Source organism: Bradyrhizobium sp. CCGB20 (genome assembly GCF_024199855.1).
In the GTDB taxonomy this organism is placed as follows: Bacteria; Pseudomonadota; Alphaproteobacteria; order Rhizobiales; family Xanthobacteraceae; genus Bradyrhizobium.
On record NZ_JANADN010000001.1, the window covers coordinates 5,838,532 to 5,895,447 of the forward strand.

51 protein-coding genes, 1 tRNA gene and 1 pseudogene (1 of these 53 only partly in view) are annotated in these 56,916 nt (G+C 63.6%); 22 read left to right on the forward strand and 31 right to left on the reverse strand.

Annotated elements, in window-relative coordinates; all coding sequences use genetic code 11:
* The 4 genes from NLM15_RS27390 to NLM15_RS27405 form a co-directional block, all read right to left on the reverse strand.
* A protein-coding gene (locus NLM15_RS27390; protein WP_254120560.1) for an ABC transporter substrate-binding protein crosses the window boundary here: on the reverse strand, window positions 1-895 show its 5' portion. It extends 263 nt beyond the left edge of the window; only the first 895 of its 1,158 coding nucleotides appear in the window; its start codon is at window positions 893-895; the stop codon falls past the left edge of the window.
* A gap of 104 nt (window positions 896-999) precedes the next feature.
* Window positions 1,000-1,983 (reverse strand): MmgE/PrpD family protein, encoded by a 984-nt coding sequence (locus NLM15_RS27395; RefSeq protein WP_254120562.1) that lies wholly within the window; start codon window positions 1,981-1,983, stop codon window positions 1,000-1,002.
* Between the two features lie 11 nt (window positions 1,984-1,994).
* Complete coding sequence (gene tcuA, locus NLM15_RS27400; RefSeq protein ID WP_254120564.1) at window positions 1,995-3,515, reverse strand: FAD-dependent tricarballylate dehydrogenase TcuA; 1,521 nt, start codon at window positions 3,513-3,515, stop codon at window positions 1,995-1,997.
* 207 nt (window positions 3,516-3,722) lie between these two features.
* On the reverse strand, window positions 3,723-4,427 hold the full coding sequence (locus NLM15_RS27405) for a GntR family transcriptional regulator (RefSeq protein WP_254120566.1): 705 nt from the start codon (window positions 4,425-4,427) through the stop codon (window positions 3,723-3,725).
* 249 nt (window positions 4,428-4,676) lie between these two features.
* Here NLM15_RS27405 and NLM15_RS27410 point away from each other — a divergent pair, with 249 nt between their 5' ends.
* The 11 genes and pseudogenes from NLM15_RS27410 to NLM15_RS27460 all read left to right on the forward strand — a co-directional run bounded on the left by NLM15_RS27410 (window position 4,677) and on the right by NLM15_RS27460 (window position 16,745).
* Window positions 4,677-5,855: a 2-methylaconitate cis-trans isomerase PrpF family protein gene (locus NLM15_RS27410; protein ID WP_254120568.1), complete on the forward strand. Its 1,179-nt coding sequence runs from the start codon at window positions 4,677-4,679 to the stop codon at window positions 5,853-5,855.
* A gap of 20 nt (window positions 5,856-5,875) precedes the next feature.
* Window positions 5,876-6,805: a methylisocitrate lyase gene (gene prpB / locus NLM15_RS27415; protein WP_254120569.1), complete on the forward strand. Its 930-nt coding sequence runs from the start codon at window positions 5,876-5,878 to the stop codon at window positions 6,803-6,805.
* 63 nt (window positions 6,806-6,868) lie between these two features.
* Window positions 6,869-7,110: pseudogene (locus tag NLM15_RS27420) on the forward strand (AAA-associated domain-containing protein); the annotation flags it as partial.
* 196 nt (window positions 7,111-7,306) lie between these two features.
* Window positions 7,307-8,701 (forward strand): sugar ABC transporter substrate-binding protein, encoded by a 1,395-nt coding sequence (locus tag NLM15_RS27425; RefSeq protein WP_254120571.1) that lies wholly within the window; start codon window positions 7,307-7,309, stop codon window positions 8,699-8,701.
* A gap of 3 nt (window positions 8,702-8,704) precedes the next feature.
* Window positions 8,705-9,640 (forward strand): carbohydrate ABC transporter permease, encoded by a 936-nt coding sequence (locus NLM15_RS27430; protein ID WP_254120572.1) that lies wholly within the window; start codon window positions 8,705-8,707, stop codon window positions 9,638-9,640.
* Window positions 9,637-10,476 carry a carbohydrate ABC transporter permease gene (locus tag NLM15_RS27435; RefSeq protein WP_254120574.1) on the forward strand — a complete coding sequence of 280 codons (840 nt, stop codon included), beginning with the start codon at window positions 9,637-9,639 and terminating at the stop codon, window positions 10,474-10,476. Before NLM15_RS27430 ends, NLM15_RS27435 begins: the two co-directional genes overlap by 4 nt.
* Window positions 10,473-11,528 (forward strand): ABC transporter ATP-binding protein, encoded by a 1,056-nt coding sequence (locus NLM15_RS27440; RefSeq protein ID WP_254120576.1) that lies wholly within the window; start codon window positions 10,473-10,475, stop codon window positions 11,526-11,528. Before NLM15_RS27435 ends, NLM15_RS27440 begins: the two co-directional genes overlap by 4 nt.
* Before the next feature lie 4 nt (window positions 11,529-11,532).
* A complete protein-coding gene (locus tag NLM15_RS27445) occupies window positions 11,533-12,306 on the forward strand; it encodes a GntR family transcriptional regulator (protein WP_254120578.1) in 774 nt (257 codons plus the stop codon).
* Between the two features lie 32 nt (window positions 12,307-12,338).
* Window positions 12,339-13,982, forward strand: coding sequence for an arylsulfatase (locus NLM15_RS27450; RefSeq protein ID WP_254120580.1), 1,644 nt, complete (start codon window positions 12,339-12,341; stop codon window positions 13,980-13,982).
* A gap of 3 nt (window positions 13,983-13,985) precedes the next feature.
* Window positions 13,986-14,960, forward strand: coding sequence for a formylglycine-generating enzyme family protein (locus tag NLM15_RS27455; protein ID WP_254120581.1), 975 nt, complete (start codon window positions 13,986-13,988; stop codon window positions 14,958-14,960).
* Window positions 14,961-15,080: 120 nt separating this feature from the next.
* Window positions 15,081-16,745: a chloride channel protein gene (locus NLM15_RS27460; RefSeq protein WP_254120583.1), complete on the forward strand. Its 1,665-nt coding sequence runs from the start codon at window positions 15,081-15,083 to the stop codon at window positions 16,743-16,745.
* 5 nt (window positions 16,746-16,750) lie between these two features.
* Here NLM15_RS27460 and NLM15_RS27465 read toward each other — a convergent pair whose 3' ends face one another.
* Genes NLM15_RS27465 through NLM15_RS27475 form a run of 3 tightly spaced genes read right to left on the reverse strand, consistent with a single transcriptional unit; the run spans window position 16,751 to window position 20,224 of the window.
* Entirely contained in the window at window positions 16,751-17,473 is a 723-nt protein-coding gene (locus NLM15_RS27465) for a GntR family transcriptional regulator (protein WP_254120585.1), read from the reverse strand.
* Window positions 17,474-17,501: 28 nt separating this feature from the next.
* Window positions 17,502-19,097 carry a GMC family oxidoreductase gene (locus NLM15_RS27470; protein WP_254120587.1) on the reverse strand — a complete coding sequence of 532 codons (1,596 nt, stop codon included), beginning with the start codon at window positions 19,095-19,097 and terminating at the stop codon, window positions 17,502-17,504.
* The gene (locus NLM15_RS27475; RefSeq protein WP_254120589.1) at window positions 19,097-20,224 is read right to left on the reverse strand and encodes a mandelate racemase/muconate lactonizing enzyme family protein; all 1,128 of its coding nucleotides are present in this window, start codon (window positions 20,222-20,224) and stop codon (window positions 19,097-19,099) included. The genes NLM15_RS27470 and NLM15_RS27475 overlap by 1 nt, the downstream gene beginning before the upstream one ends.
* Window positions 20,225-20,346: 122 nt before the next feature.
* On the opposite strand from NLM15_RS27475, the gene NLM15_RS27480 reads away from it, so the two are divergent.
* The 3 genes from NLM15_RS27480 to NLM15_RS27490 are packed head-to-tail and all read left to right on the forward strand — an operon-like array spanning window position 20,347 to window position 22,926.
* Window positions 20,347-21,102 carry an ABC transporter permease gene (locus tag NLM15_RS27480; protein WP_375166862.1) on the forward strand — a complete coding sequence of 252 codons (756 nt, stop codon included), beginning with the start codon at window positions 20,347-20,349 and terminating at the stop codon, window positions 21,100-21,102.
* Window positions 21,099-21,908, forward strand: a complete 810-nt coding sequence (locus tag NLM15_RS27485; RefSeq protein WP_254120593.1) for an ABC transporter ATP-binding protein — start codon at window positions 21,099-21,101, stop codon at window positions 21,906-21,908. Before NLM15_RS27480 ends, NLM15_RS27485 begins: the two co-directional genes overlap by 4 nt.
* Before the next feature lie 22 nt (window positions 21,909-21,930).
* Complete coding sequence (locus NLM15_RS27490) at window positions 21,931-22,926, forward strand: ABC transporter substrate-binding protein (protein ID WP_254120595.1); 996 nt, start codon at window positions 21,931-21,933, stop codon at window positions 22,924-22,926.
* A 77-nt stretch (window positions 22,927-23,003) separates the two neighbouring features.
* Here the strand turns inward: NLM15_RS27490 and NLM15_RS27495 are convergent, their stop codons facing one another.
* The 6 genes from NLM15_RS27495 to NLM15_RS27520 are packed head-to-tail and all read right to left on the reverse strand — an operon-like array spanning window position 23,004 to window position 30,062.
* Complete coding sequence (locus tag NLM15_RS27495; RefSeq protein WP_254120597.1) at window positions 23,004-23,639, reverse strand: pyridoxamine 5'-phosphate oxidase family protein; 636 nt, start codon at window positions 23,637-23,639, stop codon at window positions 23,004-23,006.
* 37 nt (window positions 23,640-23,676) lie between these two features.
* Window positions 23,677-24,972: an ArgE/DapE family deacylase gene (locus NLM15_RS27500; RefSeq protein ID WP_254120599.1), complete on the reverse strand. Its 1,296-nt coding sequence runs from the start codon at window positions 24,970-24,972 to the stop codon at window positions 23,677-23,679.
* Window positions 24,969-26,657 (reverse strand): ABC transporter ATP-binding protein, encoded by a 1,689-nt coding sequence (locus NLM15_RS27505; protein ID WP_254120601.1) that lies wholly within the window; start codon window positions 26,655-26,657, stop codon window positions 24,969-24,971. Before NLM15_RS27505 ends, NLM15_RS27500 begins: the two co-directional genes overlap by 4 nt.
* Complete coding sequence (locus NLM15_RS27510) at window positions 26,654-27,487, reverse strand: ABC transporter permease (protein WP_254124435.1); 834 nt, start codon at window positions 27,485-27,487, stop codon at window positions 26,654-26,656. The genes NLM15_RS27505 and NLM15_RS27510 overlap by 4 nt, the downstream gene beginning before the upstream one ends.
* On the reverse strand, window positions 27,487-28,488 hold the full coding sequence (locus NLM15_RS27515; protein ID WP_254120603.1) for an ABC transporter permease: 1,002 nt from the start codon (window positions 28,486-28,488) through the stop codon (window positions 27,487-27,489). Before NLM15_RS27515 ends, NLM15_RS27510 begins: the two co-directional genes overlap by 1 nt.
* Window positions 28,485-30,062: an ABC transporter substrate-binding protein gene (locus tag NLM15_RS27520; protein ID WP_254120605.1), complete on the reverse strand. Its 1,578-nt coding sequence runs from the start codon at window positions 30,060-30,062 to the stop codon at window positions 28,485-28,487. Before NLM15_RS27520 ends, NLM15_RS27515 begins: the two co-directional genes overlap by 4 nt.
* A gap of 273 nt (window positions 30,063-30,335) precedes the next feature.
* Between NLM15_RS27520 and NLM15_RS27525 the strand changes: the two genes are divergently transcribed.
* The gene (locus NLM15_RS27525) at window positions 30,336-31,124 is read left to right on the forward strand and encodes a helix-turn-helix domain-containing protein (RefSeq protein WP_254120606.1); all 789 of its coding nucleotides are present in this window, start codon (window positions 30,336-30,338) and stop codon (window positions 31,122-31,124) included.
* Window positions 31,125-31,242: 118 nt separating this feature from the next.
* On the opposite strand, the gene NLM15_RS27530 is transcribed toward NLM15_RS27525, so the two are convergent.
* From NLM15_RS27530 to NLM15_RS27545, 4 genes are all read right to left on the reverse strand, one after another.
* Window positions 31,243-32,460 (reverse strand): ABC transporter substrate-binding protein, encoded by a 1,218-nt coding sequence (locus NLM15_RS27530; protein ID WP_254120608.1) that lies wholly within the window; start codon window positions 32,458-32,460, stop codon window positions 31,243-31,245.
* Window positions 32,461-32,539: 79 nt separating this feature from the next.
* Window positions 32,540-33,298 (reverse strand): enoyl-CoA hydratase/isomerase family protein, encoded by a 759-nt coding sequence (locus NLM15_RS27535; protein WP_254120610.1) that lies wholly within the window; start codon window positions 33,296-33,298, stop codon window positions 32,540-32,542.
* On the reverse strand, window positions 33,298-34,530 hold the full coding sequence (locus tag NLM15_RS27540) for a CaiB/BaiF CoA-transferase family protein (protein WP_254120611.1): 1,233 nt from the start codon (window positions 34,528-34,530) through the stop codon (window positions 33,298-33,300). The genes NLM15_RS27535 and NLM15_RS27540 overlap by 1 nt, the downstream gene beginning before the upstream one ends.
* Window positions 34,531-34,665: 135 nt before the next feature.
* Window positions 34,666-35,976, reverse strand: a complete 1,311-nt coding sequence (locus NLM15_RS27545; RefSeq protein ID WP_254120613.1) for a hydroxymethylglutaryl-CoA reductase, degradative — start codon at window positions 35,974-35,976, stop codon at window positions 34,666-34,668.
* Window positions 35,977-36,255: 279 nt separating this feature from the next.
* On the opposite strand from NLM15_RS27545, the gene NLM15_RS27550 reads away from it, so the two are divergent.
* The gene (locus NLM15_RS27550) at window positions 36,256-37,653 is read left to right on the forward strand and encodes a PLP-dependent aminotransferase family protein (RefSeq protein WP_254120615.1); all 1,398 of its coding nucleotides are present in this window, start codon (window positions 36,256-36,258) and stop codon (window positions 37,651-37,653) included.
* 38 nt (window positions 37,654-37,691) lie between these two features.
* Here NLM15_RS27550 and NLM15_RS27555 read toward each other — a convergent pair whose 3' ends face one another.
* From NLM15_RS27555 to NLM15_RS27585, 7 genes are all read right to left on the reverse strand, one after another.
* Window positions 37,692-38,459 (reverse strand): ABC transporter ATP-binding protein, encoded by a 768-nt coding sequence (locus tag NLM15_RS27555; RefSeq protein ID WP_254124436.1) that lies wholly within the window; start codon window positions 38,457-38,459, stop codon window positions 37,692-37,694.
* Between the two features lie 3 nt (window positions 38,460-38,462).
* Window positions 38,463-39,557, reverse strand: coding sequence for a FecCD family ABC transporter permease (locus NLM15_RS27560; protein ID WP_375166863.1), 1,095 nt, complete (start codon window positions 39,555-39,557; stop codon window positions 38,463-38,465).
* A complete protein-coding gene (locus tag NLM15_RS27565) occupies window positions 39,554-40,672 on the reverse strand; it encodes an ABC transporter substrate-binding protein (protein WP_254120616.1) in 1,119 nt (372 codons plus the stop codon). Before NLM15_RS27565 ends, NLM15_RS27560 begins: the two co-directional genes overlap by 4 nt.
* 4 nt (window positions 40,673-40,676) lie before the next feature.
* Complete coding sequence (locus tag NLM15_RS27570) at window positions 40,677-41,519, reverse strand: alpha/beta hydrolase (protein WP_254120617.1); 843 nt, start codon at window positions 41,517-41,519, stop codon at window positions 40,677-40,679.
* 17 nt (window positions 41,520-41,536) lie between these two features.
* Complete coding sequence (locus NLM15_RS27575) at window positions 41,537-43,912, reverse strand: TonB-dependent siderophore receptor (RefSeq protein WP_254120619.1); 2,376 nt, start codon at window positions 43,910-43,912, stop codon at window positions 41,537-41,539.
* Between the two features lie 174 nt (window positions 43,913-44,086).
* Window positions 44,087-44,740 carry a helix-turn-helix transcriptional regulator gene (locus NLM15_RS27580; protein ID WP_254120621.1) on the reverse strand — a complete coding sequence of 218 codons (654 nt, stop codon included), beginning with the start codon at window positions 44,738-44,740 and terminating at the stop codon, window positions 44,087-44,089.
* On the reverse strand, window positions 44,737-44,964 hold the full coding sequence (locus tag NLM15_RS27585; RefSeq protein ID WP_254120623.1) for a hypothetical protein: 228 nt from the start codon (window positions 44,962-44,964) through the stop codon (window positions 44,737-44,739). The genes NLM15_RS27580 and NLM15_RS27585 overlap by 4 nt, the downstream gene beginning before the upstream one ends.
* A gap of 228 nt (window positions 44,965-45,192) precedes the next feature.
* Between NLM15_RS27585 and NLM15_RS27590 the strand changes: the two genes are divergently transcribed.
* Window positions 45,193-45,462 (forward strand): hypothetical protein, encoded by a 270-nt coding sequence (locus tag NLM15_RS27590; protein WP_254120625.1) that lies wholly within the window; start codon window positions 45,193-45,195, stop codon window positions 45,460-45,462.
* A gap of 113 nt (window positions 45,463-45,575) precedes the next feature.
* Here the strand turns inward: NLM15_RS27590 and NLM15_RS27595 are convergent.
* Together NLM15_RS27595 and NLM15_RS27600 are read right to left on the reverse strand one after the other, a co-directional pair.
* Window positions 45,576-45,649: transfer RNA gene (locus NLM15_RS27595), tRNA-Gly, on the reverse strand.
* Window positions 45,650-45,967: 318 nt separating this feature from the next.
* A complete protein-coding gene (locus tag NLM15_RS27600) occupies window positions 45,968-48,382 on the reverse strand; it encodes an ATP-binding protein (protein WP_254120627.1) in 2,415 nt (804 codons plus the stop codon).
* Between the two features lie 316 nt (window positions 48,383-48,698).
* On the opposite strand from NLM15_RS27600, the gene NLM15_RS27605 reads away from it, so the two are divergent.
* Window positions 48,699-49,412, forward strand: coding sequence for an ABC transporter substrate-binding protein (locus NLM15_RS27605; protein WP_254120629.1), 714 nt, complete (start codon window positions 48,699-48,701; stop codon window positions 49,410-49,412).
* A gap of 11 nt (window positions 49,413-49,423) precedes the next feature.
* Here NLM15_RS27605 and NLM15_RS27610 read toward each other — a convergent pair whose 3' ends face one another.
* Together NLM15_RS27610 and NLM15_RS27615 are read right to left on the reverse strand one after the other, a co-directional pair.
* Window positions 49,424-49,627 carry a hypothetical protein gene (locus NLM15_RS27610; protein ID WP_254120630.1) on the reverse strand — a complete coding sequence of 68 codons (204 nt, stop codon included), beginning with the start codon at window positions 49,625-49,627 and terminating at the stop codon, window positions 49,424-49,426.
* 28 nt (window positions 49,628-49,655) lie between these two features.
* Window positions 49,656-49,835: a hypothetical protein gene (locus NLM15_RS27615; protein ID WP_254120632.1), complete on the reverse strand. Its 180-nt coding sequence runs from the start codon at window positions 49,833-49,835 to the stop codon at window positions 49,656-49,658.
* Between the two features lie 204 nt (window positions 49,836-50,039).
* Between NLM15_RS27615 and NLM15_RS27620 the strand changes: the two genes are divergently transcribed.
* Window positions 50,040-50,414, forward strand: coding sequence for a YciI family protein (locus NLM15_RS27620; RefSeq protein ID WP_254120634.1), 375 nt, complete (start codon window positions 50,040-50,042; stop codon window positions 50,412-50,414).
* On the opposite strand, the gene NLM15_RS27625 is transcribed toward NLM15_RS27620, so the two are convergent.
* Window positions 50,381-50,974, reverse strand: a complete 594-nt coding sequence (locus NLM15_RS27625; RefSeq protein ID WP_254120635.1) for a TMEM175 family protein — start codon at window positions 50,972-50,974, stop codon at window positions 50,381-50,383. The two genes, NLM15_RS27620 and NLM15_RS27625, sit on opposite strands and share 34 nt — an antisense overlap.
* A gap of 126 nt (window positions 50,975-51,100) precedes the next feature.
* On the opposite strand from NLM15_RS27625, the gene NLM15_RS27630 reads away from it, so the two are divergent.
* Window positions 51,101-53,158, forward strand: coding sequence for an ATP-dependent helicase (locus NLM15_RS27630; protein WP_254120637.1), 2,058 nt, complete (start codon window positions 51,101-51,103; stop codon window positions 53,156-53,158).
* Between the two features lie 221 nt (window positions 53,159-53,379).
* Window positions 53,380-54,102, forward strand: coding sequence for a hypothetical protein (locus NLM15_RS27635; protein ID WP_254120639.1), 723 nt, complete (start codon window positions 53,380-53,382; stop codon window positions 54,100-54,102).
* Here NLM15_RS27635 and NLM15_RS27640 read toward each other — a convergent pair.
* Both NLM15_RS27640 and NLM15_RS27645 read right to left on the reverse strand, forming a co-directional pair.
* Entirely contained in the window at window positions 54,064-54,480 is a 417-nt protein-coding gene (locus NLM15_RS27640) for a very short patch repair endonuclease (RefSeq protein WP_256565498.1), read from the reverse strand. The genes NLM15_RS27635 and NLM15_RS27640 overlap by 39 nt on opposite strands.
* Window positions 54,477-55,649 (reverse strand): DNA cytosine methyltransferase, encoded by a 1,173-nt coding sequence (locus NLM15_RS27645; RefSeq protein ID WP_254120642.1) that lies wholly within the window; start codon window positions 55,647-55,649, stop codon window positions 54,477-54,479. The genes NLM15_RS27640 and NLM15_RS27645 overlap by 4 nt, the downstream gene beginning before the upstream one ends.
* A 265-nt stretch (window positions 55,650-55,914) precedes the next feature.
* On the opposite strand from NLM15_RS27645, the gene NLM15_RS27650 reads away from it, so the two are divergent.
* The gene (locus NLM15_RS27650) at window positions 55,915-56,892 is read left to right on the forward strand and encodes an NADPH:quinone oxidoreductase family protein (protein ID WP_254120644.1); all 978 of its coding nucleotides are present in this window, start codon (window positions 55,915-55,917) and stop codon (window positions 56,890-56,892) included.
* The last annotated feature ends 24 nt before the right edge of the window (window positions 56,893-56,916 follow it).

Sequence of the window (56,916 nt, forward strand, 5' to 3'; positions counted from 1 at the left end):
TCATGTTCGGGCCGTATTTGGCCTTGAAGCGGGCAACATAGGCCGCCGTATCCGGCAGGCCGGTATCGATGGGCAGGTGGACATAGGTGCCTTCAGCCGCATCCTTGCCCGCCACCTTGAGCATCTCGGCGGCGACATCGCCGCCCGTGACGAACACCGGACCGCGATAGCCCAGTTCGCGGGCCTGCTTGAGAATGAGCCCGGCGGTGGTCGGAGAGTTGCCGCCAAGCTCGAGACCGTCGGCCTTCATCAGGATGCGGGTGAGAATGGGCACGAAGTCGACGCGCTCACGTTCGAAATATTCGACCTGCAGCTTCGCGCCGGCCTTGGCGTATGAGTTGAAGTTCGCGACGCCGATCTGCTGCCCGGTCTCGTCATTGGGAAGCAGCGACACGACCTGCTTGGCAGAGGTGTTCTTCATCAGCCAGGCCACCTGCGGGTCGGAGAATTCGCCGGTGGTGATCACCGGCCGATACGCATACGGCGCATCCGCGCCGAGCGCCCGCGGCGTGAACGCCAGCGTCATGGTGATGACTTTTCCAGAGGTGGTCTGATCCTTCGTTGCCACCGCCGCTGCCGATCCCATCGGACCCACCACGAAGCGGATTCCGTCCTGGATCATGAGGCGATCCATGGCCGTGACCGCGTCCTGGGCGCGATAGCGGTCGTCATATTGCTTGAACAGGACTTTGTAGCGTTTGCCGGCGACCTCGAGGCCGCCGTCTTTATTGACGTCTTCGGCGGCAAAATCGGTGGCGGCGAGCATGCCCTCGGCAAACGCAGCGCCGGCACCGGAAAAACTGGCGTGCACGCCGATCGTGACACTGTCTTCGGCCTGCGCCGCGGAACACACGACCGATGCAGCGAGTACGGCAACCAACTCAAAACGCTTCATTCCAATCTCTCCCCAGATGTGACTCTTGTCTGCCTTGTTCTTTTGTTTTCAGGTAAGGCTTGTCGTTGCGATCGCGGCTTGGCCGCCTCGCATTCACTCGCGGGTTACGGAACCCAGTTCGTCTCCTCCGGCTCGTGCGTTCCCCGCGGGGCGAAGACGACCTTCTTTGGAGCCGCTTGGGCACCGCGTCCCTGCAACAGGCGCGATACCGTCGCGAGGTCTGTCACCTTGTCGATGGTCTCGAGCCGCTCGAACAGCGGACCGATCTGATCGCGCGGCAGGACAGTGCTCGCCTGCCGCTCGAATTGATCCCAGAGATCAGCTGACGGCGGCGATTGAACTGCAAGAAGATCGAAAGCCACATCGCTCGGCGCGCTGTCGTTCGCGGCCAGAGTTGCGATCGCGCCCCCTTCGCTCCTGATCATCTCGGCGCAGGACGCTTCGTCCATGGCTTCGGCAAGCAAGGCAGCCAGCAATCCGCTTCGAAAGCTCAGACCGACCATGAGCGACGTCGGTCCGACCCGTCCGACCGGAAGACTGTCAACGTTTGCCATTCCTGCCAGGAGCAGCGCGGCTGCAATTTTCGGGCGGCTCAATTCGAGCACGCGTGCAGCCGCCGCGACGCCACCGAACAAGGCTGGTCCGAACTGGCCGCCTGCCGGCGACAGCATCGGCGCGAGACAAGGAGCGATCTCCGCGCCTGACATCAACGCGTCGAGGAAGTCTTGCCCGGTTTTTCCGCGCTCCTCGCAGAGCCCAAACAGCGCCACGATACAGGCCGAATTCACGGCTTCACGCGATGCTTCGGATCCGGCCATGGCAGCCGTGGCGTTGATCAACGCAGCATCGACCGCGCTCGTGCGCCGTTCGGTGCCGAAGATCAGCGACGGGCCGCCGGTCGTTGCGACACCGGACGTCCCCAGCAGCGCTTTCGTGATGGTGGCCGGCGCACCGGACAGTGTCCGACCGAACGCGGTGATGACCGCCGCCCTGGCTTTTCCTGCCGCTTTGGTATCTCGCGACCGTAGATCGCGGGCGGAGATCTTGTCCGCCAGGCTTTCGGCCCAGGCATCAGGACCCGACCTCATGGCGCCGGCGCTCATCGCGATGCCACCGCCGCGGCCGGCGCGACGCTTTGCTGGCTCGCGGCATTGCGGCCCGCGATCCGACCGAAGGTCGCGCCCGAGACGAGACCGGTACCCGCGGGATAATTGTCGTAGAACAGGCCGCCGACGAGCTCGCCGCAGCAATACAGCCCCTTGATAGGACGCCAATCCGTGCCGATCACCTCGGCGTTCTCGTTGATCTTCAGGCCGCCGAACGTGAAGGTGATGCCGCCTGTCGCGCTGTAGGCATAGTAAGGAGGCTTGTCGAGCCGCAGCGCCCAATTGGTCTTTTCGAGATCGAGCCCGTTGGTGGACAGACCGTCCTTCTTGGTGGGATCGAAGCCTTCGTCCGCCGAGCGCGCGTGGTCGTTGTAATTGAGGACCGTCTTGAGCGCCTGCGCCTTGTCGTCGATATCGAGTTGCGCGATCAGATCCTCGAGCGAATTGGCCTTGATCGGATCGCTGGTCGAATAGCGCGGCTCGAGCAGATGGATCACCTTGCTGTCGAACAGCTGGTAGGCCTTGGCGCCCGGCTCGGCCAGAATCGCGCGACCGAATTTGGCGTAGGTGAAGAGCGCGCCGTCCTCGCCTTCGTCGACGAAGCGCTTGCCCTTGCGATTGATCATCACCGAATAGACGTAGGACAGGCGGTTGCTCCGGTCGGTCATTTCGCGCGGCGCGAAGTCACCCCAATCCGCGCTGATCGGTGTGGCATGGCAGCCGCTCCATTGACCCCATGGCATGGCGCCGATCGCCAGCGCCATCCGCAGGCCGTCGCCCTGGTTGTGAGGCGTCCCGCGGACCTTCGCAGCGCCGACCAGCGGACCGATGTGTTGCGTGCGCATCTGGACATTCGCTTCAAAACCGCCGCAGCCGAGCACGACGGCCTTCGCGCCGAGCGAGCGAACGCCCTCCTCGTCCTTGGTCTTGACGCCGACGACGCGCCCCTGGTCATCGACAAGCAGCTCCGAAACGGCATTGCCGTAGCGCACCTCGATGCCCATGCGCTCGCAGGTCGAAAACCAGCTGCGCGAAAGACCAACGCCTTCGTGCGCCGCGCGCACGACGAGGCCGCGCGCCCAGACCATGACGTTGTCTTTCTTGACCGCGGAAAGGCTGATCGCCGGCTCCATCTTGATGCCGCCGGTGTCCTTCATCCAGCGAACGGTCGCCTGCGAGTTCGACACGAGAAGACGAGACAAGGTCGGATCGGTGCGTCCGTTGGTGACGCGCATGAGATCGCCGTGAAAGTCTTCCTGCGTGTAGGGAGAAATGCCGTCGTAGAAATTGTCGAACTCGTCTTCGATGCCCGGCAGCAAAGCGCCGATCTCGCGCGGTTCGTCATAGGCGAAGCGCAGAACGCCGCCGCTCCAGTGCGTATTCCCGCCTCGCATTTCGCGGGGAGCTTTCTCGAGAACGACGACACGATCGGCGCCGTTTTCTTTCGCCGAGACTGCCGCAGCCAGAGCGGCGTTTCCCGCGCCGACGACGATCACATCGAACTCTTCGTGCATTTCCGTTCCTTCCCGCCAAGCCTTCGTCGCTGCGTTTCTGTATTCTTGTGAATACCAATGTATACATTGGAATGCAAGACAGAATGAGGCAGTTCCGGATTTTACGGAAAATTGAGCCAGAACAGTATTTTACGAGGGATATGTCGGCTGACTGAGGATCAGAAACAGCCCTGCGAGCAACGAAGACGGTTCAGCTCGCACGTTGATTCAGGCGCCGTCCTGTTCGCGGCGCGCTTCCAGATCACGCTCTTTCGCCAGGATCGCCCGGCGGGTCTCGAGCGCGCTCAGGACATGCGCCCGCGCAAGCCGCTCGGCCTTCTCGCCTTCTCTCTGCGAAATGGCCTGCACGATCGCAGCATGCTCGGCTTGCGCGACGGCAAAGCGACCCTTCTCGGCCAAGGTTGTCGGCCCCAGCAGCGCGATCGCATCTTGAAGAGCCGACAAACTCTTTTCGAGATAGCGGTTGTGGGCCGCGACCTGGATGGCGTCATGCAGCTCCCTGTTGTGGCGATAGAGCTTGAACGGCTCGCGCTCGAGCTTTTCACCTTCGGCGACAAGTCTTGCCAGTGCGGCAAGATCTTTCGGGCTTGCATGCTTCGAGGCCAACGCGGCCGCGGTCCCTTCGAGCGCCGCACGCATCTCGTAAAGTTCTTCGACCGCATCCAGATCGAGAACGGAGACGACAAGCCCGGTTCGCGGCCGAAGATCGAGCAGGCCCTCGAGCTCGAGCCGCGTCAACGCCTGACGCGTCGGCGTCCGGCTGATGCCGAGATGTTCCGCCAATTCGACTTCGCGCATGCGCCGCCCCGGAGCAAAGCGCCCTTCGACGATCTCACGCCGCAGCGCCGCGTAAGCGTAGTCGGCAGCAGATGCGAACTTCGTGCGGTCCGGCAACACCATCTCGTCGTTCATGAAGTCTTCCCGATCTCATTCGGCAGGAGCTGCTCGTACGAGCGTGACGCGCCAAGCCGTCCATCAATGATCTGCGTCCGATTCTTCTGACCGTACAAGGCAAGCGAACGACGCAACATATTCGGCGTCGCGCCGCCTGTCCGGAACGAGGCAATCAGCGTCCACCGAATAGAATAAGGGTAGCAGCCCGCCCGATGAATGTATACAGTGGTATCCAACGTATACATCAGTATGCAAAAGACAAACTTAATGCCCCAGAACAAGCTCAGAGCCACTTTCATGCGCGGCGGCACGTCGAAAGCCGTTGTGTTCAACAGACGCGACCTGCCGGCAGATCCTGCACAATGGGATTCGATCTTCGTGTCCGTGATGGGTTCGCCCGATCCCAATGGCCGCCAGCTGGACGGCATGGGCGGCGGGCTGTCATCCCTTTCGAAGGTTTGCGTCGTCGGCGCGCCGACGCGGCCGGACGCCGACATCGACTATACGTTCGCGCAGATCTCGGTGAAGAGCGCCGCGGTCGATTACAGCGCAAATTGCGGCAACATGTCTTCGGCGATGGGCCCGTTCGCCGTCAGCGAAGGCCTGGTGAAGGCGCCCGCGAACGGTGAAGCCGTCGTGCGCATTCACAACACCAATACCGGCAAGATCATCGTCGCGCGCTTCCCTGTGAACGACGGTGAGATCGAGACCGACGGCGACATGGCGATCGATGGCGTCAGCGGACACGGTCCCCCTGTCCGGCTGGAATTCATCGATCCCGGCGGCACCAGGACCGGACGTCTGCTCCCGACCGGGCATCCGTGCGATCATTTCGATATTCCCGGCCTCGGCTCGATCGAAGCATCTCTCGTCGATGCCGCCAACCCTTGCGTCTTTGTTGCGGCCGCCTCGGTCGGCAAGGACGGCGGCGAGATGCCCGAAGCACTCGAGAGCGATCCAATTTTCCTCGAACGGATGGAGGCGATTCGCTGCGCAGCCTCCGTGGCAATGGGCCTCGCGCCAGGCGTGGCAGAAGCAGCCAGGATCCCCAGCGTGCCCAAGGTCGCGATGATTGTCTCACCGCGCCCGATGACGACCTTGTCGGGGCAGCGGCTGGAGCCCTCGGACATGTCGCTGGGCATCCGGATGATCTCGATCGGCCAGCCGCACCGCGCAGTCCCGATCACCGGCGCCACCTGCCTCGCGATCGCGGTACGCATCAACGGCACGCTTGCGAACCGGATGGCGCGCGCCGGCGATGGCCCGATCACCATTGCACACCCCTCCGGCACGACCGTGGTCGATGCAGCCGTCGAGCACGCTGACGATCCCGCAAAAGCGCGGGCGATTCACGGCGCGGTCTACCGCACCACGAGACGGCTGTTCGAGGGAAACGTCTTTTACAGGAATGACCGAACGACTGCACTTGCGAAGCGCAGCGCGTAACAATACCGGAGCCCTCACCAATGACCTATCTGACTTCAGCCGACACCAACTCGCGCACCCCGGGCCTTCGGTTTCGCGATCTTCTTGCGCGTCCCGGCATTCTGGCAATGCCCGGTGCCCACAACGGAATGGCAGCGCTGCAGGCCAAGCAGGCCGGTTTCGGCGCTCTCTATCTGTCGGGCGCAGCGATGACCGCGTCCATGGGCATTCCGGATCTTGGCATCATCACCGTGGATGAGGTCGCGTTCTTCATACGTCAGCTCAAGCGCGCAGCCGACCTTCCCATCCTGGCGGATGGCGACACCGGCTATGGCGAAGTGCTCAACGTCATGCACATGGTGCGCGTGTTCGAAGACGCGGGCGCGGCTGCGGTACAGCTGGAGGATCAGCTCTTGCCAAAGAAGTGCGGGCATCTCAACGACAAGAAGCTCGCGGATCCCCGCGATTTCGCCACGAAGATCGCCGCGGCCGCAAAGGCCCGCCACCATCTCTATATCGTGGCGCGCACGGACGCCGCAGCGGAAGAAGGGATTGAAGGGGCTGTTGCGCGCGCCCGGCTCTATATCGAGGCAGGAGCCGACGCCATTTTCCCGGAAGCGCTGACCACCTCCGAGATGTTCAGGGAATTTTCGCGCCGCATGCCTGACGTCCCCTTGCTGGCCAACATGACGGAGTTCGGTCGAACGCCCTTCTTTACGGCGCCCGAATTCGAGGCGATGGGCTACAAGATGGTGATCTGGCCGGTTTCGTCATTGCGCGTTGCCGCGCGCGCGCAGGAAAACCTTTACGCTGCCTTGAAGCGCGACCATGGCACGCACGGAATGCTCGATTCGATGCAGACCCGCGCCGAGCTCTATCGCACCATCGGATATTCGGACTACGAAGCGCTTGATCAGAGTATCGTCCGCACCATCGTTCCCGAAGGGACGCCCCAAAACTCGCCAACCTGACTTTCGGGATCGCGGGCTCGCAGCGGGTTCAAGATCTCCGCTTCGCTGCGATGTCTGGCGATCACGCAAGAGCGGAAAGAACATCTCGTCGCTTACGTGCCTCTGACGGGATTGATTCGTCGCGTGCTCGACGAGCGTCCCTCGCATACCGCCCGTTCGGCGCGGTTCCGCAACAAGCTCGAGGACTACATGTCCGAGGACTATGCGGAGGAGACGCTGAGGACGGTGGTGTCTTGGGGCGCTATGCCCAGCTGTTCGCCTATGACGAGCAGTCGGACAGGTTCAGCCTGGAAAACCCCAACTGATACGATCTCGTTGCGCGCACGATAGATGCGCCTATGCCGTCTGGATCTAGCACGGTGGGCTCCAGCTCCGCCGGCGTCACTCCTCACCGCCGTCATTCGCCGGTTCCTCGACCGAACCTCCCCCCGATTGACTTGTTATAACATTTAGGCAAATGTCCCTACTAACCGGAAAAATCCGGATTTTCGGGAGGACAGCATGACGTCATTCAAGCCGACGCGACGAACACTACTCAAAACCGGAACCGCGGCTGCGGCTCTGGCGACGTTTGGGCCTGGCATCCTACGGCACGCATCCGCACAGGACGCCGACCTCGCGCCCTACAAATCCGCGCAGATCGACTGGCAACAGGTTTCCGGCGAGACCATTACTGTCGCGGTGATCCCGGCGAGCTATTTCGAAAACCTGATCACGCTGGCGCCGCAGTTCAAGGCGCTGACCGGCATCGACGTCCGCTTCGAAAAGATTCCGCCGGCGCAGATCCGGCAGAAGAGCGTCATCGACCTGACCTCGAAGACCGGCACCTACGCGACCCACGCCGCAGACCCCATGTATTATGCGCTCTACGCCGCGAACAAATGGGTCGAGCCGCTCGACACTTATCTGAACGACAAGGCGCTGACCGATCAGGCCTGGTTCAAGCTCGACGACATCATTCCGGCCTGGCGCAGCGCCAACGGCATCGACGGCAAGCTTTACGGCATGCCCTATGACGGCGAGGTCACAATCCAGGTCTATCGCAAGGATCTCTACGATGCGAAGGGCCTGAAGCCGGCCGATACGCTTGAAGCCTATATGTCTAATGCCGCAGCGTTGAACACGCCGAACGATCGCGTCTGGGGCGCGGCGCTGCGCGGCGTCGCCGGCGCGGGCCAGAACATGTACATTTATCCGTCGATCTTCCGCGAATTCGGCGGCGACTGGATGAAGGGCGGCAAGCTCACCGTCAACGGCCCCGAGGCCGAGGCGGCGCTCGCCTGGTACGTCGATATTATGAAGAAATACGCGCCGACCGCGGCGGCGAACTGGAACTGGCCGGATATCGCGGATGCCTTCTCGCAAGGCACCGTTGCCAGCTACATCGATGCGCACTCGTCGGCCTCGGTGATCAACAATCCCGAGAAGTCGAAAGTGATCGGCAAGGTCGCCTATGCCCGTTGGCCGAAGGGGCCCTCGGGCAAGCGCACCACTTCGATCTGGAACTGGGGTTTCCCAATCAATTCCGCGCTGCCGGAGAAGAAGCGGAAGGCCACCTGGCTGTTCATCCAGTGGGCCGCGAGCGCCGAGACCCAGGCGCGCACCTCGCATCGTTTCGCTGGTCCCACCAAGCGTTCCGGCGTCAACCGCACCTCGGTTTGGAAGGATGCTGACTACATCAAGCTGATGAACGGCTTTGGCGAGAACTTCGTCGAGGCCACGATGGGCGCCTTGCAGGACGACACCGATGTCGATTGGCGTCCGCGCGTGCCGCAATGGCCGGCGATCGGCGACACCATGGCGACCGCGATCCAGTCGGCCCTCTCCGGCCAGGCCACGATCAAGGCCGCCCTGGACGATGCGCAGCGCCGCATCGAGCCAATGATGCGCGGCTGAGCCATGGCGACGACAGCGGTGACATCGGTCGACATTGCGAGTGAGGCGCCTCGCAGCGATTTCGGCCGCGTATTGGCGCAGCGCGAGCGCCGGTTTGCAGCAGCTTTGCTTGCACCGGCGTTTCTCGCCCTGCTCGCCACGACGACGTTTCCGCTTCTCTTCCTGGTCTATACCAGCGCGTTCCGGATGGATCTGGCGATGCCGTTCACCAACGGCTTCGTCGGGTTCGAGAACTACCAGGTGCTGCTTGCCGACGAGCGCTTCTGGACCTCGCTGCTGGTGAGCCTCGTCTATACCGGCTCGACCGTCGCGCTCCAGGTCATCATCGGGCTGGCGCTCGCCTTGCTGGTCATGGACATGAAGCGCGGCCAGGGCTGGTTCAGGGTTATCGCCATCCTGCCTGTGGTGCTGTCGCCGGCCGTGGTCGGCATGATCTGGCGCACCTTCATGCTGGCCCCCGAATTCGGCATCGTCGATTTCCTAGCGATCAATGCGGGGCTCGGCAGCAAGAACTGGCTCGGCGATCCCACGCTCGCGATGGTCTCGGTGATCGCGATCCATACCTGGCAGTGGACGCCGTTCGCGTTCATGGTGCTGCTGGCTTCGCTGGCCTCTCTGCCCGAGGACATCTACGAGGCCGCGCGGCTCGACCGTGCCTCCGCCTGGCAGCGTTTCCGTCGCATCACCCTGCCCTTGCTGCGCCCCGCAATCGTGATGGTTATCATCATGCGGACGATGGTGGCGCTGACCGCGTTCGCCGCGATCTTCACCGTCACCGCGGGCGGCCCCGGCACGGCGACCGAGATCCTCAATCTCTATGCCTACCGGAAATCCTTCACCGAGCTGTCGATCGGCTACGGCTCGGCGCTCGCGGTGGCGCTCTTGATCGTGACCATCATCATCTCCGGCATCCTGTTTGCGATGCGGAGGGCGAAATGACTGCAAAGCGCTTTCGCGTTATCGCCTTGCTCGCGATCTCCATGGTCTTCCTGCTGGCCTGGGCATTCCCGATCATCTGGAGCGTGCTGAACTCGCTCAAGACCGACTCCGACGTGCTGGCCTATCCGCCCAAGCTGGTGTTCGCACCGACACTCGAAGCCTATCGCGACGTGCTGTTCGGCTCGGGATCGATCCTGCCGAACCTCCTCTCCAGCGTCATCATCTCGGTCGGCACCACCATCGTCACCATGCTGATGGCGGTGCCAGCGGCCTATGCGCTGGCGCGCTTGCGCTTTCGCGGCAAGAAGTTCGCGGGCTTTTACGTGTTGGCGACGCAGATGCTGCCGCCGGTCGGCATCATCATCCCCTACTTCCTGGTGCTGCGGAACATTGGCTGGATCGACACCTATCAGGGCATCATCCTGATCTACCTGTCGTTCTCCCTGCCTTTCGCGATCTGGCTGCTTGTCTCCTATTTCGAGGACATTCCCTTCGAGATGGAGGAAGCCGCCTATCTCGACGGTGCTAGCCGACTGAAGACATTGTGGCGCATCATCATTCCGCAGGTCCGCGGCGGCATCGCTGTGACCGTCGTGTTCGTGTGCCTCAATGCGTGGAACGAGTTCCTGTTCGCCGTCGTGCTCAGCGGCAACACGGTGCGTCCGGTCACGGTCGCCATGTTCAATTTCGTCTCCGTCGAGCAGACGCTGTGGGCCAAGCTCGCAGCGGTCTCGGTCCTTGCCATGCTGCCTGTCGTCGTGCTCGGCGTGGTCGCACAGAAGCATATCGTGAAGGGCCTGACGGTCGGTGCAGTCAAGGGCGGGGGGCGACGATGAGCGGCCAGGGTCAGGTCAGTTTTCGCAACATCGTCAAGATGCACGGCGAGTTCGCCGCGCTCAAGGGCGTCAATTTCGACATCAAGCCGGGCGAGTTCTTCGCTCTGCTCGGCCCCTCCGGCTCGGGCAAGAGCACCACGTTGCGCATCCTCGCGGGCCTGGATGCGCCGACCGCCGGCCGCGTGCTGATCGACGACAAGGATGTCACCTCGACCGATGCGCGCGACCGCGACATCGCGATGGTGTTCCAGAGCTACGCGCTCTACCCGCACATGACGGTGGCCGAGAACATCGCCTTCCCGCTGGAGATGGCCAAGCTGCCGAAGGCCGAGATCACGCCCGCCGTGAAGGATGCGGCACGCAAGGTGAAGATCGATCACCTGCTCGACCGCAAGCCCGGCCAGCTCTCGGGCGGCCAGCAGCAGCGCTGCGCGCTGGCCCGCGCCATCGTGCGCAAGGCGCGCCTGTTCCTGCTCGACGAGCCGCTGTCGAACCTCGACGCCAAGCTGCGGCTTGAGACCCGCGCCGAGTTGAAGAAGCTGCAGCGCTCGCTGGGCGTCACCGCAGTCTACGTCACCCACGACCAGGAAGAGGCCATGACGCTCGCCGACCGCATGGCGGTGTTCATGTCCGGCGAGATCCAGCAGGTCGGGACGCCCGCGGAAGTGTTCGCGCGCCCGAACTCGATCGACATCGCCGGCTTCATCGGCAATCCCCCAATGAACCTCGTCCCCGCCCGTTACGTGAATGGCGACGTCATTGTCGCCGGCGGCCATCGTCTCAAGACGACGACCACGACCGCGGGTGAGCGCGACGTGGTGGTCGGGCTTCGCCCCGGCGCCCTGCGCATGACGGAGGGCGGTCTCGGCGCGCGCGTCGACCTGATCGAGGACCTCGGAGATACCGCCGTGCTCGATCTCGACTGCGCCGGCACCATGATCCGCATGCGCGTCGCCGACGGCAACATTCCCGGCGAAGGCGACACGATCTCGATCACGGCCCGACCGCAAGACATTCACCTGTTCGATCCAGCGACACGCATGCGGCTCTGACACCATGGCTGTTCAAACGCGCAAGAAGAAACCGGCACCGCTCGGCAGCGACGTCGTCGCGGAAGGCTCGACGCCCCTGCATATCCAAATCCGCGAATCCATTCGCAGCCAGGTGCGCGACGGCAAGCTGATCGACGGGACCGGCCGCCTGATGACCGAAGCCGAGCTCGGCCGTCATTTCGGTGTCAGCCGCATCACCATCCGCAACGCCATCGCGCCCCTCGTGAATGAAGGCATGTTCGACCGCTCGCGCGGCCGCGGCACCTTCCTGCGCTCGAACCAGCCCGAGAACTGGGTCGGCCACCTCATGGGATTCTCGGAAACGATCCGCGACGCTGGCTACCAGGCCGGTGCAAGGATCCTGCAGCAGGGCATGACCAACCGGCACGACGCCGCCGTTCGCGAGCAACTTCGCGAACGAGCCGTCTGGCAGCTCCGACGCCTCCGGCTCGCGGACGACACGCCGATCGCGATCGAGCACGCCTTCTATCCGCCGGACATCGGTCTCGAGCTCGAGAAGCGCGATCTGATCTCGATCATCATGTACCGCGTCTTCGAGGACGAGCTTGGCCTCGCCATCAAGGATGCGCAGCAGACCATCAGCGCTGATCTCGCCGACGCCAGCAGCGCCAAGCTGCTCGGCGTGAAAGTCGGCTCGCCGCTGCTCGCCATCGAGCGCGTCACCTTCGGCAAGGACGGACGGGCGCTGGAGCTGCTGCGCGCCGTCTATCTGCCGAAATATTTCCGCCTCAGCATCAGCCTGACGCGCCGCCACTAACTACGCCACACGTCAATCACGAGGACACAAACATGCCGAACGGCGCAAAGACCCCGGAAAGTCCGAACATCCTGCTCATCCTCAACGACGACATGGGCTTTTCGGACATCGGCTGTTACGGCGGCGAGATCCAGACGCCGAACCTCGACCGACTCGCGGCCAACGGGCTGCGCTATTCGCAGTTCTACAACACCGCCCGCTGCAGCCCCTCGCGCGCCTCGCTCCTGACCGGCCTGCACCCGCACCAGACCGGTATCGGCATCCTCACCTACAGCAACGGACCCGAGGGCTATGCCGGCAACCTCAACAAGAGCTGCGTGACGATCGCCGAGGCGCTGAAGAGCCGGAACTACACGTCCTATCTAAGCGGCAAATGGCACATCGCCAGCAGCCTCACCGAACCAACCGACGCCTGGCCGATGCAGCGTGGGTTCGACCATTTCTATGGCACCATCATCGGCGCCGGCAGCTTCTATCATCCAAACACGCTGACGCGCGGCAACGACAATATCGAGCACGAGGCTGAAAAAGATCCATCGTTTTTCTATACGGACGCGATCAGCGACCAGGCCGCCGCCTTCATCCGCCAGCACAAGGCGGAGAAGCCTAACGCGCCGTTCTTCCAGTATGTCGCCTACACGGCGCCGCACTGGCCGCTCCATGCCCATGACGAGGATATCGCCAAATACAAAGGCCGTTTCGATGCGGGCTGGGACAAGCTGCGGGAAGAACGCCTCAAGCGCCTCGTCGATGACGGCATCATCCATCCGAACTGGCGCCTGACCGATCGCGACCCGACCCAGCCGCCGTGGACCGACGCCGAGCAGCGCGAATGGACGCTACGTTGCATGGAGGTCTATGCGGCCCAGATCGACCGCATGGACCAGGGTATCGGCCGCATCCTGAAGGCGCTGGAAGAGACCGGCCAGATGGACAACACGCTGATCATTTTCCTGTCCGACAACGGCGCCTGCGCCGAGGACATTCCGGAAGGCGTCACCGCAAAGGAGCTGGTGGACCAGCTGATGATCGCCAAGGCCAAAACGCGCGACGGCAAGCCAGTGCGCTTCGGCAATGATCCAACCCTGATGCCCGGCGCCGAAGACACCTATCAGAGCTACGGCACGGCGTGGGCCAATCTCTCCAACACGCCATTTCGGCTCTACAAGCACTGGATCCACGAAGGCGGCATCGCAACGCCGTTCATCGTGCACTGGCCGCGCGGCATCTCCGAAAAGGGCGGCCTGCGGCACAATCCGAGCCAGCTCACCGACGTGATGGCGACCATCCTCGACGTCACCGGCGCCACCTACCCCAAGGAGTACAACGGCAACGCCATCCTGCCCTGCGAGGGTGAGAGCCTTGTGCCGTCATTCGCGGCGGCCTATGGCAACCGTGGCCCGCTATTCTGGGAGCACGAGGGCAATGCGGCCGTGCGCGTCGGCAAGTGGAAGCTGGTGCGGAAATATCCAGGACCGTGGGAGCTCTACGACATGGAAACGGACCGGACCGAGATGAACGATCTGGCCGCGCAGCATCCGGATCGCGTCCGCGAGATGACCGCGCAGTATCAGCAATGGGCCAGCCGTTGCGGCGTGATCCCGCGCGAAAAGATTCTCGAGCTGATGAAGGCGGAAGGCGGGACAGCCTTTTGGGAGGAAGAGAAGCAGAAATAGGACATGACGAGGGATCGGTCGCACTGCTGCACTCAAGGCGCCGCCGACAGGGCACCGGCGGCGATCGATGATGCGCAAGCAGCGATCCTTCCCAGTCCGACCGCAATCCCGCGCCGCTGGAGCAAACTGATCGGTGGAACCTTCCACATGGGATCGGCTGACAAGGGCTTTGTCGAAGACGGCGAAGGCCCGGCGCGATCAGTCACGTTGTCGTCCTTTGCGATTTCTTGCCACGCCGTGAGCAATCTACAATTCGGCGACTTCGTCCGTACAACGGGTTACATCACAGAAGCTGAGCGCTACGGCTGGAGCTTTGTCTTCGACGGACTTTTGCCGAAGGTGACGCGAGCGGCGCACACGACCCGCGTCCAGGAAACACCGTGGTGGATCCAGGTACTGCATGCCTATTGGGCGCAGCCGGAGGGGCCGTCGAGTAGCGTCCTCGAACGGCTCGATCACCCGGTGGTCCATGTCTCCTGGAATGATGCGCAGGCCTATTGCGCATGGTCGGGCACGCGCCTGCCGACCGAAGCGGAATGGGAGATGGCCGCGCGCGGCGGATTGGATCAGGCGACCTACCCTTGGGGCAATGAGCTGCAGCCCGGCGGCGAGCATCGATGCAACATCTGGCAGGGCGATTTTCCTGATCGTAACAGCATGGACGACGGCTATTTCGGCACGGCGCCCGTTCACGTCTTCACGCAGAACGGCTATGGCCTGCACAATGTCGCCGGAAATGTCTGGGAATGGTGCGAGGACTATTTTTCGCCGAGCTATCACCGCCTCACGCCATCACGAGACCCCTTGAACCACGAGCCAGCTCCCAACCGATCGATGCGCGGCGGGTCCTTCCTCTGCCACGAGTCCTACTGCAACCGCTACCGCGTTGCGGCGCGAAGCTCCAACACGCCCGACTCCTCGTCGAGCAATATCGGCTTCCGTGTCGTGCGCGCTGAACCGCTGCGGGATCCGGCATAGGATGGCGCCGCATGCCTCGAAGCCGACCCAAGCTCCCGGGATCCGTCTGCTGCCGCTCTTTCTGCGCAATTTCGTGCGCAATCGCGAGACCGGCCTCGTCCTGGTCGCCATCGTCGTCGGATGCCTCAGCGGCGTCCTGGTCGCTGCGATTTCCAGCTTAGCCAGGTTTCGCACGCACTGCTGTTCGACATTCCCTTCGACGCGCATCTCAGCGCCACCGGCGTGATTTCCTGGCAGCGCACGCTGCTGATCCCGATGCTTGGCGGCCTGGTGCTCGCGTTGATAGGACTGTATTTCGCGCGAAGGGTGAAGGGCCAGCAACTCGCCGACGCCATCGAGGCCAACGCTCTCTACGGCGGCCGGGTGTCGTTTCGGGGCAGCCTTCTGATCTCGATCCAGACCCTGCTGTCCAACGGGTTCGGTGGATCGGTCGGACTGGAAGCCGGCTACACCCAGATCTGCTCGATGTTCGGCTCGCACGTCGGCCAACGCCTGGCCGCGCGGCGCAACGACATGCGGCTGTTGGTGGCTTGTGGCGCTGCGGGCGCCATCAGCGCGGCGTTCTCGGCGCCGCTGGCCGGCGCCTTCTACGCCTTCGAGGTCGTGCTGGGTGCCTACACTTCCGCCGCCCTCGTACCCGTCATCGCAAGCGCCGTCACCGCGTGGCTGGTCGCGCGGCAATTGACACACCAGTCCTTTCTGATGGTACCCGGCTTCCCCTCGCCCGTGTCGGTCGAGATGATCGGGCAAACCGTACTGATTGGCATCATCTGCGCGTTCGTCAGCATCCTTGTCATGCTCGCGGTCGCGTTCTCGGAACGCTGCTTCCAGCGCGTCACGCTGTTCAAGGGATTGATGCGGCCAATCCTCGGAGGCTTTCTCCTCGGCGGCTTTGCTCTGCTGACCCCGACCGTGCTGGGCGCCGGCCACGGCGCAATGCAGATCCTGCTGGTCAGCAATCCGACCGGGCTCCTGCTCACGACGACCATCGTGCTCAAGATCCTGGCCTCCGCCATCTCGCTGGGCTCCGGCTTTCGTGGCGGCCTGTTCTTCGCTTCGCTGCTGCTCGGCGCGCTGATCGGGCAGCTCTACAGCGTCGCGCTGAGCGGCCCGCTTCCCACGCTCGCCCTCCAGCCCGGCACGGCGGCCATCGCAGCGCTCGCCGCGCTCGGGACCGGCGTGCTGGGAGCGCCATTCAGCATGGTCTGTCTCGCACTGGAGATCACCGGCGATTTCTCCGTGACCGTCGGGGCCGTCGTTGCGTCAACGGTCTGCGCGCTGATCGTCCGGGAGCTGTTCGGCTACAGCTTCGCGACATGGCGCTTCCATCTGCGCGGCGAGGCGATCCGCGGCCCGCAGGACATCGGCTGGGTCCGGCAGATGAGCGCAGCCTCGCTGATGCGCACCGACTTCGAGAACGCGCTGACGACAATGCCGATCGGCGAAGCGCAAAAGCTGTTTTCCCCGGCGCAGGTCCGCCAAGTCGTGCTGCGCGATGCCAACGGCATCTATGCCGGCATCGTCGCGGCCGCGACGCTGCATTCCGTCGCCAACCAGGACGACGAACCGTTGGGATCGCTGGCGCAGCAGCAGGACGAATGCCTGCTGCCGACCACCTCGGTCCGCGAGATCTTGAAGGCTTTCGAACGGAGCGAGGCCGACGTTCTCGCCGTCGTGGACCGAGCCGACCATCGCGCCGCGATCGGCACCTTGAGCGAGTCGCATGTGCTACGGACTTACGGAGAGGAGCTCGAGCGCCGGAACCAGGAGCTGTTTTCCCGGTAAACCCGTTACGGCCGCAGGTCCATGTCGATCCGCACGAAATCACCTCGATAGGTCACTTCGCCGAGATAGATCACGGTACGGTCCCTGGCTGTGAAGACACGGCGGACTTCGGCAACCGGCGAGTTCAGGGGCACGCGCAGCAGCCGCGCCGCTTCGATATCCGCGGTGCCGATCGTCAGGGTCTGACGGGCGCTGGCGATGGCGGGATCCCTGAGATCATTGAGAATTGGAATCACGGTCTCGTTGCGAAAGCGTTTTGGTGACCTGCGAAAAATCTTCTCGTCGAGATAAATAGAAATGACGCAGTAAGGCTGCTTTTCGCGCGAATGCAGGCGGCGCATGAATACGTACTTCTCGGCCGGCTTGCCGTCTTCGGGAAGCAGTGGCGCATCGCTGCGGCTTTCCGAGATATTGATGATCTCCGGCGAGGTGTCGCGATACATGTCCGCGAGGTCGGATAAAGTAGTCTCGACCTTGAGCCAGCGATCCTGCCGCACGGTCCCGGTGACGAAGGTGCCGCGGCCCTGCTGCGCCTCGATGACGCCGTCCCGGGCGAGCAGCTCGACGGCCTGCCTTATCGTGACTCGCGACACGCCGAATTCGGTCGCCAGCTCCTCGTTGGCCGGCAGGCGAAAGCCCTGGGTCCAGATGCCGCGCGCGATCCGCTGGCGGAAGATATCCGCAATCTGCGCGTATTTGGGGACGTGACTATCGGAACTCAATTCCATCTCGTCCTCCAGAAATCAGGCGGCCCAATTAGGCCATGACAAGGGCTGCACCGCGTTCGCCGATCATCAGGCTGGTCGCATTGGTGTTGGCCGAGGTGATCTGCGGCATCACCGAGGCATCGATCACCCGGAGCCGTTCAACGCCGCGCACGCGCAGTTGCGGATCGAGCACGGCTGCCTCGTCTCGGCCCATGCGACAGGTCCCGACGCAGTGAAACACGGTGCCGCCGGTGGTCCGCGCAAAATCCCACAGCCCGGCGTCGTTGCTTGCGGATTCGCCCGGCACCATTTCGACGTCCCAGAGCGGACGAAACGCCTTTTGCTGATATATCTCGCGCAAGATCTTTAGGCCCGCAACCATGGTTTTGCGATCGATCTCCTCGGCAAAATAGTTGGGCGCGATCCGCGGCTGCTCGAACGGATCGGCCGAGCTGATCGCAAGCTGCCCGCGCGACTGTCCGTGGCACTGCCAGACCGAGGCTGTGAAACCGGAATAGCTGTGCAGTGGCTCGCCGGGCTTGTCGACCGAGAGCGGCATCACGTTGAACTGCACGTCTGGACGGCCATCAAGCGCGAATTCGGTGCAGGCCGCGCCACCCACCTGCCCCGCTCCTACGGTCAAAGGCCCCCTGCCCGCCAGCATCCATTGCAACCCCATCTTCGCAAGCTCGACGGGATTGCGGACTTGGTCATTGAGCGAGATGCGCTCTTTCAGGCGCACGATCAGCCGGGCCTGATAATGGTCCTGCAGATTGGCGCCGACTTCGGGCGAGTCGGCGATGACGGGAATGTCGTGCTTGCGGAGCAGATCGGCCGGACCGACGCCGGAGAGCTGGAGTATCTGCGGCGACTGCAACGCGCCACCGGACAGGATGACCTCGCGATCGGCCGCAGCGTTGTGCACCTGCCCATTGCTGATCCACTCGACGCCGGTCGCGACGCGGCCGGCAAAGGTAACCTTGCTCACCTGTGCGTGCGTGGTGATGGAAAGATTGGGCCGGTCGGCGATGGGCCGAAGAAACGCGGATGCCGAGCTGGTCCGCCAATGCCGCCCGATGCCGAGCTGATAGGTGCCCACGCCGAGCGTCGTCGCGCCGTTGAAGTCGGGATTGCGCGGCAGGCCGAACTGCACGCCCGCCTCGACCCAGGCGTGTGATGCCGGATTGTCGTTGCGGAGATCAGAGACCTCGAACTCGCCGAGGCCGCCGTGAAACTGGCTCTCGCCGCCACGATAGCGCTCGTAGCGCCGGAAGTAGGGCAGCACTTCGCGATAGCTCCAGCCATCGGCGCCGAGGCGTTCCCAATCATCAAAATCCTCGTGCTGGCCGCGGATGAAGATCAGCCCGTTAATCGACGAGGATCCACCGAGCACGCGCCCGCGCGGCCAGACGATGGCGCGCCCGCCGCTTCCTTCCGACGGATCGGTCCTGAACAGGCGCGAGAAGCGTTCATTGTAGATAGTCCGGTAGTACCCGACCGGAAGTTTCAGCCAAAAGTTCCGATCCGATCCGCCCGCCTCCAGCAGCAACACGCGGCAGGTCGGATCGGCCGACAACCGGTTTGCAACCACGCAGCCGGCCGATCCCGCGCCGACGATGATGTAGTCGTAGCTTTGCCTGGACATCACAGCGTCCGGTACTGTTCGATCGACGCAAGATCGGGCGTAATGCCAAGACCAGCCTCGTCGCCAAGCTCGATCATTCCGTCCCGGACATCAAGCACCGGCCCGCAGAAGAGATCGCGCAGCGGATTCTCGTTGCTATCGACCTCCAGCAGGCCGTCGCCGCCGACGCCGGCCAGAAGATGCGCCGATGCCAAGAGGCCAATGCCGGCACCGAGATAGTGAGGGCAGAACATTTTGCCCGACTTCAGAATGTCGCGGGCAATGCCCACGCAAGCCGACAGCCCGCCCCACTTGGCGATATCGGGCTGAACGACACCGAGAACCGGCTCGCCCAGCACCTCGGCAAAGCCCGCGTGACTTGCGATGTTCTCGCCGGCCGCGAGTGGAAAGCGGATGGCTTCGTACAGCTGCTGCCATTCCTGCCGCGGGCGGTCGGCGACAAGCGGCTCCTCGAGCCAGGCAAGTCCGAAATGCGCGAGCTGCGGCGCAAGCTCGAGCGCCTGCGCGATAGTCCAACCCTGATTGACGTCGGCTGCGAGCATCCCATCGCCGACAAGCCGGCGCAGCGCTGTGAGATTGGCGCGGTCGGCCGCCGGGTCGAAGCCGATCTTCAGCTTCAAGGCGCGGTAGCCACGGCCGAGCGCGGCTTCAGCGGCTTGCTCCGACCCGATTGGATTGATGCCACTGGCGTAGACCTTGATCTGGTTCCGCGATCCGCCGAGCAGCTTCCATAACGCAACGTTCTGGCGACGCGCGTGGAGATCCCAGACCGCGAGATCGATGCCGGCGATCGACTGCGCGAACGGCCCCGCCTCGCCGGATTGCAACGCGAGCACCGCGGTTCCCTGCGTCAGGCGTGCGAACGTATCCGAAGGCCGCTCCGCCTTGAATCCGACAAGGGCCGGCGCCAACACCTCGTTGACGAGGCGAACACGATGCTCGGCGCCCGGCGCTGGAAAGTTGCACCATACCTCGCCCCAGCCCACGTAACCGTCGGTATCCTCGACCCGGACGAAAACGGCCGGCCGGTCCGCCATCCGCCCGAACGAGGTGATGACCTGCGTCTTCAGCGGGTATCGGAAGCCGAAGGCTTCAACGCTGCGGATGGTGAAGGGAGGCGATGTCATGCGCGAAAAGCCTGCGGCACCTACGACCAAAGGCGCCTCTTGTATGGTCATCCTATTTATAATATGACCTCTGAAAACATCAATCGCTATCTGGGTGGACGCGTCGAATGGACGGAGCTGGCGTGAGACGCTTTGTTCTCGGATTGACACCGTGGATCGGTGCGATCCTGCTCTGGTACGCCGTACGCTGGAGCGGTTTTGTCAACGTCACGCTGATCCCCGCACCGCATCAGGTTGCGGCAAAGTTTGTTGAGCTCCTCACCAAGGAAGGCCTGCTGATCGACGTCTTCGCCTCGACCCGTCGCGTCTTCTTCGGCGTCTCGCTGGGCATACTCGTCGCCGTCCCGGTCGGCTTCCTGCTCGGCTGGTATCGCCCGGCGCGCACCTTCGCGGATCCCATGATCAACTTCTTCCGCGCGCTGCCGCCGATCGCGCTGATCCCGCTGGTGATCGTCTATTTCGGCGTCGACGAGGTCGCAAAGCTCGTCATCCTGTTCTACGCCTCGTTCTTCTCCGGCGTGATCGTGATGTATGAGGGCGTCTCGCAGATCACGCCGCTCTACATCCGCGTGGCGCAGACGCTCGGCGCCAATCAGGCGGAGATTTTCCGCAAGGTGATCATTCCCCTCACCGTCCCGCATATACTCACCGCACTGCGCGTCGCGTTGGGCGTAGCCTGGGCAACGCTGGTCGCATCCGAGCTGATCGCGGCCCAGCGTGGACTCGGCGCCATGATTCAGAACGCTTCGACCTACTTCCTGCTCGACGTTATCTACGTCGGCATCATCTGCATCGGCCTGATCGCGCTGATCATGGACGTGATCTTGCGCAAGATCACGGCGCGGCTATTGGTCTGGCAGGATCGGGCCGTCGCATGATTAAGCGTGCACAGTTCGAAAACGTTTCGTTGTCCTTTGATACAGCGAAGGGGCGCCTCAACGTCGTCGAGAACGTCAGCTACGACATCAACGACGGCGATTTCATCGCCGTGATCGGCCCATCCGGCTGCGGCAAGACGACGATGATGAGCATGCTCGCCGGCTTCCAGAAGCCGACGACCGGTAACGTGTTGTTCGACGGGCGCCCCGTCGTCGGCCCCGGTCCCGAGCGCGGCGTCATCTTCCAGGAATATGGAGTGTTCCCGTGGCTGACGGTGAAGAAGAACATTGCCTTCGGCTTGACGCTCAGCGCCAACCATGTCCCGACGGTCGAGCGCGACGCGATCTGCGACCATTATCTCGGCCTGATGGGGCTATCGGACTTCGCCAACTCCTATCCTAAGCATCTGTCCGGCGGCATGCGCCAGCGGCTCGCGATCGCGCGCGCCTATGCCGTCAAGCCGCAGTTCCTGCTGATGGACGAGCCGTTCGGCGCGCTCGATGCGCAGACCCGCTCCAACATGCAGAACCTCCTGCTCAACGTGCTCGCTACCGAGGGCAAGACGGTGATGCTGATCACCCACTCCGTGGAAGAGGCGATCTACCTCGCCTCCCGCATCGTGGTGGTGACCGCGCGACCGGCGCGCATCCGGGAAATCATCGACGTGCCGTTCGCCTATCCGCGAGACGAATCGATCCAGGAGCGGCCCGAATTCAGTGAACTGCGCAGCTACATCAAGCAGCTCGTGATGGACGAGTACCGCGCCCAGCAGGCGCAGATGCGTCCAGTCTCATTCTCGGAATAACAAGCAAAACGGAGGACACATCATGGATCGGCGGCAATTTCTGACCACGACGGCAGGCCTTGCACTCGGCACGTTCACCGCCGCAGCGCCCGCGATCGCGCAGGCCAAGACAAAAGTTCGCGTCGGCTACCTCCACACCGTCGCCGTCGACGGCCAGATCTGGACCGGCATGGACCGCGGCTCCTTCGAAAAGCAGGGCCTCGATCTCGAGCTGCGACAATTCAACACCGGCCTCGAAATCTTCCAAGCGCTGATCGGCGGCAGCCTCGACGTGCTGGCGACGGGCGCCGTGCTCTCGAACTTCCCTGCCCGCGGCCAAGGCAAGGTTTTTTTGATCAACGACATCGAGGTCGCAACCGCTCAGCTGTGGGTTCGCGGTGACCAGGGCATCAAGACGTTCGCGGATTTGAAGGGCAAGCGCATCGCGACCGCGACCGGCACCACTGCGCATGTGTTCTTGGATACCGCGCTTCGCGCCAACAAGGTCGATCCCAAGGAGGTCGAGCTCGTCAACCAGACCATGCCAGCCGCCGTAACCGCCTTCATTTCCGGCGCAGTGCCTGCCGTCGCGCTCTGGGTGCCCTTCAACGTGACGGTGCGCGACAAAGTACCGGGCGCGGTCAAGCTCGCCGATGCGTCAGCCTATTATCCGAAGGCAGCGATCATCGGCGGCTGGGCGGCAGCCAACGACTATTACGAGCCAAACAAGGAAACACTTGCGAAGTTGATCCGTGGGTGGGCAGACGCCAACGACTACATTGTCGCCAACAGTACCGAAGCAATGGAGAGGCTGCAGAAGGGCCATTACAGCCAAACCCCGATGGCCGATATCAACGAGTCGTTCAAGGCCCAGAAGATGTTCACTTCGAAGGACTGGAAGCGCATGTATTCAGACGGCACGGTCACCAATTGGCTGCAGCAATCGACGGATTTCTTCATGGCTAATGCCGGTATCAAGGACTTCACGCCGGCTTCGAAATATTTTGATCCGGGTCTCTATCTGAAAACCATCGTTTAGCACTCAAAATTGCGGGCTCTTCTCGCAATCGAAGAGTGTGCCGGCTCGTTGCCGCCAAGACGTCAGATCTGCTACTCTCAGTAGAGCCTCGTGCGGTAGCCTTCTTCCATCGTCTTCTCGGCCTCTTCGACCGCGATCGCCGCGGTTTGCTCGGCAATGATCCGGCCGAGCGTCGGAAAGCTGTTGCGCTCGACCTGCGCGGCCGGGTTCCACAGCTTCGAGCGCATCAATGCCTTGCCGCAGTGGAAATAGGTTTCCTCGACTTGAACCTTCAGCCCGATGACAGGGACGACGTTCTGCACCGCGAGGGGCGTCAGCAGCTCGGCATCCTGCGATATCTCGGCGCGCCCGTTGACGCGCAGCGTCTCGTTGATCCCCGGCACCAGGAAGATCAGGCCGATGCCGGGCGAGGCGATGATGTTGCCGAAGGTATCGACGCGGTTGTTGCCGCGCCGGTCGGGGATCAGCAGCGTCTTGTCGTCAAGCACGGCGACGAAGCCCGGCGCGTCGCCGCGGGGGCTGGCATCGGCGTGGCCATTGCCGTCGCTGGTGGCGAGGACAAGGAACGGCGACAGCGCGATGAAGTCGCGGCAGAACTTGTCGAGATGGTGGAGAACCTTCTTCTCGGCTAGCGGGCTGAGCTGCCCGAAATGGGCCCGCAGATCCTCTTGCGTCTTGACCGGCGGCTTGCCGCCCGCACCCTGGCTGTCCATTCGCGAACCTCCGTTTTGTGGTGAGTTTCCTTCTCGACTACTTGGCTTCGATCCCGCACCAGCTCGCGGTGAACAACGCAAGCGCCTTGGTCACCCGCTTCACCGAGGCGAGATCGACGCGCTCGTTGAAGCCGTGCGCTCCCTCCATCGTGGCGCCGAAGCAGAACGCCGGAACGCCGAAATCGAGACCATAGAAGCGCGCATCGGTCAGCGCGGTTGACGAGAAGCTGGTCAGCTTGCGGCCGAACACGTGCTCGTAGACCGGAGCCAGAACCGCTTCGCTCTCCTGAATCTCGGTGGCCTCGTAGCCCGGCGACAGGAAGCCGGACCAGACGATCTGCGGCGGGTTGTTGGCGAGGAACGGATGCGAGCGCGCCGCCTTGGCGACGAAATCCACGATCTCGGCCTGGGCGTCGGCGATCTTCCAGCCGGGCAGCACGCCGATGCGGCAATCGACATCGCACCAGGCGGGCACGCTGGAGGCCCAGTCGCCGCCCTTGATGATACCCGGATTGAAATTGAGCGGATGATCCACCGACTTGAAGGAAGGATGCGTCTTGGCGCGCTCGTTCCACTCGGCCTCGAGACCTTCGAGCTTCTGGATCAGGTGGATGGCAGCCTTGATCGCGTTCGAGCCGGTGCCGGCGCGCGCGACATGAACCGGTATCCCGCGCACCTTGAGGCGGAACCAGATCACGCCGACCTGGGCACGCATCAGTTTCTCGTCGGTCGGCTCGGGCAGGATGCAGGCGTCCGCGCGGTAGCCGCGCTGGAGCGTCGAGAGCGCGCCGAGACCTGTGCTCTCCTCCTCGATCACCGACTGCAGATGAATGCGGCCCTTGGGCTTGTAGCCCGCGGTCTTGATCGCATCGAGCGCGTAGAGCGCCGAGATGGTGCCGGACTTCATGTCGCCGGCGCCGCGGCCATAGAGCCAGCCATCCTCGACCACGGGCTGGAACGGCGGCCGCTCCCACATGTCGAGCGGCCCGGCGGGCACGACGTCGCAATGGCCCTGGAGGATCAACGAGCGGCCCTCCTCTTTCGCCGGCCGATAGGTGCCGACGACGGAACGCGCGCGGGAAAACTCGGTCTCAACCGGCCCGTAACCGGGGAGCGACTTCAGATCATCCTGGTCGATGACCCAATCGTCGACCTCATAGCCGCGCTCGCGCAGCAGCTTTGCGAACATGTCCTGACAAGGGGCTTCCGCCGCGCGCGTGCTCGGGATGGCCGTAAACGCGATCGTAGTGTCGATCTGCTTGTCGAAGGCGGCATCCACGGCGGCTTCGATGCGCTCACGGGCACCGGCTGGAAGCGGGAGGTTGTCGGTCATGAACTGATCCTTGCTTTCGGAGTTGCACCGGCCGCACCGGCAAAGCCCGGCTGGTCGAAGAAGTCGCGGCCCGGGATCGCGTCGAGCAGATCGCGGGTGTAGGCCGCTTGCGGCGCGCTGAAGACGTCCGCGGTCGCCCCCTCCTCCACGATACGGCCCTTCTGGAGCACGATGACGCGGTCGGCGATCTCAGCGGCGATGCGCAAATCGTGGGTGATGAAGACCATCGCGAGCTTCATCTCCTGACGCAGCTCGGCGAGCAGTGCCAGCACCTGGGCTTGTACGGAGACGTCAAGCGCTGACACCGCCTCGTCAGCGATCAGCACCCGGGGCTTGAGCGCGAGCGCCCGCGCGATGCAGATGCGCTGGCGCTGGCCGCCGGAAAATTGGTGAGGATAGCGATCTGCGGCATTGGCGTTGAGGCCAACTCGCACCAACAGCTTCTTCGCCTGCTCCATCGCGTCCGCGCGCGACGTGCCATAGGCCATCGGCCCGCGTGCAACGGCATCGCCGACCTTCTGGCGGGGATCGAGGCTCGCAAAAGGATCCTGGAACACGATCTGGAGCTGCTTTCGCGCCTGACGCAGCGCCTCGCCGCGGAGTTGGCGGAGATCCTGATTGTTGAAGCGGATCGCACCGCCGTCGGGTTCGGTCAGACGCATGATCATGCGCCCGAGCGTAGATTTTCCGGAACCGGATTCGCCGACGACAGCGAGCGTCTCGCCCTCGTGCAGGGTCAGCGAGATGCCGTCGGCGGCGACGACTTCGCGCGGCGGCTGCAGGAAGCCACGCTTGACCCGGAACGTCTTCTCTAGGCCGATCACTTGGAGCAGCGGTGCGGGGTCGACCGCGGCGCGGCGAATCTCGTCGAGCCGCGCCTTCGGCACGGCGTCGATCAGCTCGCGGGTATAGTCTGCTTTGGGATGACGCAGGACTTCTTGGACGGTGCCCTGCTCAACCACCTTGCCATGGCGCAGAACCACGACGCGATCGGCGACATCGGCGACGACACCGAAATCGTGGGTGATCAGCAGCACGCCCATGCCGCGGTCACGGCGCAGATCGTCGATCAGGCGCAGGATCTGACGTTGGGTGGTGACGTCGAGCGCCGTGGTCGGCTCATCCGCAATCAGGAGCGCAGGCCGGTTGGCCATCGCCATCGCGATCATGACGCGCTGGCGCTGGCCGCCGGAGAGCTCGAACGGATAGCTCCTTTCGAGCAGCTTTGGATTGGGCAGACCAACTTGTGTAAGGAGTTGCTGCACGCGCTCACGCACTTCGTTCGTTGACGGCGTCGGCCGCTGATGGGTGAGGATCATCTCCTCGACCTGCTTGCCGACGCGCTTGAGAGGGTTCAGCGAGGACAGCGGCTCCTGAAAAATCATCGCCGCTTCGCCGCCGCGCAGGCGGCGCAGCGTACGCCAGTCCAGCTTTGCCGGGTTCTGTCCCGCGACCGTCACTGCACCAGAAGCGACCTCAACGCCCTTCGGCAGGAGCGACAGCACCGCGTGCGCGATCATCGACTTGCCCGAGCCGGACTCGCCGACAAGGCAGACGACCTCATTCGGCCTGACCTCGAAAGAGACGTTCTCGACCGCGAACGGTCGATCGCCACCTTCGGGCAGCCCAATCGAGAGGCCTTGGACCGACAGCACGGGGGCATTGGCTTGCACGGCGTCACTCATGACCGGCGCCTCGACACACGCGGATTGAGGACGTCGGAAAGGCCCTCGCCGAACAGATTGATCGCCAGCACGGTGATGAGGATGGCAAGCCCGGGAAATACGCTCATCCACCAGGCGTTGCGCATGACGGTGCGGCCCGCACCGATCATGAAACCCCAGGACATCAGATTGGGATCGCCGAGACCCATGAAGGACAGCGCGCTTTCGAGCAGGATGGCGGTTGCGACCGTCAGCGAGGTCACGACCAGGATTGGCGAGATCGCGTTGGGCAGGATGTGGCCGAGCACGATGCGCAACGTGCCCTCCCCCTGACACAGCGCTGCCTCGACGAATTCCCGGTTGCGCAGCCGCAGGAACTCGGCACGAGTGAGGCGTGCCAACGGCGGCCAGCTCACCGCACCGATGGTCAAGATGATCGTGAGCAGCGACGGAGCGAAGGTCGCGACCAGCAGGATCGCGAGCACGAAGGCCGGGATCGTCTGGAACAGCTCGGTCGTCCGCATCAGGACCATATCGACCTTGCCGCCGAAATAGCCGGAGATCGCGCCGATCGTGACGCCTATCACCATCGCGGCCATGGCCGAGGCTATGCCGATCACCAGCGACACACGGGCGCCGTAGGCAACGCCGGCGGCGACGTCGCGACCGAGCGTGTCGCCGCCGAGCAGCAGTCCGTCCTCACCGGGCGGCGTGAAAGGGGCACCGACCATTTCCCAGGGGGAGACTGGAAAGACGATGGGCGCGATGATCGCAACGATCACCACGGCAAGCAACACGACGAGACCCACCATGCCGGAGGGATGACGCAGGAAGGCGCGGATTGCATCCATCATGCGGCCCCCGTCGTCATTCGGGGATCGATCAATCTGTAAATCAGGTCGGTCAGCAGATTGAGCACGATGACCACGACCGACAGGATGAGAAAGATGCCAAGCAGCACGGGATAATCGCGTTGCAGCAAGGCATCGAAAGTGAGCCGCCCCAGCCCCGGCCAGGCGAACACGGTCTCGATCACCACGGCGCCGCCGACAAGCGCGCCGGCCTGCATGCCGGCGACCGTGACAACGGGCACCAGCGCGTTCCGCAGCATGTGGCCGACCACGATGCTGGGGCCGGACAGGCCCTTGGCACGTGCGGTCTTGATGAAGTCCTGCTGGGCGACCTCGATGATCGAGGAGCGCATCAGCCGGGCATAGATCGCGAGATAAATCGCCGCGAGCGAGGTCACCGGCATGATCATGTGTTTGGCGATATCGAGCACGTGCTCGAACGGCGAGATTTTTACGTTGATGGTCTCGTAGCCGAACGGCGGCAGCCAGCCGAGCGTCACCGAAAAGACAAGGACGAGCATCAGCCCGAGCCAGAGTACCGGCGTCGCATAGAGCACCAGCGAAAGCACGGTGAAGACCGTGTCGAGCACGCTTCCCGCCGCGAGCCCCGCGAGCGCCCCAAGTATCGTACCGATGAGCAGCGCAAGACAGAAGGCCGTCACCGTCAGCAACAGCGTCGCCGGGAGACGTTCGAGGATGAGATCGACCACGGCACGACGCTGGCGATAGGAATAGCCGAGATCGAGCCTGACGACACGCCCGAGATAGCTGGCGAGCTGCACGGCGTACGGCTTGTCAAGCCCGTACTCCTTGCGCAGATCCTCGAGCAGCTTTGGATCAGCCGCGCCGGATTGCCCGGCCATGACCTGGGCAGGGTCGCCGGGGGCGGCCCGCACCAGCACGAAGTTGAAAGTGGCGATGACGAGGATGACGGCGACGAGCTGGGCGATCCGGCTCAGCGCCATCAGCCCGATCGTCACCGCGCTGCCGAGACGGATCACGATTTGTAGACCGACCCGAAGGTTTCGTGCGAGCCGATGCCAGTCGAGACGATGTTCTTGAACGCCTTGTCGTAGATGATGGGATATTCGAGTTCCAGCGTCCAGGCGACCGGCACGTCTTCGACCAGGATGGCTTGCACCTTGGAATAGAGCTCCTGACGCTTGGCCTCGTCGAGCGTCACAGCGGCCTCGTCGAACAGCTTGTCCACTTCGGGGTTGGAATAGCCTTGCGTGTTCGAGAACAGGATGCCCTTCTTGATGTTCGAGGAGACGTAGGTGCGGGAGACGCCGAGCGCGGGATCACCGAGTTGGTAAAGCAGGTTCTGGGTCATTTCGTAGTCCCAGTTGCCGACCTTTTCGGCCCAGCCGGCCATGTCGGTGCCGACCAAAACGAGATCGATCCCGACGCGGGCAAAGCTCTGGCGGAAGAATTCGCCGGCACGCTGGTAGGATTCGTCCACGGGCGGTACGACGTACTTGATTTCGACACGCTTGCCGTTGGCGTCAGGCTTCAGTCCCATCTCGTCGAGCAGTGCCTTGGCCTTCTCGATCGAATAGTCGTAGCGCTTGACCTTGCCGTCGTAGAATTTCGTCTTCGACGAGATCGGGCCGGTCGCGGGCTTGGCCATCCCGAAATAGACCCGCTTGCTCAGCGCGTCGCGGTCGATCAGGTGCATGATGGCCTGACGAAAGCGCTTGTCGTTCATCGGCGCGATACGATTGTTCATCTCGAGCCACGAATGCGGCGCGAAATATTCGTACCCCTTGGTGGTCACTTCGAGATTCTTCTGCGACTTGAAGCGCTGCACGTCGAAGAACTGGAGATCTGACCACTGCGTGAGCTGCACCGTTCCGTTCTCCAGCGCCAGCGCGCGCGAGGCCGAATCCGGAATGATGCGATAGACGATCTCGTCGAGATAGGGCTGGTCCTTCAGGTAGTAGCCCTCATGCCGCACCAGATGCACATGCGAGCCGCGCACCCACTCCTTCAGCTTGAACGGCCCGGTGCCGATCGCCTTGTCGTTCATCGGATTCTTGCGAAAATCGGTGCCCTCGTAGATGTGCTTGGGCACGATCGGCGCCGAGGTGCAGTCGAAGCAACCGAGAAACGGTGAGAAAGGCTGCTTGAGCTTGAACACTACGGTGAGCGGATCGGGCGCTTCGGCGGAAGCGACGCGGGCAAAATTCTGCCGTGCGCGCGGATGCGTCTCGGTCAGCACCTTCCTGCAGCTGAAGACGACATCTTCCGACGTCATCGGCTTGCCGTCGTGGAAGGTGATGTTGGGAAACAGCTTGAACGTATAGGTGAGGCCGTCGGGCGATATCTCCCAGGACTGCGCCATGCCCGGCATCGGCTTCAAGTCTTCGCCGTATTTCAGCAGGCTCTCGTAGATCTTGCCGCCGAGCGTCAGCGTTGGCTGCTGCTGGTTGATCGCGGTCACCAGCACCGGCGGTTCGGGCTGGATGATGGCATTGAGCGTGCCACCACGGGTCTGGCCCACCGCCCGTGTGATGCCAAGGGGAATCGCTGCACCCGCCGCCAGCATGGCCTGGGTGAATTCGCGTCTGTTCATCGAGCTCTCCGTGGTCGCATATCGACTTGGTCAAGCCTCGCATTCGGGGTTCGGCGAATGTCGCGGGCGGGTGCATTGTTGCCAAACGTCCTGTCCCGCGCTACCTGATCGGGGACAATAACCATCGCGATCGGGCCATAACTGGCCTGGAAGATGCATAAGAGCCTTGCGAAAAGGACTTAAATCGGGAGTTCACGACACGTGAGAATCGTAGCGCGGCGAAATGACACCGGCGAATTGCGCTCCAGCCACAAGCCGGTGGGCCCCGCAGAAGTGGCACGCTATGCCGGCCAGCTTCAGAAGGTCGAACGACCGGTGGCCGCGATGACGGCAATCTACCCGAACGAGACCACCAGCACGCGGCACGCGCATCGGCGCGATCAATTCGTCCTCCAAATCGCGGGCGTCACCGCCATGATGACGGAGCGCGGCCATTTCGTGATCCCGCCCGGCCATGGATTGTGGATTCCGGCCGGCGTTGTGCATCAGTCGCGCGCCTGGGGCGAGGTCGAGGCGCAGTCGATCTACGTTACGCCCGACCGCGAACGCGAGGCGTCGGATATGTGCCGCCTGGTCCGTGCCTCGTCGCTGGTGGAAGCGCTGATGGACGAAGCGGTGCGCATGCCAGAGACCTACGATCAGAGCGGACGCGATGGCAAGCTCGTCGAGTTCCTGCTGACCGAAATCGCGCGCATGCCGGAGGTGACGCTGCACGTGCAGGTGCCGCCAGACCCAAGGCTTGCGGCTATCTGCAAGGCGGTCCTCGGCGATCCGGCCTCAGACCTCACGCTCGATGACTGGGCCGACAAGTGCAGCCTGAGCCGGCGAACGTTGACCCGACTGTTCCGTCGCGAGACCGGCCAGAGCTTTTCGGTGTGGCGGCAGCGCGTGCGGCTTTTGGAAGCCCTGGCACGCCTGGGTGCGGGCGAACCCGTGACATGCGTCGCGCTGGATGTCGGCTACGATAGCCCAAGCGCTTTCGCCGCCATGTTCAAACGTGAGCTTGGTGCGGCACCGCGGCATTACCTCCGCTGGACCGATCAAGAAGTCGTGCTGCGCTAATCGCCGCGACTGCACGGGAGCGCGCGTGCCCGTCTCTCGGTACGCGTACGCTCCCTCATTTGCGCTCGCCCTCTGCCGCCATGAGCCTGGCTTTGACAACCACGGTCAGACGGTCACGTTATCCCGGCTTCTTGATCAAGGGACAGCGCGACTGCGCCAAGGGCTGGAAGGCCTGATCGGCCGGGATCGTGGCGAGAAGCTTATAGTAGTCCCAAGGTGCTTTGGACTCTTCCGGCTTCTTCACCTCGAACAGATACATGTCATGGACCATGCGGCCATCCTCGCGGATCTTGCCGTTCTTGTAGAAGACGTCGTTGACCGGCAGCTCGCGCATCTTCTGCATGACGTCTTCGGTTTTGTCGGTGCCCGCGGCCTGCACGGCCTTCAGATAGTGCAGGACCGACGAATAGGTGCCGGTCTGCAGCATGTTCGGCATCGCGTTCATGGTCGCATAGAAGCGCTTCGACCACTTCCGCGTATCGTCGTTCATGTCCCAATAGGACGCTTCGGTGATCGTCAGGCCCTTGGCTTCCTTCAGTCCGAGACCATGGACGTCGTTGATGAAGCCGGCGAGCGCAGCGAGTTTCTGGCCACCTGAGGTCAGGCCGAACTCGGCAGCCTGCTTGATCGAATTGATGGTGTCGCCGCCGGCGTTGGCCAGCGCGACAACCTTCGCCTTGGAACCCTGTGCGGTCAGCAAAACGGAGGCGAAATCGGCCGTCCCGACCGGGTGCTTCGTGCTTCCCAGAACCTTGCCGCCGAGCGTCGTGACGACCTCGCCAGTATCCTTCTCAAGGCCCTGACCAAAGGCGTAATCGGCCGTCACGAAATACCAGGTATCGAAACCCTGGCTGACCAGAGCCTTGCCTGTGCTGTTGGCGATGGCAAAAGTGTCGTAGGCCCAGTGGGCGACGTAGGGACCGCAGACCTCGTTGGTGATCCGCGTTGAGCCTGGCGAGCTCAGTGTGATGATCTTTTTCTTCTCTTTGGCAATCTCGAGGACGGCCAGCGCGGGCGAGGACGACGCAACGTCGAGAATGGCGTCGACCTTCTCGGTGCCGAACCATTTGCGCGCGGCGTTGGCGGCAATGTCGGGCTTGTTCTGGTGATCCGCCGACACGATCTCGATCGGCATGCCCAGCACCTTGCCGCCAAACTCCTCAACGGCCATCTGCGCGGCAGTGACGGCTCCCTTGCCGGTGATGTCGGCATAGACGCCCGACATGTCCTCGATCAGCCCAATGCGGACGACGCCGTCGGACACCTTCTCGTTCTGCGCCGCAGCGGGCGCCGCAAACAGCAACAGGCCGACGGCCCCGCCCGCCAGATAACACATCCTGAATTCCGATCGCCTCATAGCCCTACCCCTTTCCAATGAAGTCTTCTTGTTTGCGGCCACCGAAGCGGCCGTGACGTCATTTGTCGCCGGCCCTGTTCGCGAATGCGGCAAGGCCCCGCTTGGCATCCTCGCTGGTGAAGGTGCGCTGGCCGAGCTTGGCCTCGATGCGGAACGCTTCGGTGAGCGGCAGGTCCTGCAGCGTCAGCGCGGCTTCCTTGATGGTCTGGATCGCGACCGGGCTGAGCGCGGCGATCTTTTCGGCAAACTCGTGCGCGAGCGGCTCGACCTTGTCGGCGTCGACGACGTGGTTGACGACGCCCTTAGCCTGCATGTCGTCCGCGGAGAAGCGCTGCGCAGTCAGCATGATCTCCATCGCGTGCGCATAGCCGATCTGGCGGACCAGCCGCACCAGCGTGCCGCCGGCCGGCACGAAGCCGTGCTTCGGTTCGGGCAGCTGGAATACCGCATTGCGCGCGGCGATGCGGATGTCGGTTGCCAGCATGATCTCGAAGCCGCCGCCCATGCACATGCCCTTGACGGCGCTCACGACCGGCTTGAAGAAGCCGGGAAACTTGATGTGCGCCGGATCCCACTCGGAGATATCGAAGCGATCGGAGGCCAGCGCCGGAATCGATTCCGTGAGATCGGCGCCGACACAGAATGCCCGCTCGCCCGCGCCCGTGAGCACGACGGCGCGGATCTTGTCATCGTCCCTGATCTCGAAGAAGGCGCGGCCGAGATCGTCATACATCGCGAGCGTCAGCGCATTCAGCTTGTCCGGCCGGTTGATCCTGACCGTCGCGATATGGCCGTCCCTGGTAAAATCGATCGACATCAAATCGCTCCCGACGCCTTGAGGCGCGCCAGCTCTTCGGGCGAGACGTCCGCGAGACGCGCCAGCACGTCCGCATTGTGCTCGCCCGGCAGCGGCGCCCTCTCGAAGGATATCTGCTCGGCACCGGACAGCTTGATCGGCTGGCCGAACATGCCGATCAGCTTGCCGGCAACGGGCACGTTGACGATCATGTTGCGCGCGGCGATGTGGGGGTCCTCGACCACCTCGGCGATGGTCTTGATCGCGCTGAGCGGGATCTTGTCACCCGCCATCTCCTCGAGCTCGGCCTTGGTGTAGCGGCTGAACCAGCGCTCCAGCAGCGGCTTCACTTTCGTCTCGGCGACGACGCGGTCGAACCGCTTCTCCATCGTGTCGATATCAGGGTCCCTGGCGCGCTCGGGCTCGCCGAACAGGGCGCAGGTGATCGCCCAGAACTTGTCGGTGTAGCCGCCGAAGAAGACGTAGCCGTCCTTGCAGGGAAACTGGCCATAGGGCCGCACGAACGGATGATCATTGCCGAGCGGCGATGCGACGTCCTTCTCGGCGGTGTAGCGGACCACCGCATTCTCGGTCAGCGTCAGGACCGAATCCTGCTGCGAGACGTCGACGACCTGGCCGACGCCTGATGTCTCGGCCTCGCGCAGCGCCGCGAGCGTTCCGATCGCCGCATAAAGCGAGGCCGCGAGATCGCCGATGATGGTGCCGACGCGGACCGGCGGCATCTCGGCGTAGCCGTTCATCGACCACAATCCGCCCGCCGCCTGCCCGGTATTGTCATAGGCGGGTTTCGACGAGTTGGGCCCGGTGCGGCCAAAGCCGCTGATCGCGGTGTAGATGAGTTTTGGATTCTCGGCGCGCAGCACTTCGTAGCCGAGGCCGAGCTTGTCCATCGTGCCGGGGCGGAAATTCTCGATGAGGATGTCGGCCTTGCGGACGAGCTTCTTCAGCAGTGCCTTGCCGTCATCCGATTTGAGATTGATCGTGATGCCCTGCTTGTTGCGGTTGAACTGCGTGAAGAAGGCGCTGAGCTGCTCGTCGCCGACGAAGGGCGGAAACGTCCTGGCATAATCGGGATCACCGGGATGTTCGATCTTGATCACAGTGGCGCCGAGATCGGCTAGCAGCATCGAACAGAACGGTCCTGCGACGACACGCGTGATGTCGAGAACCACGACGTTTTTGAGAGGGCCGCTGCGCGCGGCCAACCCGCCCATGTTTTCTTCTTTTTTCACATCATTCTCCCTCCCCCGTTGAACGCCCGCCGGCATGGCGCGCAATCTCGCTCAGGGGGTGAGCGCCGAACATACATTTTCGAGCTCGCGCGTCGAGGCGGCGAAATGCCTGCACGTCATGCAGGCATCGGCACCTCACGAACGCAGCTTCTCCAAAACCTCCTTGGCGCGATCGACGCGTACGTCGTGATCGGCGGCGAGCGCAGCGGCGACCTTCTCGATCTCGTCGCCGGCGGCCCCTGCAACGATCGCGATGTTCCGGGCGTGAAGCGCCATGTGCCCCTTCTGGATACCCTCTGTCGCAAGCGCGCGGAGCGCGCCCATGTTCTGGGCGAGCCCGACCGCGACGGTGACCTCCGCCAGTTCCTGTGCGCTCTGCACGTCCAGTATCTTCAGCGCCGCGCGCGCGGCGGGATGTGTCTTGGTGGCGCCGCCGACGAGACCGAGCGCCATCGGCATTTCCAGCGTGCCGACAAGGTTGCCCTTGCCGTCGAGTTCCCAATTGGAGAGCGACGTATAGCGACCGGAGCGCGACGCCCAGACATGGGCACCAGCCTCGATCGCACGCCAGTCGTTGCCAGTGGCCACGACGACGGGATCAACGCCGTTCATGATGCCCTTGTTGTGGGTCGCCGCCCGATAGGGATCTACGATCGCGAACGCACAGGCCTCGACGATGCCGCGCGCGACGCGCTCGCCGCTGTACTCGTTGGTATTCAGCGCCTCCGGGGTCACCGACACCATGGCGCGTGCAATGCGCAAATCCGCGTAGTTCGAGAGGATGCGCAGGCGCACTGTGCCGCCGGTGATCCGCTCGATGATCGGCGCGACCGTCTCGGCCATCGTGTTGACCGTGTTGGCGCCCATGGCATCGCGGACGTCGACGATGAGATGCACGGCGAGCATGGGGCCGACCGGCGTCTCCTCGAAAATATGGACTTCGATGTCCCGGCAGCCACCGCCGAGCGAGATCAGCACCTTGTCCTTGGCATTGGCGGCTTCGATGATGCCCGAGCGCTGCTTCAGCACCCGTGCACGGGCACCGTGAACGTCGGTTACGCCCAGCACCTGCACCTGTGCCCGCATGATCGGCCCAGTGCTCGACGTGTGGAAGCCCCCGCATTTGCGGACGATGCGCGCCATGTAGGAGGCTGCAGCGACGACCGAGGGCTCTTCGATCGCCATCGGAACCAGATAGTCGCGGCCGTTCACCGTGAAATTGGTGGCGATACCGACGGGCAGCTCGAACGTGCCGATGACGTTCTCGATCATGCCATTGGCGAGCTCGACCGGCAGCGTTCCGGCACCAAAGGCCTTGCTCTCGGCCTCGCCGAGCGAGGTCGCCTCAGTCACGCGCCCCATCCGCTGCGCGGGCGACAGGTTACGCAGATTCTCCAGGCGCGAATTGATGTTTCGGGACAGCTGCCCCGCCTCGGGTCCGGCCATTGCCGCGTCTCCCACCACGAATTTTTCGGTTGGGGCGACGTTAGGCAGCATCGCACCGCGGTCAAAAGGGACAATTTGAAAATACTGTCCACAACTGTACCCACGCATGAGCGGGAAGATCGGACGGCTTTCTCGGGCGGAACTCCAGCTTGTGCGGTTAGAGGTCACGCGACAAGTCGGCCGCCGCCCCATTGAACCCTCCGACAGCATCTGATTACTGTCAATTCAGGATACACTTCCGAACAACTGTCCTACACCGTACCCGACTGGAGGGGCTGCTTGGCGCGAGCGCCCGACAAACGCGATCATGGAGCAACGCTAGCGGGCGGGCTGGCCAATCGACTGCGTGCGCAAATCCTGTCCGGCGCGATGCCCGAAGGCAGCCGCCTGCCCTCGATCAGAAAAGCCGCTGCAGAATTCGGGGTGTCCAAGAACACCGTGGTCGAAGCCTACGACCGGCTGGTGCTCGACCAGCTCATCGCCGCCAGGGCAGGTTCCGGCTTCGTGATCATCTATCGTGGCGACGATGGGGGCCGACCGAGACACGTCTCGGAAGCCGTCGACATCGCATCGCTGTTGAGCGCCCAGCTCTCGCAGAATTTCGAGATCCGCGTCGGCGATGGTCGGCCGCCCGCGTCTTGGACCGAGCATTCGGAAATCAAGCGTTACCTGAGCAGCAACGGACGGATTCTGCCGGCCGATGCCGACGCCTATGGGTCCGCGCTGGGCTTCCTTCCACTCAGGCAGCAAATCGCGTTACGCTTGCAAGCGCAGCAGGTTGCAGTGAAGGAGAACAGCCTGCTGCTCACGTTCGGCGCGAACCACGCCCTCGACCTGGTGATCCGGGCGATGCTGTCGCCGGGAGATACCGTCCTCGTGGACGAACCCGGCTACTATCCGCTGTTCGCGAAGCTTACGCTGGCGCAGGTCCGGATTGTCGGCGTTCGCCGCACGCCCGATGGCCCCGATGTCGACGACCTCATGGCCAAGATCGATGCTGAACGCCCAAAGTTGTTCTTCACGCAGTCGCTTGGCCATAATCCGACTGGCGGCTCGATCACCCTCCCCGTGGCGCATGCCGTGCTCAAGGCGGCAACACGATCCAACCTCGTGATAGTCGAAGACGATCCGTTCGCCGATCTTCCCATGAGTACGGCCAACAGACTGGCGACGCTCGACCAGCTCAACAACGTCATATCGATAGGAACCTTCTCGAAGACGCTATCGGCGAGCCTACGGTCCGGCTTCATTGCGGCCCACATCGACCGCATCGCGACGCTCGCGGAGCTCAAGATGCTCACCACGGTGAACAGCTCCGGACATGTCGAGCGCCTGCTGCATCGCCTGCTCGTCGATGGCCACTACGACAGGCACCTCAAGAGGCTCGGGCAGCGGACCGAAGCCGCGGCAAGCCGCGTTCAGGCCGATCTGTTACGGGCGGGTCATCAGATTTATTCTACCGCCAAGGCAGGCTATTACGTCTACCTGCTGCTTCCGGAAGGCGTGGACGACATGAAGCTCGCACGCGACGGCGCGAAGGAGAGCATCTTCATCGCGCCCGGAAGCCTGTTCTGCCTGAACAAGCAGAGCCCGCTCGCCAGAGCTATCCGCATCAACGTCTCACGGGCCGACAACCCGAAATTCTTCGAGTTTCTGCTACATAAATTGTCGGCTTAGCGGTTCAGCAGGGTACCTGACCGGTTGAGCTGCCGCGCTCAGCCGACTTGAATATGTAGTCCGCCTCCGGCCGTATGCTCCACGACCGCATCGATCCCGTAGACCTTTCCCAGCATCGACGATGTGATCACCTCTCCCGGGCCGCCGTGAGCGAACAGCCTGCCGTCGCTCAACACGATGACCGAATCTGCCCATGACGCCGCAGCCTGAAGATCGTGAAGCACCATGATCACGATCGTGCCCGCGCTTGCTGTCTCGCGAACATTGGCAATCACTTTCTGTTGGTAACGCAGGTCGAGCGCGCTGGTCGGCTCGTCCAGCAGCAGGAGCCGTGGACGACGCACCAGGGCCTGGGCAAGGCTGGCCAGTTGCCGCTGACCGCCAGAGAGCGTGTCGAACGGTTGGAGCGCGAGGTCGAGGATCTTGAGCCGGTCCAGCGCTTCGAGCGCGCGCTGCCGTGCGTCGTGTCCATCAGCCGGCGCATCGACGGGAGAGGCACGGAGCGCCGCAATGATTGCTTCCACCACCGTGAGCGATAGCCGCTGCGGCGCAAACTGCGGCATGAACGCAATCCGACGCGCCCGCTCGGCGGCAGAAATGCCCAGCAGGTTCACTCCATCCAGTCGGATCGTGCCGCTCGCCGGAAGCAGGCCCGCGAGCGCGCGCAGAAGCGTAGTCTTGCCCGCACCGTTCGGGCCAACCAGCGCGGTGATGCGCCCCTGCCCGATCGGCGGCAGCGTCAGTCCCGTCAGCACCTCACGCCCGCGATAGCCCGCCCGTACATTGTCGATCTCGAGACCCGTCATCACTCAGACCGTCCCGCGCCTGTTGAAAATCAGCGAGAAGAACACAGGCAGCCCTACCATGGCGGTCACGATTCCGATCGGGATCAACACGCCGGGAATAATCGTCTTGGAAGCGACCGAGGCCAGCGACATGATGGCGGCGCCGGTCAGGGCGCTCGCGGGCAGCAGGAAGCGGTGATCCTCCCCCAGCAGGAGACGCGCGATATGCGGGCCGGCCAGCCCGACAAATCCGATCGTTCCGACGAAAGCGATGGCAGTCGACGTCATCAGGCTGACGCGCAACAGCGCCATCAGCCGCAGCCGTGCGATGTTGATGCCGAGGCTGCGGGCGCGATCCTCGCCGAGCCGCAGCGCCATCATCGGCCATGCTGCGCGCTGGGCGAACGGCAAGGTAACGAGAAGCACGAGCGCGAGCACGCGGACCTTGTCCCAGCTCGCCCGCGACAGGCTGCCCATGGTCCAGAACACCAATTGCTGGAGCGCCTGCTGGCTCGCCAGGAACTGCGTCAGCGCGACCAGCGCGTTGAAGGTGAAGAACAGGGCGATGCCGCAAAGCACGAGGATGTCCGTCCCCGAACCGCGCCAGCGCACCACGGCCTGCAACACCAGCACGACGATGGTCGCGAACACGAAGGCATTGGCAGAAATCAGCCAGGTCTGCGGCACGCCGGGGATGCCGATGCCGAGCACGATCGCCAGCGCCGCGCCGAACGAAGCGGAGGACGACACGCCCAGCGTGAAGGGGCTTGCGAGCGGATTGTCCAGGATCGTCTGCATCTCGGCGCCCGCTGTGGCGAGCGCGAGGCCAACCAGCACGGCGAGCACGGCCTGAGGCAGACGGACCTCCCAGAGGATCGCGGCCTCGGCCCCCGAGAGCGAGTCCGGTCGCAGGATGCCGCCGAGCGCGCCGCCAAGCCCGAGCCGCGAAGGCCCGGTGCCGAGATCGGCGATAAACGCGGCGAGTGCGACCAGCGCCACCAGCACGAGCCAGATCATCCTGCGCCGCACCAATGCACGATACGCGGCTTCCGTGCGCGCCAGCAGATCGGGTGACGCATCCCCCTGCCCCCGGCCGGCCTGCGGCGACACGGCGCTCATTTCAGGTCGATCCAGTAGACACCCTGCAACGGCACGGCGAGGAAGCGGGCGTTGAGCTCGGAGATGGTCGCATCGGGATCGATCTCGCGCGCGGCTTCCGGGTGGATCCAGCGCGCCAGCGCCTCGGCCGCGACCAGATTGAGCGGGGTCGAGATGATGTTGTGGAACAGCCCGTGGACGCGGCCGTTGCGGACGGCGCTGAGGCCGGAGAAGCCCGGCCGCGCCACCACCGCGGCGAGCCGCTCACGAATGGCCGCAGGGTCGAAGCCGGGCCCGATGACGAGACCGCCTGACGCTTTCAGATGTGCCCCGCCTGTGCCGATATAGATGTCGGGATTGGCCGCGATGACATATTCGAGGCTGAGCTGCGCGGTCGGCCCAGGCGCGACGGAGGCCGAGATGCTGTCGCCACCGGCGAATGCGATGAAGCGGCCGATGTTGCCGGCGCCCGGCGCGTGGCAACAGTCACCGACGCTCGCGTGCGTCTCCAGCAGTACGCGCGGACGCTGCCCATTGGCACGCGCGACGAGGTCGGCAATGCGCTTCATGCGCGGTTCGTAGAATTCGGCGAACTCACCCGCCCGCGCATCGCGCCCGATCACCCGGCCTAGGATACGCACGCTCGCCACCGTGTGCTCGAACGGCGCGACGAAGAAGTCGGTGAACACGACCGGGATGCCAGCGGCTTCGAGCTGCCGCGCCACGTCATTGGCTCTGCCGCCAGGTGCGAAGGAGATCCCGAGGACGGCAACGTCGGGCTTGATTTCGATCGCCCGCTCGACCGGAAAGGTGCCGTCGCTGCCGATGCCGAGCACCGGGACCTGATCGATCTCAGGGAATTTCCGGCGGTATTGCGCGTAGCTCTCGCTGTCATTGCGGCGGAAGTCGCCGAGCCAGGCCGCGAGGAAATCGACCGGCTTTGGATCGAGCAGCGACAGCGCGATGATCTGCCTACCCTCCGCGAGCAACACGCGCTTTGCGGGGCGCGGCAAGGTGACCGTGCGGCCCGTGATATCAGTCACGACGACGCCTTCGTCCGCCGCGGCCGGCAGAGCGGCAAGCGTGACATACGCGGACGCGATCACAGCGAGGATAATGATCACAAGGCGGCGCATGGGGTCACTTCGGCGGCAGCGCGAAACGAAGCGCGAGACTGATGGCTGATGGCACCACGGACGCATGATTCTCGTCCTCGAACATCCGGAAGGAGACATCGAGCGAGGCGTCGCCTGCGCGCCCAAGTTCGGTCGAGAATTCGCGGGCGTTGTCCACCATCCGGTTGCGCCGTATCCATGATCCGTAATCGTCGGCATCATTGTCGCCGGACATGCCGCCCTGCTCGAGGCTGCCGACGGTAACGAGCACGCGCCGCCGCGCCATCGGCGGCGGCTCAAAGTTTGCCAGCCGCTCCCTGAGTTCATCGGGTGCGAACCAGATCGACGGGCTGGCCGCGATGGTGCTACGGACCAGCGCCGGCCGGGTCAAGAGCGCGTAGAGCGCAAAGAGGCCGCCGAAGGAATGACCGAACAGCGCGGTGCGGTCGGGATCGATGGGGAATTCGTTCGAGATCGCCGGCGCCAGCTCGTGCTGGATGAAGTCGAGGAAGTGGTCGGCGCCGCCGGTCTCGCCCCATTCGCGATTGCCCGGCCGCTGCGCGAGGCGACCTCCGGCGACCGGCGGCGTATAATCGCAGGTCCGCCGCCTGGCATCGATCCAGTGCGCGGCCGGATAGCCTATGCCGACGATGATCGACGGCGCCACGCCGGTACGCTCGGCGCGGCGCGACTGCAGCGCCAGCGCGGCCGCCGCGATCGGAAACATCCCGTTGCCGTCCAGCAGATAGAGCACGGGCAGCGGCCCGCGCGGCCGCGGTTCCGGCTGCCAGACGAATATCCGATAGTCGTGCCCGGCGTTCGAGCGCATGTCGCGCACCGACGCACCGGGCAGCACGGCATCGATCATCGGAGACTTATCGTTCGCTACCACTGGTATCGGATCGTCCCCATGGTCGAGCGGCCGTTGCCATAGAAGCACTGGGTCGCGGAGGCGCAGGCCGACACATAGGTCTTGTCGAACAGGTTGGTGACGTTCAGCGCCAGCTTCCAGCCCTTCAATTGCGGCGACAGGCCGTAGAGGTCGTAGTGCAGCATGGCGTCGGCGAGGATGTAGGCCGGCACGATCATCGCCATGGAGTTGATGTTGTCGCCGAAGGATTCGCCGACATAGCGAACACCGCCGCCGAAGCCGAAGCCCGCCATCTGGCCGCTCTGGATGGTGTAGTCGACCCACAGCGAAGCCGTGTTGGCGGGCGCGCCGACCGGCGCCTTGCCCTGGATCGAGATACCGCTGACCACTTGCGTGCTCTTGGTGATCTCGATGTCATTGTGGGCAGCGGCCGCGATGATGTCGAGACCGGGGATCGGCGTCAGCTTGGCACCGAACTCGATGCCCTTGGAGTTCACCTGGCCCTGCTGGATCTGGCAGTTGACGCCGGACTGGGTACACGCCGGATAGGTCGCATAGAGATGCGTCGTGTCCGTGGTCAGCACGTTGTTCTGCGTGATGTCGTACAGCGACAGCATGAAAAAGCCGTTGAAGCCGTTGGGCTGGTACTTCACGCCGACTTCGTATTGCTGGCCGGTGGTCGGCACGAAGGCCGCGCCGGTGTAGTCCGTGCCGATGGTCGGCTCGAACGAGGTCGCATAGCTGACATAGGGCGCCAAACCGCTGTCGAACAGATAGGTCAGGCCGGTGCGCCATGTCGTTGCGGAGTCGGAAGGGTGGCTGCGGTTGGTGTAGACACCGGTAGCGATCGTGCGCGTGTCCGAAGTGGCATTGGCCCAGTCGTTGCGCACGCCGATCACCGCAGCGAGCTTGCCGAGGCGGATCTGGTCCTGGAGATAGACGCCGGTCTGCTCGCGATCCTGGAGCGTCTGTGTCGTGATGGCCGGCGCGGCGATCGTGCCGTAATTGGGATTGAGGTAGTTGACATAGGTGGTGGTGCCGTTGCCGAAGGTGGCGTCCGCCGTGGTCTTCTGGAAATCGACGCCCATCAGCACGGTGTGCTGGAGCCAGCCGGTCGCAAACTTCGCCTCCGCCTGATTGTCGATCGCGCCGGCCTTGAGCGTTTCGATGTAATGCGTGCTGGTGCGTCCGATGCAGAGGTTGGTCGTGGCGCCCGCGCCGCAGGTCGCGCCCGCGCCGAAGCCTGTCACCGAGAGTGCCTTGAAGTCGCTGGACACCGTCATGTAGCGGAGATTTTGCCGGACCGTCCACGTCTCGTCGAAATGGTGCTCGAACTCGTAGGCGATGGAATCCTGCGTACGGTCGTAGCTGTTGTAGTTCGGATTGCCGGCGAAGAAGTTGCGCGGGATCTGTCCGTTCGGATTGATCTGGAGCGTGCCGAGCGCCGGCAGCCAGTTCGGCTGGTAGCTCGAGGGATCGCGATCGTGCACGGCGCGCACGGTGAAGGTGGTGTCGATCGTCGGCCGCCACGTGATCATCGGCGCGATGAATTCGCGCTCGGTGGTGGTGTAGTTGACGTCGGTGTCGGCCTTGCGGCCGAGTCCGATCAACCGGTAGAGCAGCTGCCCGTCCTGGGTGATGGGACCGCTGACGTCGAAGCCGCCCTCGATGCGATTGTGGTCGCCGAAGCGGGTGAACACCTCGCCCTGCGGCGTTGCCGACGGGCTCTTGCTGATCAGATTGACCATGCCGCCGAGATTGTTCTGGCCGTAGAGCACGGAGGCCGGGCCGCGCAGGATCTCGACGCGCTCCAGCAGATACGGGTCGATCGACGGCATCGCATAGGACACGCCGCGTGGCACCCGCAGGCCGTCCCAGAAATGAAGATAGTTGGCGTTCGCACCGAAGCCTCCGAAGCCCCGGATGAAGACGTTGTCGAAACGGTCGCCGACACGGCTCTCCGCGACGACGCCCGGCTCGTAGCGCAGGGCCTCGGCGACCGAGCGGGCGCCTTGCGTCGTCATCTGCTCGCGGGTGACGATCGTGATCGACTGCGGCGTCTCCAGGATCGAACTGTCGGTCTTCGACCCCGTTCCGGTGCGATGGGCGACGATGCCGCGCACGGGTCCGCGCGCCGTCTCCTTCGCAGTGCTTGATCCTGCGGCCAGCGTCGGCGTCGGCTGGGTTGCCGCGGCGGCGCGCGGAGCGGCAGGCGTGGCTCGCGCCGGACGGCGCACTGTCCTCGGCGTCGACCGCTCGACCACCACCGGCGGCAGGTTCGTCCCATTGGCCGATTGCGCATGGGCGACCTGGACGGCATCCGGCCACTGGCCCGCAACAACCAACGCCGAAGCGTAGAGCATCCATCTACCGCGAGAAATCTTCATCATCCCCAAAGTCCGACATTTGCCGCGGCACCCCGCGCCGCGCCGCAATCGGTGTTGCACGATGGGGGAATAGGACCTAGGGGCCGACTTTCGTTCGCCGGACTCTCGCTTTCGTTCAAAGTTAGGAGACCTAAAAACTGGGTCAGGATGCCGCGAATGGTGTCGCGCTTCTTGCCGTCAACGCAGGCTGCTCGGCGAGACGCCGAAGCGCTTGCGGAAGATGGTGGCGAAATGAGCGGCACCGTAGCCGACATGGAAGGCCGCTTCCGACACGCTCATCTCGCCGGTCGAGATCAGCTTGTACGCCTGCTCCAGCCGGTATTCCTGGAGGAAGCCGAACACGCTGGCGCCATAGACCTGACGAAAGCCCGCGGAGAGTTTTCGCACGTTGAGGCCGACCTGCTGCGCCAGCGCATCGAGGCTTGGGGGCTCGCGCACGGATGCCACAAGCAGATCACGCGCCTTGCGAATGCGTTCGACGTCGCGCGCCGCGAGCCGGTTGTCGGCATCGCCCGCCTTGGTGCTGCAGGACGAGATCGCGAGCGCGACAAGCTGCATCGCCTTGCCGCAGAGGTAGAGCTCGCGCTCAGGCCCCTGGATCGGACAGTTGTTGATCTGGAACACCAGCGCCTGGAGATCGCGGCCGGCGGGACAGGAGGCCAGCTGCGCGCCGCTGGCGCCCTTACTGTCGATCGCTTCGAAGGAGCGGTCGAGCGCGTTCGTCATCGCGGCGCCGAGCACGCTTTCGTTCATCTGCACGATCAGATAGCGGATCGGCACGTTGGCGGCGAAGACCTGGTCGCGCTCGGTCTCCGCCGAGCTGCGGATCAACAGAACGGCCGGCCGCAGACCTCGCGCTCGCGCCCGCCGCCGACGCTGATCTGAAGACGGCCGCTGAGCAACACCACCGTCTTGATGCCCGCGGTGAGCGCCGTATTGACCCGCTTGGGCTGCTCGAAGCGGTTGATACCGGCGGACAGGATCATCGCGCCGGCAAGCATCTGGAGCCGCTCGTTCCCGCGGCCCGCCTCCCCCGCCATCGTTCGTGTGGTCACCCGTTATTCGTCCGTCAAAAATCCTTCGGTCCCTTCTACGGAGACCAAGCGGCGCACGAAAGTGGCGCAAATCAGAATCGCTCAAAACTGAATCGATCGAGAGAGCAGACCCCGACTCTGCACTGAAGTGCATACTCCAAGAGCGCGGCAAACTTGGTCCCAGAAAACTGCGAAGCGACTTCAACCTTTAAGCCCCGGCCAACGCGGTGTTCATGAGACAGGCATCAGATGATTTGCGAGTACGCGTTGCAGGACGGCCGACGACTGGGAACGCGCCGGGTCACAAGCATCGACGCCCCTTTTGTGGATCAGCTCTTCGATAAGCTCCTCTTCAAAGAGGTGTTACGAGCGGTCTTCATTGCGCGATTGGCTGCCGTACGTCGCCATGGCGGCACGACCGAAGCAAGCACATCAGGGCTCACGGAAAATGGTCGTCAACAGCGGCCATGGCGCGCGATCTGCATGATGATGACGAAGCCAAGCAAGATGCGCAAATGAAGCGCATCAAGGGCCGAGCAAGACGAGCGAAAGGAAAGTGAACGCTTGTCAGAATGAAAACGCTCGACTTGTCAGAATGAAAAGAACTTGACGCACTAAACTATTGAAATCATTGGAGCGGGTGAAGGGAATCGAACCCTCGTATTCAGCTTGGAAGGCTGCTGCTCTACCATTGAGCTACACCCGCGTCGGGCGATCACCTAACACGCCCGGGCGGCAGTCTCAACTGCTCAGGACCGGTCTTTCCCGCCTCGCGGACAGGCCTGTTCCCGCCTCCGGCGCCCCCCTTAACGGCGGCAGGGTTTGCCCCTATATTGAGGTCTTCCGAAACCAACGAAAGGAGGTGATCCAGTGTCTTTTACCAAGCGCTGTCACCTCGCTGGGATCGCCCGCTGAGCTTTAAGTAGGGCTTGGCATCGGGGCGCTCTCAGCCCTGGACCAGCGAGCAAGAAATCGGGCGCGACGGGGCCTTCCCCGCCGCGCCTTTTTCTTGAAGTCCGCGCCGTCAGGCCGGTGGCTCGCCCGCAAGCACCTCGCGAATTTTCTGCGACAGCTCCGACTTCCGGTAGGGCTTCCCGAGCAGAGCCACGCCGGGATCGAGATGGCCTTCATGGACGACGGTGTCGTCGGTGTAGCCGGAGGTGTAGAGCACCCTCACCCCCGGGCGGCGAATCCGGACGGCGTCGGCCAATTCACGCCCGTTCATGCCGCCGGGCATGATGATGTCCGTGAACAGCAGATCGAATTTGGCGCCTTGGTCGACCAGCGCAAGCGCGGCTGCGCCGTCGCCGGCGGCGAGCGTGCGATAGCCGAGGGTGCCGAGCTGGGCGATGACATAGCCCTGCACCAGCGGATCGTCCTCGACCACGAGGATCGTCTCGTGCCCGCGCGCCGCGGCGAGCGCCTGCACCGGTGCCGTCCTGTCCGGCGCCTCGCCCTCCGAGCGCGGCAGGAACAGCCGCATCACCGTGCCATGGCCCTCTTCGCTCTCGATGGCGACGGTGCCGCCAGTCTGGCGGACGAAGCCGTAGACCATGCTCAGCCCGAGCCCGGTGCCGCGACCGACGCCCTTGGTGGTGAAGAACGGCTCGAACACGCGCTCGCGGATGTCGGCGGGAATGCCGTGGCCGGTGTCGGTGACCGCGACCATCACGAAGGCGCCGTGCATGACATCACCGTCGCCGGCACCGCTGGCGCCGTTGAGGTCGCGGTTCGCGGTCTCGAGCGTGAGCCTGCCGCCCCCCGGCATCGCGTCACGGGCGTTGACGGCGAGATTGACGATCGCGGACGAGAGCTGCGACGGATCCGCCATCGCGAACCAGGCGTCGTCCGCGAGCCGGGTCACGATCTCGATATGCTCGCCGAGGATCGGCTTCAGCAGCTTCGCCGTCTCGACCACGAGTGCGTTGACGTCGATCTCGCGCGGCTCGAGCGGCTGGCGGCGCGCGAAGGTCAGCAGTTGCGAGGTGATCTCCGCGCCGCGCGCGGCCGCATCGTCGATCAGCTGCGCGATCGCGGCGAACTCGGGCTTGTCCGCAAGCCCCTCCTGGACGATCTCGATGGTGCCGGTGATCACCGTGAGGACGTTGTTGAAGTCGTGCGCGACGCCGCCGGTGAGCTGGCCGATCGCGTCCATCTTCTGGGATTGGCGCAGCCGCTCCTGGGTCTCGTGCTGCACGGTGAGGTCGGTGGCCGACCCGCGATAGCCCATGAAGGCTCCGTCGGCGTCGAACACCGGGTGGCCGTTGACGCTGAAATGGCGTACGCGTCCGGCCGTATCGCGGCCACGATACTCGAACTTCCGGAACGGCTCGTGGCGCTCAAGCGTCGCATTGTGCGCGCGCCATTTCTCCGGCTCGGCGTCGCGGTCGAAGGCGCCATCGGACCTGCGCTTGCCGATCAGGGCCGCACGGTCCATGCCGAAGGCACCGACCCGCTCCGAGATGTAGGTGAACAGGTGATCCGGTCCGGTCTCCCAGAACCAGTCGGAGGCGGTCTCGGCATAGTCGCGGAAACGCTGCTCGCTCGCGCGCGCGTCCTCTTCGGCGCGCCGACGGATCTTCAGGTCGCGCTCCAGATTCGCATTGGCCTCGCGCAGCTCGCCATAGGCCCGCCCGAGGTTCGCGCACATGGCGTTGAAGGCGTCGATCACCTTGTCCAGCTCGTCGGGATCGCTGGGCGGCCGGCGCTCGAGTTGCAAAGGCGGCGGCGGCCGCGCCAGGCTGTATTTGCTGACGAACTCGGCGATGGCGACGAGATGCCGCGTCACCAGCAGGTGGAACATGTAGATGATGAACAGCGAGACGAGAAAGGTCTTCGCTGCCTGGCTTGCCAGGATGATCAGGGCCCGGTTCAGCAATTGCTGATAGACCTCGCTCAGCGTCGCCTCGACATGGAGTACGCCGATCGGGCGTGCCGTCCCCTGGACGCTGTAGTTCAGCGGATAGTCGCGTGTCACCGCCGAACGGGTGCCCTTCTCGCCGACCGCGACACGGATCGGATTGGGACGATCGGCGATCTCGCGCACCTCGGCGGCGCGGATATCGGGCAGCCGCAGGATGCCTTCGAGCTGGAGCTTGAGCTGGTTCTGGTCGAGATTCCACAGGCTCTCGCCAAGGCTGCCGGTCGAGCTGCGGCCGATCTCGTCGAGCCGCGTATCGATGAGCCCGACCTCGCGGTGGTAGTCGAGATAGAGCTGAAGCGCGGTCAACATCAGCGTGACGATCGAGGAGAACAGCAGCACGGCGGCCAGCAGGCGCGGTCCGACGCCGCTGCGCAACCAGTCGAAGATCCGCGACAGCAGTGTCCCGGTCATCGCTGGCGCAAGTGCGGGGCCGATCCCGCTCAAATCCTGCTTCGCGGCCGCCGGGGCAACGGCACGGCGGCTGCGCTTAGAGTCCTCGTCGCCTGCATTGCCCATGCACCACGTCCCCGGAATGGCGACACCCTGCTCCGGACGGCCGGTCGCGGCCGCGAGCAATTCGACAGTTGAGATTCTCTCGTCACGCGACCTGCGTGATGATCCTGCCGGCCCATGGGCGCCTTGGCGGGGTCTTATCTTGCGCCCAGCAGCAGGATTCTCGCGCAAACTATCACTTCACGTCCTGGAATGACATTGGGTAAAGTCCTGCATGACGGGCGCGGTGAGCGCTGCGGCCGCGACAGGCGCCACCACCGGTAGATCGCACGGGCATCAGAATCCAGTGGTAGCAACACACGATCGAAGGAGACGCCTCATGTGGCGGATCATCGTCGCCTGCCTGGCATTGCTCGCACCCGGTCCGTCGCCGGCGCAGGAGCTGATCCGGCTGGCGCGGATCGCCGACATCCCCGATCAATATGTCGGCGGCGAGATGCTGCGGGCCGTCTACGCCAGGCTGAACATCAAGCTGGAGTTCGAGGACGTCCCCGGCAAGCGCGCGCTGGCACTGTCGAGCGCCGGCGAGGTCGACGGCGAGATCCAGCGGATCGGAACGCTCTCCCGCGACTACCCGACGCTGATTCAGGTCACGCCGGCGATCAACTATATCGAGCCGGCGGTCTTCGCGACGAAACTCCGTTTCGACGTCGATGGCTGGAATTCGATCAAAGACTACAGCATCGGCATCGTCCGCGGCGTCGGCTCCTCGGAAGCCGGCACGCGCGGCATGGCCCGCGTCACGGCGACCACGAGCCTCGAGAACATGGTCAGGATGCTCGACGCCGACCGTTTCGACGTGATGGTCACCGACCTCTTCAGCGGGCTCGTCGCGGTGAGGAAACTCGATCTGCAGACCAGGATCCATCCGCTCTCGCCACCGATGGAGCGCATCCACATCTACCACTATCTGCACGAACGGCATCGCGATCTGGTGCCGAAGGTCGGCAAGGTGATCGCGCAGATGGAAGCGAGCGGCGAGCTGGCAACGCTGCGCGAGGCGCTGGTCAAACGGGTCCTGAGCGCGCAGTGACTGCACCGGGCTCAACCCGCACGCAGCCGCTCGCGCAGGGCAACGGCGGCAATCAGCAGACCGATGCACCAGGCCATGGCGGCGCGCGGCGGATCATCGCCGAGGAGGACCGTGAAGATGCTGGCGAACAGGCACGGGGCGATCACCTTGCTGGACCGGCTCGCGAGCGAGAGCAGGAACGGCATCGTGGCGATCAATATGTGAAGCACGCTCATTGTCGCACCCCGGTTCGCCGCGCAGGGCTCAGAAGCCGCAGACGTTCAGTGCGCGCGGCTGCTTGCCGCGGCGGCTTTCGACGATCCGCTCGCCGCCGTTCTCGACCGAGCTGCCGTAATAGCGGTGATGGCCGCTCTGGTCGTGCAGATCGGCAGGCACCGATTGTGCCGCCCGACGCGCGTCGCAGATGATCTTGATGGTCGACATGGCCGCCTCCGAATGGCTTCATTATTCTCAGTGGCCATCAGTCGCGCCGGTTTAGGGCGGCGTTCACACTTTTGGGCCGCAATCGGGTTTCAGAACGGTTTCGTCGCCGCTCCCGCCGCGCAATATTTTCCGCGCCGCCATTGTCGGGAGCGGCTGGGGTGATACGTCCTTTGGGGCGCGCGCAGCAAAATCAACGAGGTAATGATGCTCTACGCCATCCTGGCCTATCACGTGGAAGACGAGATCCTGTCCTGGACTCCGGAGAAGGACGCCGCGGTCGTGGCGAAAGTCATCGAGGTTCAGCAGCCGCTCCGGGCAAGCGGACACCTCGGACCGGCCGCCCGTCTGGATGAGACCCGAAAGGCCCGCACCCTGCGTGGCCCCGGCGCGGGCATCGTGCTGGACGGACCGTTTGCCGAGACCAAGGAGCAGCTTCTGGGCTTCCACCTTGTGGAATACGACACGGATGAGGAGGCGATCGCGGCGGCGCGGAAGCTGCGCGAGGTCAATCCGAGCGCGGTCTACGAAATCCGCCCGGTCAAGCTTTACGTGCCGGCCGACGGGTTCGGCGCGACATAGAAGCGCTGGATCAGGAGCCCGCCGAAGGCGATGAACCACACGAAGGGCGCGACATGCGGCGCGAAGGCCGCAACGATCGTGCCCGGGATGAACACCAGCAGCGGAAACAGCGACGCCATGAGCTCCTGGCTCCAGCCGCCAAGAATCCTCCGCCACAGCCAGGCATTGAGGCCGGCGATCGCAGTCAGGTGCAGGCCGTAGAGCACCGCGACCGCGCTGCTCATGCCGTAATTGGTGTAGAGGCCGTTGGTGACAGGCAGCAGCACGATCGACAGCAGGAAGAACAGGTTGAGGATCACCATGCCGCGGCTGCCTACGGGCTGGCGCGCCAGCCGCCGGTGATGGCTGATCCAGAACACACCGGCGATGATGAAGCTGAGCGCAAAGCCGGCAAGCTTGCCGGAATAGACCCGCGCGAGATCATTCCAGTCCGGCGCGCTGGTGAACACCGCCGCCTTCGGCAGGTCGTAGGCGAGCAGCGTCATGGCGACGCCAAAGATGGTGTTGCTGAGCGATTCCAGCCGTCGCATCTCGAACTGGTCGGGCTTGAGCTCGGTCATGCCGGGTGCGCTTTTCGGGCTGGAACTTTGGGCCGTCTTGTCCCTAGGTCTTAACACCGGCTCCGTCCAGCCGCATTGCGATTCGTGCCGGGATCGCCGATTCTCACCCTTTCACCGGGGCGATTCGTGGCGACATATCTGGACACGCTCAATGCGGAGCAGCGCCGCGCCGTGGAGCATGGCGTGGCCGACGGTGCGACCGTGGGCGCCCCCCTGCTCGTCATCGCCGGCGCCGGCTCCGGCAAGACCAACACGCTGGCCCACCGTGTCGCGCATCTGATCGTCGCCGGCGCCGATCCCCGCCGCATCCTGCTGATGACGTTCTCCCGCCGCGCCGCGTCCGAGATGGCCGGCCGCGTCGAGCGCATCGCGCGAAAGGTGCTGGGCGAGAACAATGCCGCGATCATGCGCGACGCCCTCACCTGGGCCGGCACCTTCCACGGCATCGGCGCGCGACTGCTGCGCGAATATGCCGAGCGGATCGGCGTCGATCCCGCCTTCACCATCCACGACCGCGAGGATTCCGCCGACCTGATGAACCTGGTCCGGCACGAGCGCGGCCTGTCGAAAACCGAGAGCCGCTTTCCGGCCAAGGGCACCTGCCTGTCGATCTACTCGCGCTGCGTCAATGCCGAGATGGAGATCGAGAAGGTGCTGGGGGCGCACTATCCCTGGTGCGCGGGCTGGGCCGCCGAGCTGAAAGGCCTGTTCGCGGCCTATGTCGAAGCCAAGCAGGCCCAGCACGTGCTCGATTACGACGACCTCCTGCTCTACTGGTCGCAGATGATGAGCGATGCGCTGATCGCCGAAGAGATCGGCGGCCGCTTCGATCACGTGCTGGTCGACGAATATCAGGACACCAACCGCCTGCAGTCCTCGATCCTGCTGGCGCTGAAGCCGGATGGACGCGGCCTCACCGTGGTCGGCGACGACGCGCAGTCGATCTATTCGTTCCGCGCCGCCACCGTGCGCAACATCCTGGACTTCCCGCAGAGCTTTTCGCCGCGCGCGGAAATGATCACGCTCGACCGCAATTATCGCTCGACGCAAACCGTGCTGGCGGCGGCCAACGGCGTCATCGGTCTTGCCCGTGAGCGCTTCACCAAGAACCTCTGGACTGACCGCAACGCGTCGCAGAAGCCGCAGCTCGTCACCGTGCACGACGAGGCCGACCAGGCGCGCTACATCGTCGAGGAGGTCTTGGCCAACCGCGAGCAAGGCGCGCTGCTCAAGCACCAGGCAGTGCTATTCCGGACCTCCTCGCATTCCGGTCCGCTTGAGATCGAGCTGACCCGCCGCAACATCCCGTTCGTGAAGTTCGGCGGGCTCAAATTCCTCGACGCAGCGCACGTCAAGGACGTGCTGGCGCTGCTGCGCTTCGCCGAGAACCCACGCGATCGCGTCGCCGGCTTTCGCATCCTGCACCTGTTGCCAGGCATTGGCCCCGCGACCGCGCAGCGCGTACTCGATCAGATGGCGGAGAGCATGGACCCGCTGCACGCGCTCGGCCAGCTCCCGGTACCGGCGCGCACCGGTGCAGACTGGACCGACTTCGTCCGCACGGTCGAAAATCTGCGCTACTCGGAATGGCCGGCGGATCTGGAGCGCGTGCGGCTCTGGTACGAGCCGCATCTCGACCGCATCCACGAAGACTCCGAGACGCGCCGTGCCGATCTGATGCAGCTCGAGCAGATCGCCAGCGGCTATGCCTCGCGCGAAAAATTCCTGACCGAGCTCACGCTCGACCCGCCGGATGCGACCAGCGACAAATCCGGGCCGCCGCTGCGCGACGAGGACTATCTCATCCTCTCCACCATCCACTCCGCAAAAGGCCAGGAGTGGAAGTCGGTGTTTGTGCTCAACGTGGTCGACGGCTGCATGCCCTCCGATCTCGGCGCCGGCACCAGCGCCGAGCTCGAGGAGGAGCGCCGCCTGCTCTATGTCGCGATGACCCGCGCCAAGGACGATCTGCACCTCGTCGTGCCCCAGCGCTTCTTCGTCCACGGCCAGGCCGCCAAGGGCGACCGCCACGTCTACGCCTCGCGCACCCGCTTCATCCCGGAATCCCTCGTCTATCTGTTCGAGCGCACCGCCTGGCCGAAGGCAGGCGCGGCCGGGGCGCGCACCGCCGCGCAAGGACCCAAGGTCGACATCGGTGCGCGGATGCGGGGGATGTGGCGGTAGACCGACAAACAGAAAACCAAGCATTCCCGGGCTCTGTCAGCCTTGTGGTCTCCATCGTCGAGCATGTAAACAGGCAGATAATCAGGACAATCGAGGCGCGAATGCACGGGCCCACAATCCTCGTACGAACGTTGTCGAACACGAATATTAGCGATCGTTACCATAACTCGTGGCAGTACCACTCGAGGAGTGACCGCCATTCCAAGATCGCATGCTGGGGAGTGATTTTCGATCTATTGACGTCGACCCCACTTCTGAAGCGACATGTGGAGGCTGGAACAGTCTGCTTTGGCATCAATCATGAAATGCGCGACTTCGTCCATGATCGAAAGAAGAATCTTGATTTGGTGCTTTGTACACCGGGTGGGCCTGCCACTTCAGAGACCTTAGCCAGCATTGCAGCAGGATACGGCATCGAACTGACTCCCGAGGAGCAAGCGACATTCGGGAAACTTCCACGACTTGCTCGGGCTCCGGTCGGCGCCGTGTTGATGGCTCTGGAAGCCAAGGCCTGTATGACAGCTCATCAGCGAGCTCTTCCCCGTCTATATGACGAGCTCAATTCATCCCATCTCACCGTGCACGGAGCGACTGACGAAGCGATAGCAGTCGCCTTCACGATGGTGAACGTCGCAGAGACCTATCTCAGCCCAGATCTAAACAAGAAGAACAGAACATCCGACCCAGAATGGAGTCGACACAAGCAACCGAAAGATGCTCAGCTTGCAATCGACAAGATAAGACAACTGCCGCGTCGCTCAAGAGTCGGGGACGTCGGCTACGATGCGATTTCCATCGTGGTAATTGATATGGCAAACGACGGTAGTCCCGTTCAACTCCTTGAGACGCCTCCCGCTCCGCCCAGGGGTGACATCTATAACTACGAAAGCATGATAGCCCGGCTTTCAGGAATATATGCCACCCGGTTCAAGGATCTTGGCTAATTTGTCTCGGATGCGGTGTTCCTGACATTCCCAGATTACTACGACGCGGTACCCCTCCTTGCGAAGGAGCCGTACGCTTCGCGCGTCTCTGCGCTTGTTGTCGCGGAACTTGTCGAGCCAAAATCGCCGATTGGATTTTGGTACCGTCGCCTTGTGGCACCCCCCGTGATGATGCCAAAAACAACCATGCACGAATACAGCCCACCGCTTCGACCTATTGGCAAAGTCCGGACTACCAGGGAGCTTTCGAACGTTCTTGCGATAGTGCAGCCCTAAATCACGCAGCACCGACGCGACCACAGCTTCGATCTTTGTATCCCTCTGCCTAATCCGCGCCATCCGTGCGGACGTTTCTGCGTCAGGACGAACAATCCTCATTCCGCAGCAACAGCAAAATTCGTACTGCTCGAATCAACACGACGTTCCATTCGAGCAAGATGCCCGCGAAGCCGATCTTGAAAGCCATCCGCAAATCGAAGCTTGGCCCGTTCGGTTCTCGAAAGGAAGCCGCGCGTCGCCCGCACTGAAAGGGGCTTTCCGTCATATCGAAGAAATGTGGTCAAAGACGAACGCTGTTCCCACTTCGGATAAGCATTGATGTGAACGGCATGTCGCCGCTTGCCATCAAATCGCGCGGCCTTAGGCCATCGGCCATTCGCCGGCAACTCGCCGTCCCGGCCAACCTCATACACGCCTGGATGAGCCAAGCGCGAACCCAGCCATTTGGCAACAGGCACCGAAACCGCGTTCCCCACGAGAGACCAACGAAGCGACGTGCGCGAGACTTCTTCGGCTGGACTGGTCCAGTTCTCCGGAAAACCCTGGAGGCGCTCAGCGTCTCGGATATCCGGCGTGATCACGTCCCCCGTAGGAAGCAAGATAGCGGGGGGGGACGCGATCCCAACGGTAGAACCGTTCTTCAACGTGGGAATGGAATCTGGCGCCCAGCCAAGCCCCCGAATCCCCTCGGTCCAATAGAATCCGTGGGCATGAGCGTCGAGATCGGTTCGTGCCAATGCTGGCTCTGCTTCGTCCGTAAGAACCACCGACGCGGGATCAACCTCGGTGGTGGTCGCGACAAAAAGCACTCGCTCACGGCGTTGGGGCAAAAACGAGAGGCTATTCACCACTCGATAAGCCCAACGATAGCCAAGCTCTTCAAACGCCTCGACGAGGGTGCGCATTCCGCTTCCCTTGTCGAGTTGTAGCATGAACGACACGTTCTCTAAGACAACCCAAGGCACTCGCCGACGATCGAGCAACCGAAAGATCTCGCCGACCAGTCCCGAGCGGGCGCCACCGATACCTGCGGTTCGACCTGCTTGGCTCAGGTCTTGGCAAGGAAAACCACCCGCTATCAGTTCGGTTTCTCTTGGAAGGGACTTGAGCTCGCGAACATCGCGTTTACAGGGAACATCGGGCATTCTGGCAGCAAGAACCGCGCGAGCCGGCTCCCAGATCTCGCAAAGCAAGCCCGGCTCATGTCCAGCCGCAGCCAATCCTTGCTCCAGTCCCCCGATGCCTGCGAATAAGCCCGCGACCTTCACTTCCAACCCCAACCGATTCGAAACACCCAACTGTCTTGGCTAGCACGTTCTCATTTTGTTCTCAATTGCCATTTGGATTAGCTCACAAAGAAAATGTCGGGTTTCTTCCCATCGAAACGAACAGCACGCATCGTATCGCAACACTTCGTCAGCCGGCTGGGCGGCACCCGACGTAGAAGCCGACGATCGACATCGGTGCAAGAATGGGGGATGTGGCGGTAGACTACTCTCGGAACTCGGACAACAAGACCAACAGAGGTCCGACATGAAAGCCGTCGTCGTCGAGCAATACGCGTCCATCGATCACATCGAGCTGAAGGACATTCCACGCCTGCCCATGGAGCCCGGACAGTTGCGCATCCGGGTCGAAGCCGCGGGAATCGGCTTTGTCGACGGCTTGAAGATTCAAGGGCTCTATCAGACTAAGGATCCCCTGCCCTTCATTCCCGGGACGGAGTTCGCCGGGATCGTGATCGAAGCCCCGGGCGAGCCGGGAGGCTATCGAGCCGGCATGCGCGTGATGGGCATGACTCGGTCGGGCGCGCTCGCTGAAGAGATCGTCGTCAGGCCCGAAGCGCTCCATCCGCTTCCGGACGGCGTCACGGCTGAGGTCGCGGCCTCGTTTCGTGCCAATTATCTCACCGCCCTCTATGCGCTGAGCGCGCGCGCGATGCTGATCGCGGGCGAGCACCTTCTGGTGCTGGGCGCGGCCGGCGGCACCGGGACCGCGGCCGTTCAGATCGGCAAGCTGCTCGGCGCCCGCGTGATCGCGGCGGCATCGACCCCGGAGAAGCGCGAGTTCGCGCTGGCGCACGGCGCCGACGCGGTGATCGATTACACGCAGGCGAACTGGCGCGAGACGTTCAAGGAGCTGACGGGAGGACACGGCGCCGACGTGATCTTCGATCCCGTCGGCGGCGAGATCTCGGTGCAGGCGTTCCGATCCATCGCCTGGCGCGGACGTCATCTCGTGGTCGGCTTTGCCGCCGGCGCCATTCCCGCGCTGCCTTTCAATCTGCCGCTGCTGAAGGGCGGCGCCCTGCTCGGCGTCGATCTCGCGCAGATTCCGACACGAGAGCCCGAAGTACAGAAGTGCCTGATGGCGCAGCTGATCGGCTGGCTCGCCGGGGGCAAGCTGAAGCCAGCGGTCGGCCGCGTCTTCGCGCTGGATGATTTTCGCGAGGCGTTCAGGACGATGCAGACCCGCGGGGCACTCGGCAAGATGGTCGTGCGGATCTCCTGATAGGCTTCCAAACGGAAACCGAGC

Bases quoted from the DNA above. Each gene is read 5' to 3' on its own strand.
- NLM15_RS27650 (WP_254120644.1), top strand. From the start codon at position 55,915: ATGAAAGCCGTCGTCGTCGAGCAATACGCGTCCATCGATCACATCGAG.
- NLM15_RS27460 (WP_254120583.1), top strand. From the start codon at position 15,081: ATGCCTCAGCGGCGTCCTGGTCGCTGCGATTTCCAGCTTAGCCAGGTT.
- NLM15_RS27430 (WP_254120572.1), top strand. From the start codon at position 8,705: ATGGCGACGACAGCGGTGACATCGGTCGACATTGCGAGTGAGGCGCCT.
- NLM15_RS27455 (WP_254120581.1), top strand. From the start codon at position 13,986: ATGACGAGGGATCGGTCGCACTGCTGCACTCAAGGCGCCGCCGACAGG.
- NLM15_RS27490 (WP_254120595.1), top strand. From the start codon at position 21,931: ATGGATCGGCGGCAATTTCTGACCACGACGGCAGGCCTTGCACTCGGC.
- tcuA (WP_254120564.1), bottom strand. From the start codon at position 3,515: ATGCACGAAGAGTTCGATGTGATCGTCGTCGGCGCGGGAAACGCCGCT.
- NLM15_RS27510 (WP_254124435.1), bottom strand. From the start codon at position 27,487: ATGGATGCAATCCGCGCCTTCCTGCGTCATCCCTCCGGCATGGTGGGT.
- NLM15_RS27445 (WP_254120578.1), top strand. From the start codon at position 11,533: ATGGCTGTTCAAACGCGCAAGAAGAAACCGGCACCGCTCGGCAGCGAC.
- NLM15_RS27410 (WP_254120568.1), top strand. From the start codon at position 4,677: ATGCCCCAGAACAAGCTCAGAGCCACTTTCATGCGCGGCGGCACGTCG.
- NLM15_RS27405 (WP_254120566.1), bottom strand. From the start codon at position 4,427: ATGAACGACGAGATGGTGTTGCCGGACCGCACGAAGTTCGCATCTGCT.
- NLM15_RS27625 (WP_254120635.1), bottom strand. From the start codon at position 50,974: ATGACCGAGCTCAAGCCCGACCAGTTCGAGATGCGACGGCTGGAATCG.
- NLM15_RS27435 (WP_254120574.1), top strand. From the start codon at position 9,637: ATGACTGCAAAGCGCTTTCGCGTTATCGCCTTGCTCGCGATCTCCATG.
- NLM15_RS27475 (WP_254120589.1), bottom strand. From the start codon at position 20,224: ATGACATCGCCTCCCTTCACCATCCGCAGCGTTGAAGCCTTCGGCTTC.
- NLM15_RS27610 (WP_254120630.1), bottom strand. From the start codon at position 49,627: ATGAGCGTGCTTCACATATTGATCGCCACGATGCCGTTCCTGCTCTCG.
- NLM15_RS27565 (WP_254120616.1), bottom strand. From the start codon at position 40,672: ATGCGCCGCCTTGTGATCATTATCCTCGCTGTGATCGCGTCCGCGTAT.
- NLM15_RS27570 (WP_254120617.1), bottom strand. From the start codon at position 41,519: ATGATCGATGCCGTGCTGCCCGGTGCGTCGGTGCGCGACATGCGCTCG.
- NLM15_RS27545 (WP_254120613.1), bottom strand. From the start codon at position 35,976: ATGGCCGGACCCGAGGCGGGGCAGCTGTCCCGAAACATCAATTCGCGC.
- NLM15_RS27575 (WP_254120619.1), bottom strand. From the start codon at position 43,912: ATGATGAAGATTTCTCGCGGTAGATGGATGCTCTACGCTTCGGCGTTG.
- NLM15_RS27555 (WP_254124436.1), bottom strand. From the start codon at position 38,459: ATGACGGGTCTCGAGATCGACAATGTACGGGCGGGCTATCGCGGGCGT.
- NLM15_RS27560 (WP_375166863.1), bottom strand. From the start codon at position 39,557: ATGAGCGCCGTGTCGCCGCAGGCCGGCCGGGGGCAGGGGGATGCGTCA.
- NLM15_RS27450 (WP_254120580.1), top strand. From the start codon at position 12,339: ATGCCGAACGGCGCAAAGACCCCGGAAAGTCCGAACATCCTGCTCATC.
- NLM15_RS27500 (WP_254120599.1), bottom strand. From the start codon at position 24,972: ATGACCGACAACCTCCCGCTTCCAGCCGGTGCCCGTGAGCGCATCGAA.
- NLM15_RS27465 (WP_254120585.1), bottom strand. From the start codon at position 17,473: ATGGAATTGAGTTCCGATAGTCACGTCCCCAAATACGCGCAGATTGCG.
- NLM15_RS27535 (WP_254120610.1), bottom strand. From the start codon at position 33,298: ATGTCGATCGATTTTACCAGGGACGGCCATATCGCGACGGTCAGGATC.
- NLM15_RS27485 (WP_254120593.1), top strand. From the start codon at position 21,099: ATGATTAAGCGTGCACAGTTCGAAAACGTTTCGTTGTCCTTTGATACA.
- NLM15_RS27615 (WP_254120632.1), bottom strand. From the start codon at position 49,835: ATGTCGACCATCAAGATCATCTGCGACGCGCGTCGGGCGGCACAATCG.
- NLM15_RS27620 (WP_254120634.1), top strand. From the start codon at position 50,040: ATGCTCTACGCCATCCTGGCCTATCACGTGGAAGACGAGATCCTGTCC.
- NLM15_RS27605 (WP_254120629.1), top strand. From the start codon at position 48,699: ATGTGGCGGATCATCGTCGCCTGCCTGGCATTGCTCGCACCCGGTCCG.
- NLM15_RS27600 (WP_254120627.1), bottom strand. From the start codon at position 48,382: ATGGGCAATGCAGGCGACGAGGACTCTAAGCGCAGCCGCCGTGCCGTT.
- NLM15_RS27440 (WP_254120576.1), top strand. From the start codon at position 10,473: ATGAGCGGCCAGGGTCAGGTCAGTTTTCGCAACATCGTCAAGATGCAC.
- NLM15_RS27495 (WP_254120597.1), bottom strand. From the start codon at position 23,639: ATGGACAGCCAGGGTGCGGGCGGCAAGCCGCCGGTCAAGACGCAAGAG.
- NLM15_RS27640 (WP_256565498.1), bottom strand. From the start codon at position 54,480: ATGAGGATTGTTCGTCCTGACGCAGAAACGTCCGCACGGATGGCGCGG.
- prpB (WP_254120569.1), top strand. From the start codon at position 5,876: ATGACCTATCTGACTTCAGCCGACACCAACTCGCGCACCCCGGGCCTT.
- NLM15_RS27590 (WP_254120625.1), top strand. From the start codon at position 45,193: ATGATTTGCGAGTACGCGTTGCAGGACGGCCGACGACTGGGAACGCGC.
- NLM15_RS27470 (WP_254120587.1), bottom strand. From the start codon at position 19,097: ATGTCCAGGCAAAGCTACGACTACATCATCGTCGGCGCGGGATCGGCC.
- NLM15_RS27530 (WP_254120608.1), bottom strand. From the start codon at position 32,460: ATGTGTTATCTGGCGGGCGGGGCCGTCGGCCTGTTGCTGTTTGCGGCG.
- NLM15_RS27520 (WP_254120605.1), bottom strand. From the start codon at position 30,062: ATGAACAGACGCGAATTCACCCAGGCCATGCTGGCGGCGGGTGCAGCG.
- NLM15_RS27425 (WP_254120571.1), top strand. From the start codon at position 7,307: ATGACGTCATTCAAGCCGACGCGACGAACACTACTCAAAACCGGAACC.
- NLM15_RS27395 (WP_254120562.1), bottom strand. From the start codon at position 1,983: ATGAGGTCGGGTCCTGATGCCTGGGCCGAAAGCCTGGCGGACAAGATC.
- NLM15_RS27505 (WP_254120601.1), bottom strand. From the start codon at position 26,657: ATGAGTGACGCCGTGCAAGCCAATGCCCCCGTGCTGTCGGTCCAAGGC.